At 67.6% G+C, this 55,834-nt stretch carries 52 protein-coding genes and 1 tRNA gene (1 of these 53 cut by a window edge); 29 read left to right on the forward strand and 24 right to left on the reverse strand.

Annotation, left to right across the window (positions count from 1 at the left end):
* Nucleotides 1–100: 100 nt before the first annotated feature.
* From purQ to purC, 4 genes are read right to left on the reverse strand one after another with little or no spacing between them, the layout of a single operon-like run.
* A complete protein-coding gene (purQ, locus tag P6F26_RS06035; RefSeq protein WP_278027758.1) occupies nt 101–769 on the reverse strand; it encodes a phosphoribosylformylglycinamidine synthase subunit PurQ in 669 nt (222 codons plus the stop codon).
* Nucleotides 770–783: 14 nt separating this feature from the next.
* Nucleotides 784–1,824 carry an alcohol dehydrogenase catalytic domain-containing protein gene (locus P6F26_RS06040; protein WP_278027759.1) on the reverse strand — a complete coding sequence of 347 codons (1,041 nt, stop codon included), beginning with the start codon at nt 1,822–1,824 and terminating at the stop codon, nt 784–786.
* A complete protein-coding gene (gene purS / locus P6F26_RS06045) occupies nt 1,824–2,054 on the reverse strand; it encodes a phosphoribosylformylglycinamidine synthase subunit PurS (RefSeq protein WP_278027760.1) in 231 nt (76 codons plus the stop codon). The genes P6F26_RS06040 and purS overlap by 1 nt, the downstream gene beginning before the upstream one ends.
* Before the next feature lie 49 nt (nt 2,055–2,103).
* Entirely contained in the window at nt 2,104–2,865 is a 762-nt protein-coding gene (purC, locus tag P6F26_RS06050) for a phosphoribosylaminoimidazolesuccinocarboxamide synthase (protein ID WP_278027761.1), read from the reverse strand.
* Nucleotides 2,866–3,035: 170 nt separating this feature from the next.
* Here purC and P6F26_RS06055 point away from each other — a divergent pair, with 170 nt between their 5' ends.
* Nucleotides 3,036–3,350 carry a DUF1476 domain-containing protein gene (locus tag P6F26_RS06055; RefSeq protein WP_278027762.1) on the forward strand — a complete coding sequence of 105 codons (315 nt, stop codon included), beginning with the start codon at nt 3,036–3,038 and terminating at the stop codon, nt 3,348–3,350.
* A 316-nt stretch (nt 3,351–3,666) separates the two neighbouring features.
* Entirely contained in the window at nt 3,667–4,686 is a 1,020-nt protein-coding gene (gene bmt, locus P6F26_RS06060; protein WP_278027763.1) for a betaine--homocysteine S-methyltransferase, read from the forward strand.
* A gap of 11 nt (nt 4,687–4,697) precedes the next feature.
* On the opposite strand, the gene P6F26_RS06065 is transcribed toward bmt, so the two are convergent.
* Together P6F26_RS06065 and P6F26_RS06070 are read right to left on the reverse strand one after the other, a co-directional pair.
* The gene (locus P6F26_RS06065) at nt 4,698–5,297 is read right to left on the reverse strand and encodes an SAM-dependent methyltransferase (RefSeq protein ID WP_278027764.1); all 600 of its coding nucleotides are present in this window, start codon (nt 5,295–5,297) and stop codon (nt 4,698–4,700) included.
* An 87-nt stretch (nt 5,298–5,384) separates the two neighbouring features.
* Nucleotides 5,385–6,473: a PA0069 family radical SAM protein gene (locus P6F26_RS06070; protein WP_278027928.1), complete on the reverse strand. Its 1,089-nt coding sequence runs from the start codon at nt 6,471–6,473 to the stop codon at nt 5,385–5,387.
* A 259-nt stretch (nt 6,474–6,732) separates the two neighbouring features.
* Between P6F26_RS06070 and P6F26_RS06075 the strand changes: the two genes are divergently transcribed.
* The 4 genes from P6F26_RS06075 to P6F26_RS06090 all read left to right on the forward strand — a co-directional run bounded on the left by P6F26_RS06075 (nt 6,733) and on the right by P6F26_RS06090 (nt 9,930).
* Complete coding sequence (locus P6F26_RS06075; protein ID WP_278027765.1) at nt 6,733–7,440, forward strand: corrinoid protein; 708 nt, start codon at nt 6,733–6,735, stop codon at nt 7,438–7,440.
* A gap of 203 nt (nt 7,441–7,643) precedes the next feature.
* On the forward strand, nt 7,644–8,366 hold the full coding sequence (locus P6F26_RS06080; RefSeq protein WP_278027766.1) for a metallophosphoesterase: 723 nt from the start codon (nt 7,644–7,646) through the stop codon (nt 8,364–8,366).
* A 23-nt stretch (nt 8,367–8,389) separates the two neighbouring features.
* Nucleotides 8,390–9,223 (forward strand): EamA family transporter, encoded by an 834-nt coding sequence (locus P6F26_RS06085; protein WP_278027767.1) that lies wholly within the window; start codon nt 8,390–8,392, stop codon nt 9,221–9,223.
* A 74-nt stretch (nt 9,224–9,297) separates the two neighbouring features.
* Nucleotides 9,298–9,930: a DUF1638 domain-containing protein gene (locus P6F26_RS06090; RefSeq protein WP_278027768.1), complete on the forward strand. Its 633-nt coding sequence runs from the start codon at nt 9,298–9,300 to the stop codon at nt 9,928–9,930.
* 242 nt (nt 9,931–10,172) lie between these two features.
* On the opposite strand, the gene P6F26_RS06095 is transcribed toward P6F26_RS06090, so the two are convergent.
* Nucleotides 10,173–11,942, reverse strand: a complete 1,770-nt coding sequence (locus tag P6F26_RS06095; protein ID WP_278027769.1) for an IlvD/Edd family dehydratase — start codon at nt 11,940–11,942, stop codon at nt 10,173–10,175.
* Between the two features lie 164 nt (nt 11,943–12,106).
* Here P6F26_RS06095 and P6F26_RS06100 point away from each other — a divergent pair, with 164 nt between their 5' ends.
* Genes P6F26_RS06100 through P6F26_RS06110 form a run of 3 tightly spaced genes read left to right on the forward strand, consistent with a single transcriptional unit; the run spans nt 12,107 to nt 16,407 of the window.
* Entirely contained in the window at nt 12,107–12,814 is a 708-nt protein-coding gene (locus P6F26_RS06100; protein ID WP_278027770.1) for an ABC transporter ATP-binding protein, read from the forward strand.
* A 4-nt stretch (nt 12,815–12,818) separates the two neighbouring features.
* Entirely contained in the window at nt 12,819–15,176 is a 2,358-nt protein-coding gene (locus tag P6F26_RS06105; protein WP_278027771.1) for an ABC transporter permease, read from the forward strand.
* 19 nt (nt 15,177–15,195) lie between these two features.
* Entirely contained in the window at nt 15,196–16,407 is a 1,212-nt protein-coding gene (locus P6F26_RS06110) for an efflux RND transporter periplasmic adaptor subunit (protein ID WP_278027772.1), read from the forward strand.
* A 19-nt stretch (nt 16,408–16,426) separates the two neighbouring features.
* Here the strand turns inward: P6F26_RS06110 and P6F26_RS06115 are convergent, their stop codons facing one another.
* The 6 genes from P6F26_RS06115 to P6F26_RS06140 all read right to left on the reverse strand — a co-directional run bounded on the left by P6F26_RS06115 (nt 16,427) and on the right by P6F26_RS06140 (nt 23,542).
* The gene (locus P6F26_RS06115) at nt 16,427–16,633 is read right to left on the reverse strand and encodes a formate dehydrogenase subunit delta (protein WP_278027773.1); all 207 of its coding nucleotides are present in this window, start codon (nt 16,631–16,633) and stop codon (nt 16,427–16,429) included.
* The gene (gene fdhD, locus P6F26_RS06120; RefSeq protein ID WP_278027774.1) at nt 16,623–17,453 is read right to left on the reverse strand and encodes a formate dehydrogenase accessory sulfurtransferase FdhD; all 831 of its coding nucleotides are present in this window, start codon (nt 17,451–17,453) and stop codon (nt 16,623–16,625) included. Before fdhD ends, P6F26_RS06115 begins: the two co-directional genes overlap by 11 nt.
* A 2-nt stretch (nt 17,454–17,455) precedes the next feature.
* Nucleotides 17,456–20,380 (reverse strand): formate dehydrogenase subunit alpha, encoded by a 2,925-nt coding sequence (gene fdhF / locus P6F26_RS06125; RefSeq protein ID WP_278027775.1) that lies wholly within the window; start codon nt 20,378–20,380, stop codon nt 17,456–17,458.
* Between the two features lie 142 nt (nt 20,381–20,522).
* Entirely contained in the window at nt 20,523–22,037 is a 1,515-nt protein-coding gene (locus P6F26_RS06130; RefSeq protein ID WP_278027776.1) for a formate dehydrogenase beta subunit, read from the reverse strand.
* Nucleotides 22,034–22,522, reverse strand: coding sequence for a formate dehydrogenase subunit gamma (locus P6F26_RS06135; RefSeq protein ID WP_278027777.1), 489 nt, complete (start codon nt 22,520–22,522; stop codon nt 22,034–22,036). The genes P6F26_RS06130 and P6F26_RS06135 overlap by 4 nt, the downstream gene beginning before the upstream one ends.
* Nucleotides 22,523–22,633: 111 nt before the next feature.
* Nucleotides 22,634–23,542 carry a LysR family transcriptional regulator gene (locus P6F26_RS06140; protein WP_278027778.1) on the reverse strand — a complete coding sequence of 303 codons (909 nt, stop codon included), beginning with the start codon at nt 23,540–23,542 and terminating at the stop codon, nt 22,634–22,636.
* Nucleotides 23,543–23,701: 159 nt separating this feature from the next.
* On the opposite strand from P6F26_RS06140, the gene ppsA reads away from it, so the two are divergent.
* Nucleotides 23,702–26,107, forward strand: coding sequence for a phosphoenolpyruvate synthase (ppsA, locus tag P6F26_RS06145; RefSeq protein WP_278027779.1), 2,406 nt, complete (start codon nt 23,702–23,704; stop codon nt 26,105–26,107).
* A gap of 19 nt (nt 26,108–26,126) precedes the next feature.
* Here the strand turns inward: ppsA and P6F26_RS06150 are convergent, their stop codons facing one another.
* Complete coding sequence (locus P6F26_RS06150; RefSeq protein WP_278027780.1) at nt 26,127–27,461, reverse strand: mechanosensitive ion channel family protein; 1,335 nt, start codon at nt 27,459–27,461, stop codon at nt 26,127–26,129.
* Between the two features lie 385 nt (nt 27,462–27,846).
* Here P6F26_RS06150 and P6F26_RS06155 point away from each other — a divergent pair, with 385 nt between their 5' ends.
* The 11 genes from P6F26_RS06155 to P6F26_RS06205 all read left to right on the forward strand — a co-directional run bounded on the left by P6F26_RS06155 (nt 27,847) and on the right by P6F26_RS06205 (nt 40,851).
* A complete protein-coding gene (locus P6F26_RS06155; RefSeq protein WP_278027781.1) occupies nt 27,847–29,352 on the forward strand; it encodes a hypothetical protein in 1,506 nt (501 codons plus the stop codon).
* 426 nt (nt 29,353–29,778) lie between these two features.
* Nucleotides 29,779–30,513, forward strand: coding sequence for a hypothetical protein (locus P6F26_RS06160; protein WP_278027782.1), 735 nt, complete (start codon nt 29,779–29,781; stop codon nt 30,511–30,513).
* Between the two features lie 209 nt (nt 30,514–30,722).
* The gene (locus tag P6F26_RS06165; RefSeq protein WP_278027783.1) at nt 30,723–33,395 is read left to right on the forward strand and encodes a type I restriction endonuclease subunit R; all 2,673 of its coding nucleotides are present in this window, start codon (nt 30,723–30,725) and stop codon (nt 33,393–33,395) included.
* A 2-nt stretch (nt 33,396–33,397) separates the two neighbouring features.
* A complete protein-coding gene (locus P6F26_RS06170) occupies nt 33,398–34,894 on the forward strand; it encodes a restriction endonuclease subunit S (RefSeq protein ID WP_278027784.1) in 1,497 nt (498 codons plus the stop codon).
* Between the two features lie 29 nt (nt 34,895–34,923).
* Entirely contained in the window at nt 34,924–35,742 is an 819-nt protein-coding gene (locus tag P6F26_RS06175) for an FHA domain-containing protein (RefSeq protein WP_278027785.1), read from the forward strand.
* A 10-nt stretch (nt 35,743–35,752) separates the two neighbouring features.
* Nucleotides 35,753–37,195 carry a class I SAM-dependent DNA methyltransferase gene (locus tag P6F26_RS06180; RefSeq protein ID WP_278027786.1) on the forward strand — a complete coding sequence of 481 codons (1,443 nt, stop codon included), beginning with the start codon at nt 35,753–35,755 and terminating at the stop codon, nt 37,193–37,195.
* Nucleotides 37,196–37,385: 190 nt separating this feature from the next.
* Nucleotides 37,386–37,571, forward strand: a complete 186-nt coding sequence (locus P6F26_RS06185) for a hypothetical protein (RefSeq protein WP_278027787.1) — start codon at nt 37,386–37,388, stop codon at nt 37,569–37,571.
* A gap of 64 nt (nt 37,572–37,635) precedes the next feature.
* Nucleotides 37,636–38,292: a recombinase family protein gene (locus tag P6F26_RS06190; RefSeq protein WP_278027788.1), complete on the forward strand. Its 657-nt coding sequence runs from the start codon at nt 37,636–37,638 to the stop codon at nt 38,290–38,292.
* A gap of 596 nt (nt 38,293–38,888) precedes the next feature.
* Nucleotides 38,889–39,260, forward strand: a complete 372-nt coding sequence (locus P6F26_RS06195) for a hypothetical protein (protein WP_278027789.1) — start codon at nt 38,889–38,891, stop codon at nt 39,258–39,260.
* Between the two features lie 204 nt (nt 39,261–39,464).
* Nucleotides 39,465–40,235: a hypothetical protein gene (locus tag P6F26_RS06200; protein ID WP_278027790.1), complete on the forward strand. Its 771-nt coding sequence runs from the start codon at nt 39,465–39,467 to the stop codon at nt 40,233–40,235.
* A 397-nt stretch (nt 40,236–40,632) separates the two neighbouring features.
* The gene (locus P6F26_RS06205) at nt 40,633–40,851 is read left to right on the forward strand and encodes a hypothetical protein (RefSeq protein WP_278027791.1); all 219 of its coding nucleotides are present in this window, start codon (nt 40,633–40,635) and stop codon (nt 40,849–40,851) included.
* Nucleotides 40,852–41,080: 229 nt separating this feature from the next.
* Here the strand turns inward: P6F26_RS06205 and P6F26_RS06210 are convergent, their stop codons facing one another.
* Nucleotides 41,081–42,535, reverse strand: coding sequence for a site-specific integrase (locus P6F26_RS06210; RefSeq protein ID WP_278027792.1), 1,455 nt, complete (start codon nt 42,533–42,535; stop codon nt 41,081–41,083).
* A 91-nt stretch (nt 42,536–42,626) separates the two neighbouring features.
* A tRNA-Thr gene (locus P6F26_RS06215) sits at nt 42,627–42,702 on the reverse strand.
* A gap of 148 nt (nt 42,703–42,850) precedes the next feature.
* On the opposite strand from P6F26_RS06215, the gene P6F26_RS06220 reads away from it, so the two are divergent.
* Complete coding sequence (locus tag P6F26_RS06220; RefSeq protein WP_278027793.1) at nt 42,851–43,729, forward strand: hypothetical protein; 879 nt, start codon at nt 42,851–42,853, stop codon at nt 43,727–43,729.
* A gap of 138 nt (nt 43,730–43,867) precedes the next feature.
* Here the strand turns inward: P6F26_RS06220 and P6F26_RS06225 are convergent, their stop codons facing one another.
* Nucleotides 43,868–44,140 carry a DUF2312 domain-containing protein gene (locus P6F26_RS06225; protein WP_278027794.1) on the reverse strand — a complete coding sequence of 91 codons (273 nt, stop codon included), beginning with the start codon at nt 44,138–44,140 and terminating at the stop codon, nt 43,868–43,870.
* Nucleotides 44,141–44,311: 171 nt separating this feature from the next.
* On the opposite strand from P6F26_RS06225, the gene P6F26_RS06230 reads away from it, so the two are divergent.
* Nucleotides 44,312–44,527, forward strand: coding sequence for a hypothetical protein (locus P6F26_RS06230; RefSeq protein WP_278027795.1), 216 nt, complete (start codon nt 44,312–44,314; stop codon nt 44,525–44,527).
* Nucleotides 44,528–44,560: 33 nt separating this feature from the next.
* Here P6F26_RS06230 and P6F26_RS06235 read toward each other — a convergent pair whose 3' ends face one another.
* Together P6F26_RS06235 and P6F26_RS06240 are read right to left on the reverse strand one after the other, a co-directional pair.
* On the reverse strand, nt 44,561–44,776 hold the full coding sequence (locus P6F26_RS06235) for a hypothetical protein (protein ID WP_278027796.1): 216 nt from the start codon (nt 44,774–44,776) through the stop codon (nt 44,561–44,563).
* Nucleotides 44,777–45,125: 349 nt separating this feature from the next.
* Nucleotides 45,126–45,443 carry a TraR/DksA family transcriptional regulator gene (locus P6F26_RS06240; RefSeq protein WP_278027797.1) on the reverse strand — a complete coding sequence of 106 codons (318 nt, stop codon included), beginning with the start codon at nt 45,441–45,443 and terminating at the stop codon, nt 45,126–45,128.
* Between the two features lie 250 nt (nt 45,444–45,693).
* On the opposite strand from P6F26_RS06240, the gene P6F26_RS06245 reads away from it, so the two are divergent.
* The 3 genes from P6F26_RS06245 to P6F26_RS06255 are packed head-to-tail and all read left to right on the forward strand — an operon-like array spanning nt 45,694 to nt 47,991.
* Nucleotides 45,694–46,125, forward strand: a complete 432-nt coding sequence (locus P6F26_RS06245; protein WP_278027798.1) for a protein tyrosine phosphatase family protein — start codon at nt 45,694–45,696, stop codon at nt 46,123–46,125.
* A gap of 11 nt (nt 46,126–46,136) precedes the next feature.
* On the forward strand, nt 46,137–47,027 hold the full coding sequence (locus P6F26_RS06250; protein WP_278027799.1) for a DMT family transporter: 891 nt from the start codon (nt 46,137–46,139) through the stop codon (nt 47,025–47,027).
* 31 nt (nt 47,028–47,058) lie between these two features.
* Nucleotides 47,059–47,991 (forward strand): lysophospholipid acyltransferase family protein, encoded by a 933-nt coding sequence (locus P6F26_RS06255; protein ID WP_278027800.1) that lies wholly within the window; start codon nt 47,059–47,061, stop codon nt 47,989–47,991.
* Between the two features lies 1 nt (nt 47,992).
* On the opposite strand, the gene P6F26_RS06260 is transcribed toward P6F26_RS06255, so the two are convergent.
* The 5 genes from P6F26_RS06260 to acnA form a co-directional block, all read right to left on the reverse strand.
* Nucleotides 47,993–48,721 (reverse strand): DUF1223 domain-containing protein, encoded by a 729-nt coding sequence (locus P6F26_RS06260; RefSeq protein WP_278027801.1) that lies wholly within the window; start codon nt 48,719–48,721, stop codon nt 47,993–47,995.
* Nucleotides 48,722–48,832: 111 nt separating this feature from the next.
* Entirely contained in the window at nt 48,833–49,309 is a 477-nt protein-coding gene (locus P6F26_RS06265) for a methyltransferase family protein (protein ID WP_278027802.1), read from the reverse strand.
* On the reverse strand, nt 49,306–50,118 hold the full coding sequence (locus P6F26_RS06270) for a dimethylarginine dimethylaminohydrolase family protein (RefSeq protein WP_278027803.1): 813 nt from the start codon (nt 50,116–50,118) through the stop codon (nt 49,306–49,308). The genes P6F26_RS06265 and P6F26_RS06270 overlap by 4 nt, the downstream gene beginning before the upstream one ends.
* On the reverse strand, nt 50,115–50,819 hold the full coding sequence (locus P6F26_RS06275) for an SDR family NAD(P)-dependent oxidoreductase (RefSeq protein WP_278027804.1): 705 nt from the start codon (nt 50,817–50,819) through the stop codon (nt 50,115–50,117). The genes P6F26_RS06270 and P6F26_RS06275 overlap by 4 nt, the downstream gene beginning before the upstream one ends.
* A 94-nt stretch (nt 50,820–50,913) precedes the next feature.
* Nucleotides 50,914–53,673 carry an aconitate hydratase AcnA gene (acnA, locus tag P6F26_RS06280; RefSeq protein WP_278027805.1) on the reverse strand — a complete coding sequence of 920 codons (2,760 nt, stop codon included), beginning with the start codon at nt 53,671–53,673 and terminating at the stop codon, nt 50,914–50,916.
* Nucleotides 53,674–53,885: 212 nt separating this feature from the next.
* On the opposite strand from acnA, the gene ccmA reads away from it, so the two are divergent.
* The 3 genes from ccmA to P6F26_RS06295 all read left to right on the forward strand — a co-directional run.
* Entirely contained in the window at nt 53,886–54,521 is a 636-nt protein-coding gene (gene ccmA / locus P6F26_RS06285) for a heme ABC exporter ATP-binding protein CcmA (protein WP_278027806.1), read from the forward strand.
* Nucleotides 54,521–55,177 (forward strand): heme exporter protein CcmB, encoded by a 657-nt coding sequence (gene ccmB / locus P6F26_RS06290; RefSeq protein ID WP_278027807.1) that lies wholly within the window; start codon nt 54,521–54,523, stop codon nt 55,175–55,177. Before ccmA ends, ccmB begins: the two co-directional genes overlap by 1 nt.
* A gap of 196 nt (nt 55,178–55,373) precedes the next feature.
* Nucleotides 55,374–55,834: the 5' portion of a heme ABC transporter permease gene (locus P6F26_RS06295; protein WP_278027808.1), read on the forward strand. It continues 271 nt past the right edge of the window; only the first 461 of its 732 coding nucleotides appear in the window; it begins with the start codon at nt 55,374–55,376; its stop codon lies beyond the right edge, outside the window.

Here is a 55,834-nt window from a genome sequence, read left to right on the forward strand (position 1 = left end):
GGCGCCTGCCGCGCGCCGCTTCCCCCGGCTGGCGGAGGTTGGTCTGCGAAACGCTCATGTCCCGACAGTAAGCCCCGGGCGGAATGCGCTCAAGTGGGCCTCACGCCGCGACCAGCGCGCCGGCGAGCGAGGCGAAAAGCGCCGCGCCGTCGGTGCCGCCATGGGCCTCGTCCACCACCCGCTCGGGATGGGGCATCAGGCCGAGGACGCGCCGGTTCCCCGACAGGACCCCCGCGATGTCGGCCACCGATCCGTTGGGATTGCCGCGATAGGTGAAGGCGATCCTGTCCTCCGCCCGCAGCCGCGCAAGCCCGTCCGCGTCGATCTGGTAGTTGCCGTCATGATGGGCGATCGGCACGTCGATCTCCTGACCGGGCTTGTAGGCGCTGGTGAAGGGGCTGTCGGTGGTGGCCACGCGCAGGCCCTGCTTCCGGCAGACGAACTTCAGCCCCGCGTTGCGCATCAGCACCCCGGGCAGGAGCCGCGTCTCGCACAGCACCTGGAAACCGTTGCACACGCCCAGCACATGGCCGCCGCGCGCCGCGAAATCGGCGACCGCGCGCATGATCGGCGAATTCGCCGCGATCGCGCCGCAGCGCAGGTAGTCGCCGTAGGAGAACCCGCCGGGCACCCCCACGACGTCGATGCCGGGCGGCAGCGCGGTCTCCTTGTGCCAGACCATGGGCGTCTCGAAACCTGCGGCCCGGAAGGCCACGGCGAGGTCGCGGTCGCAGTTGGAGCCGGGAAAGACGAGAACGGCGGCTTTCATGGACGAGGTTCCTCTCAGGCGGCGAAGTCGGTGATGACGGCGACGCCCGGAGGCGCCGGCCCGTCGAACATGGCAAGCTCGGCCGAGGCGTCCGAAAGCCTCACGCGCCGGGCGATCATCGGCGACAGGGCCAGTCCCGTCGCCGTCAGGAAATCCAGAAGCGCCGGGTAGCGATGCACCGGCATCCCGCGCGTGCCGTGGACGGAAAGCTGGCCGGAATAGACGGCGTCCCACGGCAGGCGCATGGCCGCGTGCTCTCCCGCCGGCATGCCGACCTGCACCATCCGGCCGAGCTTGCGCAGCGACAGCAGCGCGTTGGCCGTCGTCTCGGCGAAGCCCAGCGCCTCGATGGCAACATGCGCGCCGCCGCCCGTCACCGCCCTCATCGCCGCCGCCGGATCGTCCAGCCGCGCGTCGATGACGGCCTCCGCGCCGAGCGCGCGCGCCTGCGCGAGCTTTTCGGGCACGACATCGGCCAGCGCGACGCGCGCGCCCATGGCCCGCCCCAGCATCAGGGCCGCGATGCCCACGCCGCCCCCGCCCCAGACGCCCAGCCATTCCCCCGGACGCAGGCCCGCGCGGCCCGTCAGCGCGTGCCACGCCGTCGTCACCCGGCATCCCAGCGCCGCGGCCAGCGCGGGGTCCATCCCCTCTGGCAGGCGCGTGAGGTTCGCGTCCGCATGGGCCACGGCCACATGCGTCGCGAAGGCGCCGTCGCAGGTGAAGCCCGGCACGACCTGCGCGGCGCAGACCGTCTGGTTGCCCGCCCTGCAGTCGCCACAGGTCCCGCAGGCGAGGATGAAGGGCGCGATCACCCGGTCGCCGCAGGACCACGACCGGACCTCGGGGCCCGCCTCCACCACGACGCCGCAATATTCATGTCCCGGAACGTGCGGCAGCTCCACCGGATCGGCGCCGGTCCAGGCGTGCCAGTCGGAGCGGCAGACGCCACAGGCCAGAACCTCGACCACCACGCCGTCGGGCGGGCAGCGCGGATCGGGCACCTGCGCGATCTCCAGCGGCCTGCGCCAGCCCGTGAGCCGGGCCGCGCGCATCAGGCGATCTCCACCCGGTAGCTCTCGATGACCGTATTGGCCAGAAGCCGCTCGCACATCTCGGTGACCTCGGCCTCGGTGGTACCGGGCGCGAGATCGAGCTCGATCACCTTGCCCTGCCGCACGCCCTCGACGCCGGAGAACCCCATCGACCCCAGCGCCGACTTCACCGCCTCGCCCTGCGGGTCGAGCACGCCGTCCTTCAGCATCACCGTCACCAAAGCCTTCATGCGCCCTGCCCCTTCATCTTTCCCCAAATACGCAAACCGGCGCCCGCCCTCAGTTGATGAGCGTGGGCTTGGTCACGCCGGTCGGTCCCTGCGGCATGACGCCGAGGCGGCGCGCGACCTCCGTGTAGGCGTCCGCGAGGTCGCCGAGGTCGCGGCGGAAGACGTCCTTGTCGAGCTTCTTGCCCGTCTGGATGTCCCACAGGCGGCACGAATCGGGGCTGATCTCGTCGGCCACGATCAGCCGCATGTAGTCGCCGTCCCAGATCCGCCCGATCTCGATCTTGAAATCCACCAGCCGGATGCCGACGCCGAGGAACAGCCCCGAGAGGAAGTCGTTCACCCTCAGCGCGAGGCTGACCATGTCGTCGAGGTCCTGCTGGGTGGCCCAGCCAAAGGCGAGGATGTGCTCCTCGGCCACCAGCGGATCGCCCAGCTCGTCGTTCTTGAAGTAGAATTCGACGATCGGCCGCGGAAGGGGCGTGCCCTCGTCGATGCCGAGCCGCTTGGAGATGGAACCGGCCGCCACGTTGCGCACGACCACCTCGAGCGGAATGATCTCGACCGCGCGGATCAGCTGCTCGCGCATGTTGATGCGGCGGATGAAGTGCGTCGGCACCCCGACCCCGTTCAGGCCGGTCATGAAGAATTCCGACAGGCGGTTGTTCAGGACCCCCTTGCCCTCGATCGTGGCCCGCTTCTCGGCGTTGAAGGCGGTGGCGTCGTCCTTGAAATACTGGACCAGCGTGCCGGGCTCGGGGCCTTCATAGAGGATCTTGGCCTTGCCTTCGTAGACCTTCTTGCGGCGTGCCATGTGCTCTCCGGAAACATGAACGAGGGCGCGGGAGGCGCCCTTCGGTTGCCGCGAGGCTATAGGACATAGCGCGCTGTGTCGCAAGGCGGCCCGTCGATCGCGCCTTGCGGCGCCCGCGCGCCGGGTCGTAGGATCGCCACCGACCAGACGACCCCGAGACGGAGATCCCGATGACCACCTTCGACGATCGCGAGCACGCCTTCGAGAACAAGTTCGCCCACGACCAGGAAATGCAGTTCAAGGCCGAGGCGCGGCGCAACAAGCTCATGGGCCTGTGGGTGGCGGACATCCTCGGCAAGACCGGCGACGAGGCGGATGCCTACGCGAAGTCCGTCGTCCTCGCCGATTTCGAGGAAGCCGGCCACGAGGACGTCATGCGCAAGGTGCTCGGCGATCTCGGCGGGCGGGTGTCCGAGGCCGAGGTCCGCAAGAAATACGACGAGCTTCTCGCGGTGGCGAAGGGGCAACTGCTCGACGGCGACTGAGCTTCGGGCGGGCCCGGACCTCGCGCAGCCGTCCGGGGCCGCGCCCCTGACGCGAACCCGACGCAGACCCGACGCGGACGCGCCGATCCGGGCCTGCGCCGCGCCGTGCGACCGGCCCGTGGGAGGCCGGGAGGCGCGCGGCGACCTCGCCCCGAAGGCCCGGCGTGATGGCCCCGCCGCAAGGTCCCGCGCCGCGCCCTTGCGCCCCCGTCATGAGCCCGCCTCATGACGAAGATGCGAAATTCAAACTTGCCCTCATGACGCCGAGCGTTCAGATGGCCGCGCGCGCACCCATTCCTCCCCACGGAGACCGAAGATGACCGACCCGCTTTCAGCTCTTCTCGCCGACCGCGACTGGATCCTCGCCGATGGCGCCACGGGCACGACGCTCTTCAACATGGGGCTGCAGTCGGGCGATGCGCCGGAATTGTGGAACGTCGATCACCCCGACCGCATCGCGACGCTCTACAAGGGCGCGGTCGAGGCCGGATCCGACCTGTTCCTGACCAACTCCTTCGGCGGCACCTCCGCGCGGCTAAAGCTGCACGCTGCGCAGGATCGCGTGTTCGAGCTGAACAAGGCCGCCGCCGAGATCGCGCGCGACGTCGCCGACGCCGCCGGCCGGACGGTCATCGTGGCGGGCTCCATGGGTCCCACGGGCGAGATCATGGCGCCGATGGGCGCCCTGACGCACGAGCGCGCCGTGGAGATGTTCCACGAGCAGGCCGAAGGCCTGAAGGCCGGCGGCGCGGACGTCCTGTGGGTCGAGACGATCTCGGCCGCCGAGGAATACAGGGCCGCCGCCGAAGCGGCGCGCCTCGCCGGGATGCCCTGGTGCGGCACGATGAGCTTCGACACCGCGGGCCGAACCATGATGGGCTTCACCTCCGCCGACCTTGCGGGCCTCGTGGAACGGCTGGACCCCGCGCCGCTGGCCTACGGGGCGAATTGCGGCGTCGGCGCATCGGACCTTCTGCGGACCGTGCTGGGCTTCCGCGCGGCCGGATCGGAGCGCCCGATCATCGCCAAGGGCAACGCGGGCATCCCGAAATATGTCGACGGGCACATCCACTACAACGGAACGCCCGAGCTGATGGCGCGCTACGCCGTGATGGCGCGGGACGCCGGGGCCACGATCATCGGCGGCTGCTGCGGCACCCAGCCCGAGCACCTGCGCGCCATGCGCGCGGCGCTCGAGACCGAGCCGCGCGGCGAGGCGCCGACGCTGGACCAGATCGCCCAGGCGCTTGGCGGGTTCTCTTCGGGTTCGGACGGGACCGACGGCGCGGAGGGCCCGCCCCGCGAGCGCCGCGGCCGCCGCCGCGCGAGGGACTGAGCCGCGCCGCGTCAGCCACCGGGCCTGACCGCCACGAAATCCACCAGCGCCGAGCGCCCCGAATGCCCGGCGCCCTCATGGATCTCGGCGTCGTAGTCGGCGCTCAGCAGGACCTCCCAGCCCGCGAAGGCCTCGGCCAGAAGCGCCTCGGTATACATGTTCTCCACCGCTCCGGGGCCGCCGGTGCCGTAGCCCACCTGCCGCGGCGCGTAGCCGTGAAGCAGCAGAAGGCCACCCGGCCGCAGCGCGTCGGCGAAGCGGGCGAAGGCCTGGGCCCGCGCCTCGGGGTCGAGGAACTGGATGAAGACCGCCACCAGCGCGTCGAATTTCCGGGACCAGTCCCAGTCCTGCATCGTCGAGACGTTCATCTCCACCGTGACGCCCGCCTCCTCCGCGAGGCCGCGCGCCTTGGAGACCGCGTTGGCGCTGAAATCGAAGGTGGTGACGCGGTGGCCCAGCCGCGCGAGATGGACGCCGTTGCGCCCCTCGCCGTCCGCGACGCAGAGCACGCGCGCGTCCTTCGGGATGCGCGGCGCCTCGCGCACCAGGAAATCGGCGGGCGCGGTGCCGAACAGGAAGTCGCTTCCGGAATAGCGGGTGTCCCAGTCCATCGCTGCGCTCCTTCTGCCGGCCACCAATGCAATAGCCCTGCACAGGCCCGCCGGCGAGCCCTTTCGTCGGGCTTCGCCGCCCCCGTCTCAGAACAGCGACAGCTGGTCGCCAGGCCGCGGCGGCGGCGAAAAGAGGTCGGTGCGCAAGGGCTCAAGGTGCACCGCGAGCCCCAGCGCCTTCACCGCGCGGCGAAACCTCGTGGCGATCAGGTCGGCCCACAGGCCTTCTCCGGTCATGCGCCGGCCCCACTCGGCGTCGTAGTCCCGCCCGCCATGCATGTCGCGCACTTTCGACATCACCCGGCCCATCCGGTCGGGGTAATGCTCGGCCAGCCACTCGCGCCACAGTTCCGAGACCTCGCGGGGAAGACGCAAGGGGATCGTGCTCGCCGCCACCGCACCCGCGTCCCGCGCCGAGCGCAGGATGGCCTCCAGCTCGTGGTCGGTCAGTCCCGGCACGATCGGCGAGACCATGACCCGCACCGGGCAGCCGGCCTTCGCCAGCGTCTCGATCATCCCCAGCCGCCGCGCCGGCGCGGGGCAGCGCGGCTCCATCCGGCGCGACAGGGCGGGGTCGAGCGTCGTCACCGAGATGCCGACCCGCGCAAGCCCCGACTGCCCCATCTCGCCGAGAATGTCGGCGTCGCGCTCCACGCGCGCGCCCTTGGTCACGACAGCCACCGGATGGCGGAAGGCCGACAGCACTTCGAGCAGTCCGCGCATGATCCGCCGCTCGCCCTCGATCGGCTGGTAGGGGTCGGTGTTGGTGCCGATGGCGATGGTCGCGGGCCTGTAGGAGGCGGCGCGCAATTCCGCCTCGAGGACGCGCGGCGCGTCGGGGCGCGCGATCAGCCGCGTCTCGAAATCGAGGCCGGGCGACAGGCCGAGATAGGCATGGCTCGGCCGCGCGAAGCAGTAGATGCACCCATGCTCACAGCCGCGATAGGGGTTGATCGAGCGGTCGAAGGAAATGCCGGGCGAGGTGTTGCGCGTGATCGCCCGGCGCGGCCGTTCCTCGGACACCTCCGTCCTGAGAGGCGGGAGATCCTCGTCGCGGTCCCATCCGTCGGGCTCGGCCACGCGGCGGTGCCGCTCGAAGCGCCCGGCCTCGTTGCGAAGCGCCGCCCGCCCGCGCGCGCGGTCAAGGGGTCGGTGAAGGGGATCGCTGGCCGACATGGCACGAGAATGGAACATATGGTGAACATCGTCAAGCCGTCCGCCCGCGCCGGCGCGCAGGGGCCCGCATCGCCCGCACGACCCGAAACCCGCCCCCTCGCGCCCCGCAATCCCCGACATGCACCGCCCTCATGTGGAACCCTCGGATTATTCATTTGCGCAGCGGTCGTTCCCGATGCAGGTGATGTCGCAATTCACCCAGACGCCTGCCACGATTGGCTGCAAAGGCGCAGGTGACCGCTAAGGACGGAGCAGACCCATGGCCGCAGAAGACGACGACATCATCCTCTCCGAGCTCGACGACGAGGAACTCGTCGGCCAGATGTTCGACGACCTCTACGACGGCCTGCGCGACGAGATCGAGGAAGGCGTGACCATCCTCCTCGATCGCGGCTGGACGCCCTACGACATCCTGACCAAGGCGCTTGTCGGCGGCATGACCATCGTCGGCAACGATTTCCGCGACGGGATCCTGTTCGTGCCCGAGGTCCTGATGGCCGCCAACGCGATGAAGGGCGGCATGGCCATCCTCAAGCCGCTCTTGGTGGAAACCGGCGCGCCGCGCATCGGCAAGATGGTGATCGGCACCGTGAAGGGCGACATCCACGACATCGGCAAGAACCTCGTGTCGATGATGATGGAGGGCGCGGGCTTCGAGGTCGTGGACCTCGGCATCAACAACCCGGTGGAGAAATACCTCGCGGCGCTGGAGACCGAAGGCCCCGACATCCTCGGCATGTCGGCGCTTCTGACCACGACGATGCCCTACATGAAGGTCGTCATCGACACGCTGGTCGAGAAGGGCATCCGAGACGACTACATCGTGCTGGTGGGCGGCGCGCCCCTGAACGAGGAATTCGGCCGCGCGATCGGCGCGGACGCCTACTGCCGCGATGCCGCCGTCGCGGTGGAGACGGCCAAGGAGTTCGTCCTGCGCAAGCACAACCAGATGGCCGCCGGCGCCTGAAAGGTCCGAAGCGTCGGGCCCGCCGTCGCGCAGGCCCGGGCCCGGTCGCGATCACCCTCGGCGGCCCGCGCCGCCCGCGCCGGAAGCGCCCTCGCAGCGCCGATGGCTATCGCCTCGGCCGCAGGCTCCACCCCGGCGCGGGCCCCACGCGAGGGCCGCCCTCCCCCTTGCGTCCGGCACCCGGCCGGGCTTTGGTCCGCCCCATGACGATCTACGCCATCGGCGACATCCACGGCCATCTCGACGGCCTCCTTTCGGCGCACGGGCGCGTCGAGGCCGATCGCGCGCGCGCGGGCGCAAGCGACGCGCCGCTCGTCCATGTCGGCGACCTGGTGGACCGCGGCCCCGACAGCGCGGGGGTCGTCGAGCTTCTGGCGCGGCGCGTCCTAGACGATCCGCGCGTCGTCGTCCTGAAGGGCAATCACGACGCCATGTTCGCCGAGTTCCTCGCCGAGCGTCCAGGCCGCTGGTCCGTCAGCCGGTATCTCGGCGAGAACGTCGGCGGCAAGCAGACGCTGCGCTCCTACGGCGTCGATCCCGACGGACCGGCGCGCCGCGCCCATGACGCCGCCGTCGCGGCCGTGCCCGCGACGCACCGCGCCTTCCTCGCAGAGATGCCCCTGACCCACGCGGCGGGCGAGTGCCTGTTCGTTCATGCCGGCATCCGCCCGGGCATCCCGGTCGCGGAGCAGACGGAGGACGACCTGATCTGGATCCGCGACAGCTTCCTGCTCGATCCGCGGGATCACGGGGTCCTCGTGGTGCACGGGCACACGCCCGTGCCACGGGCCGAGCATCATGGAAACCGGCTTGCGATCGACACGGGCGCGGCCTGGGGCGGGCCGGTGACGGCCGTCGCGATCGAGGGGCGCGAGGCCTTCGTCCTGACCGACACGGGGCGCCTTCCCGTGGCGAGGCTCCGCTGATCCCCGCGCGCGACGTCGGTCTCGTGCTCCTGGTCGTGCTGGCCTGGGGCACGAACTTCACGGCGATGAAGATCGGGCTCGAGGAGCTTCCGCCGCTCCTGTTCGTGGGGCTGCGCTTCGCCATCCTCACGCCCCTGATCCTCCTGTTCCCGCGCCCGGCCGGCTGGTGGCCTATCCTCGGCATCGGGGCCTTCATCAACACCGGGCAGTTCGCGTTCCTGTTCAGCGCCATGCAGGCCGACGTCACGGCGGGCCTCGCCTCGCTCATCCTGCAGAGCCAGGCGCCGCTGACGATCATTCTGGCGGCGCTCGTCTACGGCGAGAGGGTGCGGCGCGTGCAGGCGGCCGGGATCGGGCTGGCCTGCGCGGGCCTCGCGCTTTTCGGGGTGGCGGGGGGCGGCAACGTGACGACGGCGGGCCTTGGGCTGGTGCTGTGCGGGGCCCTGTCCTGGGCCTGCGGCAACCTCGTCCTGCGCCGACTTCCGGGCATCGACATGACCGCGCTCTTCATCTGGGCGAGCCTCGTTCCGCCGCTGCCGATGCTGGCCCTGTCGCTGACCTTCGAGGGGCCGGCCCCGCTGCCAGCGATCGCCGCCCTGTCGGCGCAGGGATGGCTCGCCGTGGGCTACGTCGCGTTCATCTCCACGGTGCTCGGCTTCTCGATCTGGGGCGCGCTCCTGTCGCGGCACCCGGCCGCCGCGGTCACGCCATTCGCGCTCCTGATACCCGTCGTGGGCGTGAGCGTCGCGGCCGTCGCTCTGGGAGAGACGATCACCCCGGGAGAGGGCCTCGCCGCCCTCGTCGTTCTCGCCGGCCTCGCGCTCGCGGTCTTCGGACAACGCCGCCGGAGGCCATGACCCGGCCGCGGGGGCCATTGCGCGCGACGCGGGCACGCCACCATATTGGACGCGACGGCATCGGAGACGGCATCATGGACGGCATCGACGACGAAGGACTGCTGCGCGACGGCCTCGCGCCCGCCGGGCGCGGCCGGGTCCTGCTGATCGCATGCGGGGCACTCGCACACGAGGTCCTGGCGCTCAAGCGCGCCAACGGATGGGACCATCTCGACCTGCAATGCCTTCCCGCCATCCTGCACAACCACCCCGAAAGGATCCCCGACGCGGTGGAACGCGCCGTGACAGCCGCCCGGGCCGAAGGTGGCCTCGAGATCTTCGTACTCTACGCCGATTGCGGGACGGGCGGGCTTCTGCAGGCGCGCTGCGCGGCGCTCGGCGTCGAGATGCTGGAAGGGCCGCATTGCTACAGCTTCCTGGAGGGAAACGCGGATTTCGCCGCGCGCGGCGAGATGACCGCGTTCTATCTGACCGACTTCCTGGTGCGCCAGTTCGACGCCTTCGTCACACGGCCCCTCGGCCTCGACAGGCACCCCGAGCTGCGTGACATGTATTTCGGGAACTACGAGACGCTCGTCTACCAGGCGCAGACGGACGATCCCGCCCTGACCGAAAAGGCGCGCGCCTGCGCCGATGCGCTCGGCCTCGCGTTCGAGCGCCGCTTCACGGGCTACGGCGATCTCGCGGACGCCATGGCGAGGCTCTGAGCGCGGGGCTCGACGCGCGGTGCGCGCCGACCCGGCGGGGGCCAGCCCCCGCACCCCCGGTCAAGGGGGCCGTCTGCCCCCTTGACGATCCCCCGAGGGTTTATCCGCAAGGATGAAGGAGAGATCGAGCGCCCCTTCATCCTTGCCGGAAAACTCCCGCCGGAGGCATCAGCGCCGTCGAGGGGCCTTCAGGTCCCGAGACGGCGCTCGCCGCGGCGTCGGCGCAGCCGGCGCCACGCCCCTCAGTGGTTGTCGCGCGGCAGGTCGCGGGCGATGCGCTGGTAGGCCGTCGCGAGCTCGAGGCAGCCGCCATCGGCCAGCTGCCCCACGTGGCGGCGGTAGAGCTCCTGCCACGGCGTCTGGTGGTGCAGCTCGGGCGGCGTCCAGGCCTCGCGCCGCGCCTCCCATTCCGTCTCGTCGACGAGAGCGTCGAGCGTGGCGGCGGAGAGGTCGAGGCGCACCCGGTCCCCGGTCCGCAGCAGCGCGAGCCCGCCACCCACGGCAGCCTCGGGCGAGGCGTTCAGGATCGAGGGGCTTTCCGAGGTTCCCGACTGGCGTCCGTCGCCGACGGTGGGCAGGTGGCGGACACCCTCTCGGATCATGGCGTCGGGCGGCTGCATGTTCACCACCTCCGCCGAGCCGGGATAGCCCACGCAGCCGACGCCGCGGATGAACAGGATCGTCGTCTCGTCGATGGCGAGGCTCTCGTCGTTGATGCGGTCGTGGTAGTCCTCGGGGCCCTCGAACACGACCGCCCTGCCCTCGAAGACCCCGCCTTCGAGGAAGCGCCGGCGGAAATCCTCGCTGATCACGGAGGTCTTCATCAGCGCGCTGTCGAAGAGGTTGCCGGACAGCACGAGAAAGCCGGCCTCCTTGCGGATCGGCTGCCCGAAGGACCGGATCACGTCGGTGTCGACGCTCCGCGCGCCGCCGAGCGCCTCGACGAGTTGGAGGCCGGTCGCGGTGCGCACGCGCCCGTCGAGCTGCCCCGCCGCGAGCAGCTCGCCCATCACCGCCCGCACGCCGCCCGCACGGAAGAAGCTTTCGCCGAGATATTCGCCCGCGGGCTGCATGTTGACCAGAAGCGGCAGGTCGCGGCCATGCGTCTGCCAGTCCCTCACGTCGAGCTCCACGCCCGCGTGGCGCGCGATGGCCTGCAGGTGGGGCGGTGCGTTGGTCGAGCCGCCGATGGCGGTGTTGACCTTGATCGCGTTCAGGAAGGCTTCTCGTGTCAGGATGTCGGACGGTTTCAGGTCCTCCTCGACCATGCCAACGATCCGGCGCCCGGTGAGATAGGCCATCTCCATGCGCTCGCGGAAGGGCGCGGGGATCGCCGCCGCGCCCGGCAGCGTCATGCCGAGCGCCTCGGCGAGCGCGTTCATCGTCGAGGCCGTGCCCATCGTGTTGCAGTGCCCGAGCGAGGGCGCGGAGGAGCAGGCGCGCGCCATGAACTCGTCGTAATCGATCTTGCCCTCGGCGAGCAGCCGCCGGCTTTCCCAGATGATCGTGCCCGAGCCCGCGCGCTTGCCCTGCCACCAGCCGTCCGTCATCGGGCCGCCGTTGAGCGCGATGGCCGGCAGGTCCACCGTGGCTGCGCCCATCAGCATGGCGGGCGTGGTCTTGTCGCAGCCGGTGGTGAGAACCACGCCGTCGATCGGGTAGCCGTGAAGCACCTCCACGAGGCTGAGATACTGCAGGTTGCGGTCAAGGGCCGCCGTGGGGCGCTTGCCCGTCTCCTGGATCGGGTGGACGGGAAACTCCATCGGGATGCCGCCCGCGTCGCGGATGCCCGCCTTGATCCGGTCCATCAGGAAGACGTGGATCTTGTTGCAGGGCACCAGGTCGGAACCGGTCTGCGCGATGCCGATGATCGGACGCTCTGACTGCAGCTCGTCCTTGGTGAAGGTCTGGTTCTGGTAGCGCTCGAGGTAGAGCGCGGTCATGCCCGGATTGTTGGGATTGTCGAACCATTCCTGGCTGCGGTAGCGGCGGTTGGCGCGGGTCTTGGACATCGCTCGGTTCCACATGTTGAAACTTGAGGCCGAATATTGGGACGGCTAGCGCAAGTCTTACGCAGCGCGGGGGGCCATCACAAGCCCCGCGCCCGGACCCGCTTGAGGCAAATCAATTCCAGGCGTGGGCGAATCTGCGAAACCTCTCCGGAGAGGCACGCGACATGGTCCAATTCGTCTTCCGCACGGAAGCGTTGCGCAAATCCTACGATACGGGCGGGGTGCAGGTGCACGCGCTCGCCGGCGTGGACCTCGAGCTCTACGCGGGCGAGCTGGCCGTGCTTCTGGGCGCGTCAGGCTCGGGGAAGTCGACGCTTCTCAACATCCTCGGGGGCCTCGATCACGGCAGCTCCGGTCGGGTCTGGTTCCGCGATCTCGAGCTGACCGGCCTCGGCGACAGGGCGCTCACGCGCTACCGGCGCGACCATGTCGGCTTCGTCTTCCAGTTCTACAACCTCGTCCCCTCGCTGAGTGCGCGCGAGAACGTGCAGCTCGTCACCGACGTCGCGGCCGCGCCGATGCAGCCGGGCGAGGCGCTGGAGATGGTGGGGCTGAAGCACCGGCTCGACCATTTCCCGGCCGAACTGTCGGGCGGAGAGCAGCAGCGCGTCGCCATCGCGCGCGCCATCGCGAAGCGCCCCGAGGTGCTTCTGTGCGACGAACCCACGGGCGCGCTCGACAGCCGGACGGGGGTGCAGGTGCTGGAGGTTCTGAAGGAGATCAACGACACCCTCGGCACGTCCACCGTCGTCATCACCCACAACGCCGGCATCCAGGCGATGGCGCACCGGGTCGTGCGACTGGCCGACGGCAGGGTGGAGGGCGTGCAGGTGAACGAAACGCGCGTGGCCCCGCGCGAAATCACGTGGTGAGGCGATGCGCGCGCTGGACAAGAAACTGGTGCGGAATTTCGGGCGGCTCTGGCTGCAGGGGCTGGCCATCGCGATGGTTCTGGCCTGCGGCGTCGCGATCCTGTTGACGGCCTTCGGCATGAACACCGCGCTGACCGACACGCGCGACGCCTATTACGAGCGCAACCGCTTCGCCGACATCTTCGCCGAGGCCAAGCGCGCGCCCCTCACGCTGGTGTCCGAGATCGCCGCGATCCCCGGCGTCTACGCGGCCGAGGCGCGGGTCGAAGGCGCCGCGATCCTCGACCTGCCCGGCCGGGAGGAGGTCGCGATGGGGCGGATCCTGTCGTGGCCCGCCGACGACGCGCCGCTGCTGAACGCGCCGGTGCTTCAGACGGGCACCTATCCCGAGGCCTCCGGCGACGTGATGGTGACGACGACCTTCGCGGACGCAAATGGCTTCGCCGTGGGCGACGTCTTCCACGCCAACATCAACGGCCAACGGCGCGCGCTGACGATCACGGGCACGGCGCAGTCGCCGGAGTTCATCTACACGATCGGTCCCGGCGCGCTGATGCCCGACAACGAGGGATACGGCATCCTGTGGATGAGCCGGGCCACGGTCGCGGCCGCCTACGACATGGCGGGCGCATTCAACCACGTCGCGCTCAGGATCAGCCGCGTGGCGGACCCGCAGGACGTCATGGACCGCCTCGACGCCATTCTCGACGCCTATGGCGGCCTCGGCGCCTACGACCGGTCCTCGCAGGTGAGCGACAGCTTCGTGTCGGCCGAGATCGACCAGCTGCGCGGCATGGCGATGGTCGTGCCGCCGATCTTCTTCGCCATCTCCGCCTTCCTCGTCGGCATGGTGATCAGCCGGATCGTGACCCTCGACCGGTCGGAGATCGGGCTGTTCAAGGCGCTTGGCTACACCGACGTGGAGGTCTGTCTGCACTACCTCCTGCTCGCAGCGATGATCGCGCTTCTGGGCATCGTGATCGGCTGGGGCCTCGGGACCGTCCTCGCGCGGCTGATGGCCATGCAATACGCGCGCTTCTTCGAATTCCCCTATCTCATCTTCCGCGTGCCGCTCTGGGTCTACGCCATGTCGGGGCTGATCGCGCTTCTGACGACGATGCTGGGCTCGGCGCGGGCGGCGCTGATGGCCGCGCGCCTCGCGCCCGCCATCGCGATGCAGCCCCCGGCGCCCCCGATGTTCCGCCAAAGCGCGCTCGACCGGCTGATGGGCCGCGCCCGCCTGCGCCAGACGACGATCATGGTCCTGCGCAGCATCGTCAGGTGGCCGGTGCGCAGCGTCCTGACCGCCGCGGGCCTCGGCGCGGCGACCTCGGCCGTCATCGCCTCGGGCTTCATGTACGGCGCGCTCAACCATATCATCGACGTGGCCTTCAACCAGACCTACAGGCAGGACGCGATGATCATGTTCACGCAGGACCTGCCCCGGACCGCCCTGCCCGAGGTCGCCCGGCTGCCCGGCGTCCTGCAGGTGGAGCCGCAGCAATTCCATTCCGCGACGCTGCGCAACGGCCCCCGCGAGAAGCGTGTCGCGCTCGAGGCGCGGCCGGAGAATGCCACGCTCAGCCGCGTGATCGGCGCCGATGGCCGCCCGATCGTCGCGCCGCCGGGCGGGCTTCTTCTGTCGACGCGGCTGGCCGAGCAGCTGGAGCTGCGCGTCGGCGACGCGGTGGAGGTCGAATTCATGACCGGCCGCAGGGAAACGCACGAGATGACGGTGACGGGCCTCGTGGAGCAGTATCTCGGCCTCGGCGCCTATGCCGACATCGACTTTCTCGACGCACGGTTCCGCCGCTCGGACCGGATGTCGGTCGCCAACGTGCTGATCGATCCCGACGCGCTCGGCGATCTTCACCGGACGCTGCAGGAGACGCCGGCGCTGGCGGGCCTGATCCTGATGAACGAGAACCGCCGCGCCTTCGAGGACACCATCAGCCAGAACATCGTCGTGGTGAACGCGGTCTATGCGGGCATCGCCATCCTGATCACCGTGGGCGTGACCTACAACGGCGCGCGCATCCAGTTGTCCGAGCGTGCGCGCGAGCTGGCGAGCCTTCGCATCCTCGGCTTCAGCCGGGCCGAGGTCTCGTCGGTGCTGGTCGGCGAGATCATGCTGGTGGCCATCCTGGCCCAGCCGCTGGGATGGCTGATGGGGGCATGGATCGCGACCGCGATGTCCAACAGCTTCACGTCGGACCTCTACGCGATCCCGCTGGTGCTCGACCCGGCGGTCTTCGCGCGCGCCAGCCTGATCGTGCTGTTCGCGAGCTTCGCGTCCGTGATGCTGGTCCGGCGGCGCATCGACCGGATGGACCTGGTGGCCGTCATGAAGACCAGGGAATGAAGTCAGGGGAGTGATCGAAATGGCCTGGAGCGTCAGAACCGTGGGCCTCGGCCTTGCAGGCGTCGCCCTGATCGGGGGGCTCGGATATGTCGCCTTCCGGGAGGACGCGGTCGCCGTGGACCTCGTCGAGGTCGCGCGCGGGCCGATGCAGGTGACGATCGACGCCGACGGCCAGACCCGCATCGAGGACCTCTACGAGGTGGCCAGCCCGATCACCGGGACCGCGCGGCGCGCCCCCGTGGAGGTCGGCGATCCCGTCGTCGCGGGCGAAACCGTGGTCGCGAGGGTCGAGCCGGTCAGCCCCTCGCTTCTGGATGCCCGCGCCCGCGCGCAGGCCGAGGCGTCCGTGGCCGAGGCGCAGGCAGCGCTCGACGTCGCGCGCTCGGAATTGCGCCGGACCGAGGAGGAGGAGGAGTTCGCCCGCCTCCAGTTCGACCGCACGCAGACGCTGGTCGATCGCGGCGTGTCGACCCTGACGCAGATGGAGACGGCCGCCCAGCGCCTTGCCGTCGCCGATGCCGCCGTCGCAGCCGCGCGCTCGCGGCTGGCCATGTCCGAGGGCGCGCTGGAGCGGGCGGAGGCCGCGCTTGTCGGCCCCGAGGGCGGCGCGGCGGTGGCGAACGATTGCTGCGTCACGCTGACCTCGCCTGCTGACGGGGTGGTCCTGTCCATCGGCACGATCAGCGAGCACCCGGTGCAGGCGGGCGCGCCGCTGGTGACGGTCGGCGATCCGCGCGACCTCGAGATCGTGGCCGACCTTCTGTCGTCGGACGCCGTGCGCATCGGGCCGGGCACCCGCGCCATCGTGGAACGCTGGGGCGGCCCCGACGCGCTCGAGGCGGTGCTGCGCCGGATCGAGCCCGCCGCCGAGACGCGCGTCTCCTCGCTCGGCATCGAAGAGCAGCGCGTGGACGCCATCTTCACGATCGAAAGCCCGCCCGAGGCCCGCCCCGGCCTCGGCCACGGCTTCTCGGTCTTCCTCAGGATCGTGGAATGGGAAAGCCCCGACGCGCTTCAGGTCCCGCTCGGCGCGCTGTTCCGGCGGCAGGCGGACTGGGCGGTCTTCGTGGTGGAGGACGGCGTCGCCCGCGAACGGACCGTGACCGTGGGGCGGCGCGGGCAGCGCACGGCGCAGATCACCGGCGGCCTCGAGGCGGGCGACCTGATCGTGACGCATCCCGGCGACAGCGTGGCCGACGGGGTGAAGATCGTGGACCGCTCCACGCTCTGACGTCGGCGCGGGCCGCGCCTCAGATCATCGGAAGCGCCTTGCGCACGAGATCGTCGAGATCCGCGCAGCCATCCCTCCGCGCGTGGGCCTTGAGTTCCTCGCGCATCTCGGGGCCCCAGAAGTCCTTCAGGTGGGCTGCCACCCGCTCGGCCTTGTCGGGGCAGGGCTGCGTCGCGAAGAAGGTCGCGATCTGGTTGGCCATGCGGACGAGTTTGTCATGCGACATCGCTTCTGCACTCCGTGATCCGCTCGGGATGGGAAAAGACCTCGACCGCGTCGCCCCGCGCGAAGGCCGCGATCGTGATGCCGGCCGCATCGGCCAGCCGCAGCGCATGGGCCGTGGGGGCCGAGACCGAAAGGACGGTGCCCGCGCCGGCCATCGCCGCCTTCTGCACCATGTCGACCGACACCCGGCTGGTCAGCACGAACGCGCCCGACGCCGCCGCGACGCCCTCGCGCGCGAGCGCGCCGATCAGCTTGTCGAGGGCGTTGTGCCTGCCCACGTCCTCGCGTGCGTGCGTGATGCCCCGCCCCGGCTGCACGAAGCCCGCGCCGTGGACCGCGCGCGTCAGGTCATGAAGCGGCTGGTGCGCCCTGAGCGCCTCGGCCGCGCGCACCAGCTCCTCGCGCCCGAACCGCGCGCCGCCCAGAACCTCCGGCAGGGGCCGCACCGCCTCGGCGAGGCTGTCGATCCCGCAGAGGCCGCAGCCCACCGGGCCCAGCATCGCCCGCCGCCGCGCGCCCAGCGCCTCGGCCAGCGCCTCGGCGACCCAAAGCCGCGCCTCGATACCGCCGGGCAGTTCGACCGCCTCGACGCTCTCGATCTGGTCCACGCGCGCCACGATCCCCTCGCTCAGCGCGAAGCCCGTGGCGAAGTCCCCTATGTCTGCGGGCGTGGCCATCATCACCGCCTGCGTCGAGCCGTTCACCGTGATCGCGACGGGCGTCTCCTCGGGCAGCGCGCGCGTGACGTCGCGCCGGCCGCCGCCGGCCAGCGCGGTGCCGAGGACGCCCGACGACGCCCGCGCGCGGGGGCCTCCGGCCATGCTCACTCCGCCGCCGGCAGGACGCGACGCGCCCGCGCCGACTGCTCGGCATAGGATTTCTGCCATTCCGTCGGCCCGTTCGACAGCGACACCTGCACCGCCGTCACCTTGTATTCCGGGCAGTTCGTGGCCCAGTCGGAGAAATCCGTGGTGATCACGTTGGCCTGCGTGCCGGGATGGTGGAACGTGGTGTAGACCACGCCGGGGCTGACCCGGTCGGTGAGCACCGCGCGAAGCGACGTCTCGCCGGACCGCGAGGCGAGCTTCACCCAGTCGCCGTCCTTGATCCCTCGCACCTCGGCGTCGTGGGGATGCACCTCCAGCACGTCCTCGTCGTGCCAGACGGTGTTCAGGGTCCGCCGGGTCTGCGCGCCGACGTTGTACTGGCTGAGGATGCGGCCCGTCGTCAGCAGGAGCGGGAAACGCGGCCCGGTGCGCTCGTCGGTGGGCACGTATTCCGTGACGATGAACCGTCCCTTGCCGCGCACGAAGCCGTCGACATGCATGATCGGCGAGCCCTCGGGCCGCGCCTCGTTGCAGGGCCACTGGACGGACCCCTTCTCCTCCAGCAGGTCGTAGGTCACGCCCGCGAAGGAAGGCGTGGTCGCCGCGATCTCCTCCATGATCTGAGCGGGATGGGTGTAGTGCCAGCCCGCGCGCCCGGCCTCCTTCAGCACGGCGTTGGCCAGAAGCTGCGTCACTTCCCAGTCGGCATATCCGTTCCGGGGCGCCATCACGCGGCGCACACGGTTGATGCGCCGCTCGGCGTTGGTGAAAGTGCCGTCCTTCTCCAGGAACGTGGACCCCGGCAGGAACACATGCGCATAGTTCGCCGTCTCGTTCAGGAACAGGTCGTGGACGATCACGCAGTCCATCGCCGCAAGCCCCGCCGCGACGTGCTTGGTGTCGGGATCGGACTGCAGGATATCCTCGCCCTGGCAGTAGAGCCCCTTGAACTGGCCATCGACGGCGGCATCGAGCATGTTGGGGATGCGCAGGCCCGGTTCGGGGTCGATCGCAACGCCCCAGGCGGCCTCGAAGATCGCGCGCACGTCGGCGTTCTTCACGTGCCGGTAGCCCGGCAGCTCGTGCGGGAAGCTTCCCATGTCGCACGAGCCCTGCACGTTGTTCTGGCCGCGCAGCGGGTTCACGCCGACGCCCTCGCGCCCGATGTTGCCCGTCAGCATCGCGAGGTTCGCGATCCCCATGACCGTGGTCGAGCCCTGCGAGTGCTCCGTCACGCCGAGGCCATAATAGATCGCCCCGTTGCCGCCGGTGGCAAAGAGCCGCGCGGCGGCGCGAAGCTCCTCCGCCGGCACGCCCGTCAGCATCTCGGTCATCTCGGGCGAGTGGCGCACGTCCCGCACGAACTCGGCGTATTCCTGGAACTCGTCCCAGTCGCAGCGCTCGCGGATGAAGGCCTCGTCATGGAGCTTCTCGTCGACGATCACATGTGCCAGGGCCGTCACGACTGCCACGTTGGTTCCCGGCCGGAGCGCGAGGTGATGGGCGGCCCTGACATGCGCCGACTTCACCAGGTCGATGCGCCTGGGGTCGATCACGATCAGCTTCGCCCCCTGGCGCAGCCGCTTCTTCAGCCGCGAGGCGAAGACCGGGTGCCCGTCCGTCGGGTTCGCCCCGATCACCACGACCACGTCGGCCTGCATCACGCTGTCGAAGTCCTGCGTGCCGGCCGATGTCCCGAAAGTCTGGCCCAGACCGTAGCCCGTGGGCGAATGGCAGACCCGCGCGCAGGTGTCGGTGTTGTTGTTGCCGAAGACGGCGCGCGTCAGCTTCTGTACGAGGAAGGTCTCCTCGTTGGTGCAGCGCGACGAGGTGATCACGCCCACCGACTTGCGCCCGTGGCGCTTCTGGATGCCGGCAAGCCGGCGCGCGGCGAAGGCGATCGCCTCCTCCCAGCCAACCTCGCGCCAGGGCTCCTCGATGCTCTCGCGGATCATCGGGTGCAGGATCCGGTCGGCGTGGTTGGCGTAGCCCCAGGCGAAGCGGCCCTTCACGCAGGAATGGCCCCGGTTCGCGCCGCCGTGCTTGTAGGGAACCATCCGCACCAGTTCGTCGCCGTTCAGCTCCGCCTTGAAGGAACAGCCGACCCCGCAATAGGCGCAGGTCGTGACGACCGAGCGCTCGGGCGTGCCGAGCTCGATCACCGACTTCTCCTGCAGGGTCGCCGTCGGGCAGGCCTGCACGCAGGCGCCGCAGCTCACGCAATCCGACGCGAGAAAGTCGTCCCCCGCCCCGCCTGCCGACACGCGGCTCCCGAAGCCGCGCCCCTCGATCGTCAGCGCGAAGGTGCCCTGCACCTCCTCGCAGGCCCGAACGCAGCGGTTGCAGACGATGCACTTGGCGGGATCGTAGGTGAAATAGGGGTTGCTGTCGTCCTTGGGCACCCACTCGGGGTTCATTTCCCCGGAGGTGTTCCGCGCCTCGAAATGGGTCGCGAGGCTCCCGCCCTCGGGCGCCTCGTAGCGCACGTCCCGCAGGCCCACCGCGCCCGCCATGTCCTGCAGCTCGCAATCGCCGTTGGCCGAACAGGTCAGGCAGTCGAGCGGATGGTCGGAAATGTAAAGCTCCATCACCCCGCGGCGGATCTTCTTCACCTTCGAGGATTGCGTGCGCACCACCATCCCCGGCGCCACGGGCGTGGTGCACGAGGCGGGCGTGCCGCGCCGCCCCTCGATCTCCACCACGCAAAGCCGGCAGGACCCGAACGCCTCCAGGCTGTCCGTCGCGCAGAGCTTCGGCACCCGGATCCCGGCCTCGGCCGCCGCGCGCATCACCGACGTGCCCTCCGGCACCGTCACCTCGAACCCGTCGATGGTCAGCCGCACGGGCGCGCCGGCCCTCACGGGGGTGCCCATGTCGCGATCGTCTCCGGGCGGATATGCGGGAATGATGAAGTCCTTCATGATTTCGGCTCCCTTGCCTGCTGGCCCACGGCTTCATCTTTCAAGAAATACGCGGGGGAGCGCGAGGGGGTGAAACCCCCTCGCTCCGGTCGCTGCCGCAGGCAGCGAACCCCCGATGCCCGAGGGCCGCGCGGACGCCCCCTCATTCCGCCGCCTCCCGCGCGCCCGCGAACTCGTCGGGGAACTGCTCCAATGCGCTCATCACCGGATAGGGCGTGAAGCCCCCCAGCGCGCAGAGCGATCCGTCCTTCATCGTCTCGCAGAGGTCGACGAGCAGAGGCAGCGCCGCCGCGTCGCCCGCCGCGATCCGGTCGATCGTCTCCACGCCGCGCACCGCGCCGATGCGGCAGGGCGTGCACTTGCCGCAGCTCTCCACCGCGCAGAATTCCATCGCGAACCGCGCGAGCCCCCTCATGTCGGCGGTGTCGTCGAAGACCACGATGCCCGCATGCCCGATCAGCCCGCCCGCGCCGTCGAATTCCTCGTAGCCGAAGGGCGTGTCGAACTTCGCCGGCGCGAAATACGCGCCGAGCGGGCCGCCGACCTGCACCGCCTTCACCGGGCGGCCCGAGGCCGTTCCCCCCGCCACCTCCTCGACGAGCCGCCCCAGCGGCATCCCGAAGGCCGTCTCGAAGAGCCCGCCGTGGCGGACGTTGCCCGCGATCTGGATCGGCATCGTGCCCTTCGAGCGGCCGAGGCCGAAGCCCGCGTAGTGCGCGGCGCCCTTCTCGAGGATCACGGGCACGCTCGCCAGCGAGATCACGTTGTTGACGACCGTGGGCCGGCCCATGAACCCCTCGAGCGCGGGCAGCGGCGGCTTGGCGCGCACGACGCCCCGCCTGCCCTCCAGCGAATTGAGAAGCGAGGTCTCCTCGCCGCAGACATAGGCGCCCGCGCCGACGCGGATCTCGATGTCGAAGCGCCGCCCCGAGCCCATGACGTCGCCGAGGAGTCCGGCCTCCCGTGCAAGGGTGACGGCGCGGCCCATCGCCTCGATCGCATCGGGATATTCAGAGCGGATATAGACGAAGCCCGTCTCGGCCCCCGTCCCGAGGCCCGCGATCGTCATGCCCTCGATCAGGCAGAAGGGATCGCCCTCCATCAGCATCCGGTCGGCGAAGGTGCCGGAGTCGCCCTCGTCGGCGTTGCAGACGACGTATTTCCGGTCGCCAGGCGCCGTGCGCACGGTCTCCCACTTGATGCCCGTCGGAAAGCCCGCGCCGCCGCGGCCGCGCAGGCCGCTTTCGCGCACCTCCGCCACGATCGCCTCGGGCTCCATCGCAAGCGCGCGGCGCAGGCCCGAAAGCCCGCCATGCGCCTCGTAATCCGCCAGGTCGAGCGGGTCGATCCGCCCCACGCGCGCGAAGGTCAGCCGGTCCTGCCGCGCGAAGAAGGGGATCTCCTCGACCGGGCCCAGCCCCTCCAGCGCGCCGTCGAGAAGCGCGGGCACGTCCTCGGGCCGCATCGGGCCGTAGCCGTGGCGCACGCCGTCGCGCTCCACCTCCACCAGCGGCTCGAGCCAGATCATCCCGCGCGAGCCGTTGCGCCGGATCTCGATCTCGAGGCCCCGCGCCGCCGCCTCCGCCTCGAGGGCGGCCACGATCCTCTCCGCGCCCAGCGCCTTCGCCGCGGCGTCGCGGGGAACCCAGATCCTCATCGCGTCACCTCCGAAAGCAGCGCCTCGGCGTCCACGCGCCCGCGCACCTCGTCGTCGATCATCGCCGCCGGGCCGCAGGCGCAAAGCCCGAGGCAGTAGACCGGCTCCACCGTGATGCGGCCATCGGGCGTGGTGCCGCCCCAGCCCAGCCCCAGCCGGTCGAGCACGCGGGCCGCAAGCGCGTCCGCGCCCACCGACTGGCACGCCTCGGAGCGGCAGATCCTGACGACGTGGCGGCCTGCGGGTCGCTCGCGGAAATCGTGGTAGAAGCTGATAACGCCGTGCAACTCGGCGCGCGTGATGTTGAGCGCGTCGCAGATCGGGCCGTGCGCCTCGCCCGGCACATGGCCAAAGCGCGCCTGCACCGCGTGAAGGATCGGCAGAAGCGGGCCCTCCAACCCCATGTGCTCGGCGATCAGGCTGCCGATCTCCTCGGGATCAGGCCTTGCGGCAACGGGGAACGTCGTGGCGTGGCTGGCAGGCATCTGCGGGCTCCGGGCTTCGTGCGCCCGCGGAGACTGCGCGGATCTTCATTCCCTTTCAATATCGCCGTTCCGTCATACGATAGAAAAATCGAATGAATGAAAGGCGACGCTTCAGCGCTTCGATGCGACCGTTTTCGTCGCCTGGCCAAGGGTTTCGGCCTCCGACAGCAGCGCCGCGAGGACCGGCGTGTGCGGCTCGCGGTAGGGCGCGACCAGGCCCACCGTATGAGTCGCGGTCTGCTCGTGCAGGGGACGCACGCTGAGACCGGGCGCCGCGGCCAGCATCTCGGCGATGTCGGAGGGCAGCACCGTCAGCCAGTCGCCCTGCTGGACGTGGGCGGCGAGAACGAGGGTGGAGTTCGATTCCACCTGCGCCTCGGTCGTGACGCCTGCATCCATGAAGTTCTGGTTGATGATCCGCCGGTTCTGCATGTCCGGCGTCAGCAGGCACAGCCTGCGACCGGCGAGGTCCGACCACTTCACCCGCTCCTTCGCGGCAAGGTCGCTGTCGTCGCGGCAGACCAGCGTGTAGCGCTCGCGGTAGATGGGCACCGTCACCACGCGGCCGAGCGGCTCGTTGTCGAGGTAGGACAGGCCCGCATCGATATCGAGATTCTCCAGCATGGCGAGGATCTCGGCCGAGGTCCGCGACAGGATCGTGAACCGCACGTTGGGGTGCCGCTCGGCAAAGCCCGCCGACAGGGCCGCGGCCCATGTCAGCGCGGTGGGGATGACCGCGAGGCGGACGTGGCCCGACAGACCGTGCCGCGCGGTACGCATCTCGTCGCGGAAGGTGCGCGCGTCCGACACCAGCCGGCGGGCCCAGACCAGCGCGCGCTGGCCCTCGGGCGTGAGGCCGCCGTAGCGGTGGCCGCGAAAGATCAGCTGCACCCCCAGCATGTCCTCGAGCTGCCGGATGCCCGTGGACAGCGTGGGCTGCGTGATGCCCAGGCTCTCGGCGGCACGTCCGAAGTGCTCTTCCTTGGCGACGGCCAGAAACATCTCGAGCTTCGCGATCATGATCGCGATCTTGCAATCATCCAGGCGGATTTCAATCGAAATTCCCGATCGAACGGGCGCGCGACCCCGGTTTGACCCCGGTCAAGGCGCCGCGGCGTGCGGACGGGCACCCTGTCGCGGAGCGAGACGTTCATTTCTGCGTCCAGGGAGGACGAATTCATGACCAGGCACGGAAACATCGCGATGACCGGAAACCTCATGTGGCTGGAGGACCTCCGCCGCGAGGACGTGCCGCGGGTGGGCGGCAAGAACGCCTCGCTGGGCGAGATGATCGCGACCCTCGGCGAGAAGGGCATCCGGGTGCCGGGCGGCTTCGCGACGACGGCCGACGCCTACCGCGCCTTCGTCGAGGCCAACGGCCTGGCCGAGGTGATCCGCGAGAAGATGGCGGCCCTCGACGAGCACCGGATCACCCTTCACGAGGCCGGCGAGGCCATCCGCAGCGCCTTCAAGGCGGGCCACTGGCCCGAGGATCTCGCCACCGACATCCGCGAGGCCTATGCGCAGATGTGCCGCGAGGCGGACCAGGAGGCCCTTTCGGTCGCCGTTCGTTCCAGCGCCACGGCCGAGGACCTGCCCGACGCCAGCTTCGCGGGCCAGCAGGAGACGTTCCTGAACGTGACCGGAGAGAAGGCGCTCCTGTCGGCGTGCCGCCGCTGCTATGCCTCGCTTTTCACCGACCGGGCCATCACCTACCGCAACCTCAACGGCTTCGACCACCTCGACGTCGCGCTGTCGATCGGCGTGCAGCGCATGGTGCGTTCCGACAAGGCGTCCTCGGGGGTGATGTTCTCCATCGACACCGAGACGGGCTGCGACCGCTTCGTGCTGATCACCGGGGCCTGGGGCCTTGGCGAGAACGTCGTGCAGGGCGCGGTCGACCCCGACGAATTCCAGATCTTCAAGCCATTCCTCGACGACCCCGCGCTTTCGCCCATCGTGGCCAAGGACCTCGGCGCCAAGGAGATCAAGATGATCTACGGCGCGAGCGGCGAGGCGCAGACGCGCAACGTGCCCACCTCCAAGGCGGAACGCGGCCGCTTCACCCTGACCGACGCCGAGGTGCTGTCGCTGGCGCGCATGGCCAGGACCATCGAGGCGCATTACGGCCTGCCGATGGACATGGAATGGGCCAAGGACGGCATCACCAACGAGCTGTTCATCGTGCAGGCCCGGCCCGAGACGGTTGAATCGCGCCGCGATTCCCATGTGCTGCAATCCTATGACGTGAAGCCCGCCGGCCCCGCGCTGCTGGACGGACTGGCGGTGGGATCGGCCGCCGCGGCGGGCCGCGCCTGCCTGATCCAGACCGCCGCCGACATCGACAGGTTCGTCGAGGGCTCCGTCCTCGTGACCTCGATCACGGACCCCGACTGGGTGCCGATCATGAAGAAGGCCGCCGCCATCGTCACCGACCACGGCGGCCGCACGAGCCACGCCGCCATCGTCAGCCGCGAACTGGGCCTGCCCGCGATCGTCGGCACCGGCACCGCGACCCACGACCTGCACGACGGTCAGGACCTGACCGTGTCTTGCTGCGAGGGCAACCGCGGGGTGATCTACGAGGGCATCGCCGAGATCTCGACGGACGACATCAGCCTCGACGACATCCCGCAAACGCAGACCAAGGTGATGGTGAACGTGGCCGACCCCTCCTCGACCACGCGCTGGTGGCGTCTGCCCGCCGACGGCGTCGGCCTCGCGCGGATGGAATTCCTCGTCTCCAACGTCATCCGCGCGCATCCCCTCGCGCTACTGGGATACGACGACCTGCGCGACGAGGCCGTGAAGGAGGCCATCGCCGAGCTGACCCGGGGCTACGACGACAAGACCGCCTACTTCGTCGAGACGCTGGCCCGGGGCCTGGGGCGCATCGCCGCGGTCTGGTATCCCAACCCGGTGATCATCCGCCTCTCGGACTTCAAGTCGAACGAATACGCCGAGCTGCTCGGGGGCCGCCTCTTCGAGCCCGACGAGGAGAACCCGATGATCGGCCTGCGCGGCGCATCGCGCTACTATTCGGACTTCTACCGCGAGGCCTTCGCGCTGGAATGCAGGGCGCTGAGGCTTCTGCGCGGCGAGATGGGCTTCGACAACGTCGTGGTCATGGTGCCCTTCTGCCGCTCGCCGGAGGAAGCCGACCGCGTCTGCGAGGTCATGGCCGAACACGGGCTGGAGCGGGGCAAGGACGGCCTGCAGCTCTATGTCATGACCGAGATCCCCTCGAACGTGATCCGGGCCGACGACTTCGCGGAACGCTTCGACGGCTTCTCGATCGGGTCGAACGACCTTACCCAGCTGACGCTGGGCATCGACCGCGACAGCGAGGCGCTGTCCGGCCTGTTCAGCGAGCGCGATCCGGCGGTGATGTGGATGATCGAGGAGGCGATCCGGCGGGCGCGTGCGAACGACCGCAAGATCGGGCTCTGCGGCCAGGCGCCGTCGAACGACCCCGAATTCGCGCAGTTCCTCGTGAAGGCCGGGATCCACTCGATCTCGGTCACGCCAGACAGCTTCCTCGACGTGAAGCGCAATGTGGCGGAGGCCGAGAAGGCGCGCGGCTGAGGGCAAGGCCGGGCCGCCGTCACTCGGCGCGCGGCCCCTGCCCCGCCAGGCCCGGCGGAGGATCCAGCAGCCGGACCTCGCGCTGCGGGAACGGGATCGAGACGCCGTGCTCCCGGAATGCGTCCCAGAGCGCGAGATAGACGTTGCCGCGGATGTTGGTCAGGCCCGCGGTCGGATCGCTGATCCAGAAGCGCAGGATGTAGTCCACCGAACTGTCGCCAAAGCCCGTGATGTGGCAGACGGGCGCGCGCGTCGTCAGCACGCGCTCCACCCCCTTGGCGGCCTCGATGGCGAGGCGGCGCACCATGTGCGGGTCGTCGCCGTACGACACCCCGAAATGGATGTCGAGGCGCACGAACTCGTTGGAATGGGACCAGTTGACCACCTGCCCGGTGATCAGGTCCTCGTTCGGGATGAGGTATTCCTTGCCATCCCGCGTCACCACGCTGACGTAGCGGGCGCCGAGCGAGTTGATCCAGCCGAACGTCTCGCCGAGCGAGATCACGTCGCCCGGCTTGATCGACTTGTCGAGCAGGATGATGATCCCGGACACGAGGTTCGAGACGACCTTCTGCAGGCCGAAGCCCAGGCCCACGCCGATCGCGCCAGACAGGACGGCGAGTCCGGTCAGGTCGAAGCCCACCGCGCGCAGGCCGATGAAGAACGCGGCCCCGTAAAGGACGACCTGCAGGACCTTCACCACGAGGACCTGCATCGAGGGCGAGATGTCCTCGTTGGCACGCACCCGCGAGGCCGTCGCATGGGCGAGTATCCGCGCCGCGCCCAGCAGGAGCGCGGTCACCACGACCGCCTTCAGGAGCGTCAGCATCGACAGCCGGAAGTCCCCGAATTCGATCGCCACGGCATCGAGCGCGGCCGAGACGGGATCGACGAGCCCCAGGAAATAGGCTGTTGCGTAGATCGACACGCCCCAGGTGACGATCTTGCGCAGCGCCACGTTGCGGATCGTCCGCGCCGCGAGCGAGATCACGAGCCACGCCGTCGCGATCGTCGCCACGAGTTCGAGGATGAAGCGCCGCGAGGTAAACGCCGTCGTCTCGGCCACCACGAGGACCGACAGCCATGCCAGCAGGACGAAGAAGATCAGCCCCAGGCGCCTGTGGACTGCCAGAAGCACGCGCAACTGCCACTTGGGAAGTCCTTCGAGCGTGTGCATCCACGCCGCCATCCGCGCACCGGCCCATCGCCTCAGAAGCCATGCCGCCAGCACGCAGCCGACAAGGATCGCGACCTGCGTCAGCCGCGAGGGCAGAAGCAGGTTCGAGAACTGGAGCGCCAGCGCGTCCCGGACGTTTCCGGCCTCGGCCAGCAGGGTGTCGAACTGGTTTTCCATGCACGCCGCCTTCGCTTGCCAGCATCGCAGCCACACGGCGCGGCGGCAAGCCAGCCCTGCGAGACGCCGCGCGTGGCCACGCGGTCGGCAGAACGACCCGGCAGGCAAAGGCCACGAAAACGGGCATGGGCACCGCAAGGCAACTCGGTGTGAGGGTACGCTTGAGCCAGGTTCGCTGAATGTGCTCGTGGTCGCGACAGCAATCGCGGAGCACATGCTCAACGTCTTGAAGCCTTCCGAAAAGGGATACTTAGTAGAACGCTACGGCTCGCCTTCCCGACATCGCCACCGAGGCCCAAAGACCGCACATGTGTTGTAGTGGAGCAATTGATTCGATAGTGCAAACAGCATATCGACCCCACAAAATCATAAGAAGCTGAATGCCATGAAAACACTCCTCCTGACCGCAGCAGCAAGTACGGTTTTGCTTGCTGGGACGCTCTTTCTTATCACTTCCGAAGACCGCGTCAGCAGCCAAGAAATTTCCCCACCCGCAGCGGCCTTGGCGTGCCGTGTCGTGACCGGGGGCGACGAGTGTGTCACTCCTGCGATATTCCAGCCACATGACAGCGAAATGGATTTCGTTGGCCAGATTTATGAGGTCGGCATGCCCGGCTTTGAGTTTTCAATGTATGGAAACAATCAAAGCACGACCTTAATAAATGGAATACCCTTTGCGCAGTACTGGCAATTGGACAATCCAAACCAATACGTTTTCCACCCCATGGTCTATGGGAGATTTGTGTTTAATAACGCAACAAACCGCGATTTCCAGAACAATATAGAAACGATAGCGTCAATCGTATCCGTCGACCTCCCCAACGGCGGAGCGGCACCCTATTATCCAAACCTTTATCCACTAAACAGGATGCGCGGTCCCGATCTAATGTATAGCTCAATAAGTCAAAGCGAGATTCTGGCTGGCTATATGCGTCTAGACCAGGAGATGCAGACCGAGACCAGCAACCAACTCCTCAATCAAGCTAAGTTGGCACTTCTCTTTCCATATGAGGAAGGCGGGGTTGACTTGGGGGTGGCGCAACTTGAACTCCCTATGTTCCGCTCCAATCCTGAGATCATTTTAAACGGATGGCTTCATGCACTTCTGCACCTGAATGATTACGCCATACAATATGATGACGATGAAGTTGCAGAATATGTGCGGCAGAATTTAGAGTTCTTCGTGGATAACCATGAAATATGGTACGACACTCAGCGCAATATAAGTCGATACTCCGATACATCGCCACACAGAATTATTGTGCAACTTTCCGAAGATGCATCAGACCCCCTGATCGTGTACCGAGCGAGAGACCCCAGACTGAGAAACTACATTCACATGGCCGTCGACGAAGCCGAAGGCGAATATTCTACCTTTGATTTTAGGGTCATTTCCCGACAGGGGCGAAGAATTACAATGGGAGTTACCTGTAGTGGTCTATTCGAGACATATCTCGTATCTACAGGCCCTTTCACCCTTCAAATAAGAGATGGAGGATATTCTCCTCTCCGCGCTTCTCCAGACGGCTCGGGCGATTGGCAGACACTTGATTCAGATTTGCAAGACGGCTTGAGTGTTGTTGAAATCTCACTGCCGGACAACCAAGAGCTTATCTGCGGTTATCCTACGAATTTCTCGAAAGCAAATGGAAGAAATTTCTACCATATGCAACACATCGTGGCGCTCCAGTATCTTTCTAGGGCGTCAGCCTACAGTGACCCATCTCTCAACCAGACCTTGCGCGCGATCAGCGCAGAGTGGCTGGCGGCGAATGAAAGATTCTTGCAAGGCACGGACCTTCAATTTGAGGACGCGCAAGCTGTGCTTGACAGTATCAACAGAGGGAAACTCCTGAACCAGTTTACAGACGTCGAGCTTCTTTTCGAGTAAGCAGAAGGCTTGGATGCCTCCTCAACGTTTGACTCACGGTCAAGGGTCGCAAGTCACTGTTTCCGAGCGTGAGACTTGGTGCCCCCAGAGAGCTTGTGTTCGAAAATCGAACCGCCTCGGAGAGATTATTTCTCAAGGGGTTACGCGCCAGCGCCTTCCCGAGTGTGGACCTGCACGGGACCGATTTGTGGACCCGTCCACGTGCCAGCTTGGGTCAGGGCTGCAGCCACGTCAACCACACTTCTGGGGGTCAAGGTGACTGGACCGGGCCGTAGCGGAAATTATTGCAGGCCAGTTGGGATAGGGTCGCGAGTACGTTGCTCGCTTCCACAGATGCGCCCGTAGAACGAAGCTGATATCGCTTTACGACGTCGTCGGGTTCCCTGCCCGATGTGTCCCACCCGTATTAGATCGGAGGAGCGCGAGTTGGATATCGTTGTGGGCGGGTTAAGCGTCAGTGAAGGTGTATGGGTGCCTTTCGCAGCAGCACTGATGGGCGGCGTACTATCGCTGTTCGGCTCATTTGTTGCGACGTGGCTTAACAACAGGACAGCCCGGCTGACACGCGAGGAGGAACTTGAGCGCATCCAAGCTGAGCGCGCATATGGAACTTTTCACAAGCTGTTTGATGCGTACAACTCGGCGGCAAACTTACGCGAGCAAATCAACGGGATGTTCGACGATGCTGCCGCCAATGGTGCGGAGGAGATGGAGCCATGGGCCAAGGTAACTGAGCTTGTCGGAGCACCAGACAATATTGAGCCCATCTCTCCGAGCGAGACGGCTTTCTTAATTTCGATGAAGAAGGCCGATCTTCTCAACGACGTACACCTGATCCAAAGGCGAATAGCCAACATCATGGCAGCAGTGGACAAATATGCCAGCCTCCGCGCAGAAATGCACGATTTCCAGATAGCCAATATGAGCGCGGGAAAATTAGGCGAAGGTACAGAGTTTATGGCGGAATTTCATGGCAACACAGCCCTTCATGCTGAGATGCTTACCTCCCGCCTCAACAATCTAGTCGGGCAAATCATGGAAATGATCGACTCGGATATTCCACGAGTTTGGGATGTCCTAGTTAGCTTCGAAGAGGCTGCGAGACAGCGATTCCGGCACCGCTTCCCAGAATTCAAGCTCGATAAGAATGAACCGTCATGATGGTGCGAGCGAATAGCGCCCCATCTGCTCTCGCCCAGCTAGTGAAGTCGTAGCGTTCACTTCACGAGTTGCGCAATCAACGGGCCCTGATACGTTGCGTTTGGCTCAACCTTTCGGCTGCTTTCATGTATGGACCTGAACAGATTGCACGGACGAAGATTGACGGCCTGCTCTCTGAAGCCGGATGGGTCCTGCAGGGCAAAGACAAGATGAACCGCAACGCGGCCCTCGGGGTCGCGGTTCGAGAGTTCTCGCTCCCAGCGGGGCCGTGCGACTACCTCCTGTTCGTGGAGGGGAAGGCCGCCGGTGTGATTGAGGCCAAGAAGGCCGGGGTCACCCTGAGCGGCGTCGCGGAGCAGTCCGAGAGGTATATGGCGAAGCTGCCCAACCACCTTGCGCGGTGGCAGGAGACGCTGCGTTTCGACTACGAAAGCACCGGGGATGAGACCTTCTTCCGCGACATGCGGGACCCGAAGCCGCGCTCGCGTCGCCTCTTCGCCTTTCACAAGCCCGAGACCCTGCTCGCATGGCTCAAGGAACACGACACGCTCAGGGGACGCCTGCAGGGCTTCCCGTCGCTGGACCCGAAGGGCCTTCGGGACTGTCAGATCGAGGCCATCACCGGCTTGGAGCGTTCTTTCGTTGAGGACCGCCCGCGCGCGTTGATCCAGCTTGCCACCGGGGCCGGAAAGACCTTCACCGCCTGCTCCTTCTCCTACCGCCTCATCCGCCACGGTGGCGCGAAGCGCATCCTCTTTCTCGTGGACCGGAACAACCTGGGCGATCAGACGCTCAAGGAGTTCCAGAACTTCCTGCCGCACGGGGCCGCCAACCGCTTCACGGACACCTACATCGTCCAGCACCTCCACTCTCACCGGATCGACCCGGATGCGAAGGTAGTCATCACGACGATCCAGCGGCTCTATTCCATGCTGAGGGGCAACGAGATCGCGCCCGAGGACGAGGAGCCCTCAGCCTTCGAGACATGGGCCGGGCAAGAGGGTGAGGTCCCGCCCCTCGCCTACAACCCCGAAATCCCCATCGAGACCTTCGACTTCATCATCACCGACGAATGCCACCGCTCGATCTACGGGCTGTGGCGGCAGGTGCTGGAATACTTCGACGCCTCGATCATCGGGCTGACCGCGACCCCCTCGAAGCACACGCTGGGGTTCTTCAATCAGAACCTCGTGGCGGAATATCCCTACGAGCGCTCCGTGGCTGACGGGGTGAACGTGGGCTATGAGGTCTACCGCATACGCACCCGCGTGACCGAACAAGGCGGCAGGGTGGAAGGCGCTGGGTTTCAGGTGCCCGTGCGGGACAAGCGAACGCGGGCCGTGCGCTACCGGGAGCTCGACGACGATATCGACTATACGGGGCAGGACCTCGACCGCTCCGTCGTCAACCCGAACCAGATCAGGACCATCCTGCAGACCTACAAGGACCGCGTCTTCACCGAGCTGTTCCCCGAGCGGTCAGGCGACTGGCTGCCGAAGACCCTGATCTTCGCCAAGGACGACAGCCATGCAGAGGAGATTGTCCTCGCCGCCCGCGAGGTCTTCGGCGAGGGCAACGAATTCGCCAAGAAGATCACCTACCGCAACACCGGCGAGGACCCGAAGGCGCTCATCAAGGCCTTCCGCATCGACCCCAACCCGCGCATCGCCGTGACCGTGGACATGATCGCCACTGGCACGGACATCAAACCCGTCGAGGTCCTGATCTTCATGCGCGACGTGAAGTCCGAGGGCTACTACGAGCAGATGAAGGGGCGCGGAGTTCGCACCATTCCAGGCGCCGACCTCAAGGCGGTGACGCCTGACGCGCAGACCAAGACGCGCTTTATCCTGATCGACGCGGTGGGGGTCTCCGAGACCAAGAAGTCGGCCTCCCAGCCCCTCGAACGCAACCGCTCCGTCAGCTTCGACGCGCTGATCGACCAGATCGCGCAGGGCCGCCGTGATGAGGATGCCCTCTCCTCCCTCGCCGCCCGACTCGCTGCTCTCGACCGCAAGCTCGACGACGAGGACCGCGCGAAAATCGCGGAACGCACTGGCGGCAAGACCCCGCGCGACCTCGCCAACGCGCTTCTCGACGCAATTGACCCGGACGAGCAACAGGCCGCCCTTGCGCGGACCCATGGGCCCATCACCACGCCTGACCAAGAGCGCGCGGTGATCGAGGCTCTGGTCGAGGAGGCCTGCCGCCCCTTCGACGACCCCGACACGCGGGAGCTTCTGAAACGCCTCAAACAACAGTCCGAGCAGGTGATCGACGAGGGCACCCCCGATGAGGTCACCGGAGCGGAGTTCCCGAGAGAGCTAGCCGAGGCGAAGATCGCCTCGTTCCGCGAGTTCATCGAGGCGAACAAGGACGAACTGACGGCGCTGCAAATCCTCTACAACCAGCCGCGGGGGCAGCAGCGGCTGACCTATGCGGCCATCCGGGAGCTTGTGGACGCCTTGACCGCGCCGCCCCTCTACCTCGCCACGCACAACGTCTGGCAGGCCTACAAGCGACTCGATGCGGCCAAGGTCCGGGGTGCGCCGGTGGACGATCAGCTTACCGAGGTGGTGTCCCTCGTCCGCTTCGCGCTAGGGCAGGAGGAGACGCTGGAACCCTTCGCCGACAAGGTGGAACAGCGGTTCAACCTGTGGCTCGGGCGCGAGAAGAAGGCGGGGCGGGAGTATTCCGAGGACCAGACCGGGTGGCTCCGCGCCATCGCGTCGTTTATAGCAGCCAATGCCGAGATAGGCCCGCGCGACTTCATGGAGGCCCCGAGCCTCACCGGGCGCGGCGGCATCGTGGCCGCGCGGCGGGCCTTCGGGGAGGGGTTGAACGACATGCTTGAGGACCTGCAGGGGGCGTTGGTGGCCTAAGCATGAGTTTCGGGGAGAACCTTGACGACCTCGTCGAGAACAGCACTAACAGACTGGTTGCGGCGCATCCCTCATGGGAGCGAGTTCGCCTAGGTGAAGTGGCGCAACTGGTGAATGGGTATCCTTTTAGCTCGACGGGCTTCAATTCCACCAACGGGACGCCGGTGGTCCGTATCAGGGACATTAGCCGAGGGCAGCCTGAGACACGCTTCGATGGTGATTTGACAGACACGAGAATCCCCTACATCGACAACGGCCAGATCGTCATCGGCATGGACGGCGACTTCAACTGCCGTATCTGGCAGGGAGGGACCGCACTTCTCAACCAGCGGGTCTGCACCGTTGATGCTGATGAGGACCTGTATTCCCAGAAGCTCCTTGCATTCGCGCTGCCGGGCTATCTGAAGCTGATCAACGACAACACTTCCTCGATCACGGTCAAACATCTCTCCTCGAAGACAGTTCAGGACATTCCACTTCCACTTCCTCCCCTCCCCGAACAGCGTCGCATCGTCGAGAAGATCGAGACGCTCTTCGCCCGGCTCGACAAGGGGGAAGAGGCTGTGCGGCTGGTGCAGGCGCTCCTGAAGCGCTACCGCCAGTCGGTCCTGAAGGCCGCCGTGATGGGGGAGTTGACCGCCGATTGGCGAGAGGCGAACCGCGACCGGCTGGAACATTGCAACGACCTCCTTGCCCGCATCCTGAAGACCCGCCGCGAGACCTGGGAAGGCCGGGGCCGTTACAAGGAGCCCGTCACGTTGGATACCTCGGGGCTGCCGGAGTTGCCGGAAGGGTGGGTGTGGGCGACGGTAGACACATTGCTGCGGGCTGGCCTTTCCAACGGTCGGTCGGTCCCCAATGGCCCGCCGAGCGGTTTCCCGGTGCTGCGACTGACCGCCTTGAAAGACGGTCAGATTGATCTGCGTGAACGTAAGGCTGGAGCGTGGTCCTCAACCGAGGGTGCGCCTTTTGCAGTCCAATTCGGTGACGTCTTGGTCAGCCGCGGTAACGGCTCGAAGACCCTTGTTGGTCGGGGAGGACTTGTCGGCGCTGTGCCGGATGCGGTCGCCTTCCCCGATACCATGATACGCATCCCGCTAAATCTTGAGTGCGTTGAGCCCAAATGGTTCCTTCAGATATGGAACTCTCCTTTCATGCGCGCGCAGATCGAAAGTGCGGCGAAGACGACCGCGGGAATTCACAAGATCAACCAAGGGGACATTTCAGGGTTCAAGGTTCCGGTTCCGCCAATTTCGGAACAGCGGAAGGCCTCAGAGGAGGTTGAGCGGTTGACCTCTCAGGAAGTAGCACTCTCGACTTGGAGCGAGACCGAACTCACCCGCTCCTCCGCCCTCCGCCAGTCCATCCTGAAACAGGCCTTCTCGGGCCGCCTCGTCCCGCAGGACCCCTCGGACGAACCCGCAAGCGCGCTGCTCGCCCGCATTCGCGCGGCCAGCACGGGCACACCCAAGCGCCGACCCACGAAGGCTACAGGATGACGTCTCCTCAAAACGCAGTTACCGGGCCCATGAACGACAGCCTTTCCACCGCGCAGATCGGGCGTGGCGGCGAATTACTCGTGCAATATCGGCTGCTCACCCTCGGCATCGAGTCGGCGGCCATGACCACGGATGCGGGCGTCGATCTGGTGGCCTATGCCCCCGGCATGTCGCATGCCCTGACCGTGCAGGTGAAGACGAACCTTCGCCCGAAGCCCGCCGGTGGCCGCGGGAAGCCCGCCCTTGACTGGTGGCTGCGCGAGGATAGCCCTGCGGAACTGGTGGCCCTCACCGACCTGTCTAGGGACAGGGTATGGCTGTTCCGTCACCACGAACTCGACTACCACGCCCAGCAACGATCTTCCGGGCGGCTGCACTTCTACTTCTACGTTGGAGACGCAAACCCGCGGAAAGGGCAGCGGGTCGAAGAAGACTTCGAGGCGTTCCGGCTCGAAAACCGGGTCGCTGAGGTTTTCGGCGTGTCCAGTCACATAGGCATTCGGAGTTCACGCTCCATGAAGAGCACGAGCGAGCTCATGAAAGAGTCACTCGCACTTGAAGCGAAAAAGAGTGAACAGATCGCCAAGCGGCTGATCTTTGAGCGAGAATACGACGAGAATATCGCGTCGCACTCTCATGTCATTTCACTCGCACTTTATGGTGCCATCATGCACGGCAGGCACCAACGCCGGGACTCAATAGCAGCACTCGAACTCCGAATTGGCCCAACGAAGGCCCGCGAAATCCTGTTCGGAACCGAAGACGACATACTCTCTTGGATTGACGGTGAGGACCTTGGCACAGCGGCTGCAAACCTCTTGGCGGTCACCGAAGAAGCTTTCAATTAGTGGGATCGACGTGACCAACGAACAGCTTGTCTCGAAAGTGTGGAACTACGCCCATGTGCTCCGCGATCAGGGTATCTCCTACGGCGACTACGTCGAACAGATCACCTTCCTCCTGTTCCTCAAGATGGATGCGGAGCGAGTGGAGTTTCTCGGCGAGCCATCGTCCGTCCCGCCCGAGTGGAACTGGACCGCTCTCGTCACGAAAAACGGCGAGGCGCTGGAGGCCCACTACCGCCACACGCTCGAAGCCCTCGCGCGCGAAGACGGGCTGATCGGCACGATCTTCCGCAAGGCCCAGAACAAGCTTTCAGACCCGGCCAAGCTCAAGCGTATCGTCAGCCTGATTGACAAGGAGGGCCCTTGGATTGGCCTGACGGTGGACGTGAAGGGCGAGATTTACGAGGGCCTCCTTGAGAAGAACGCCTCGGAGGTGAGGTCGGGAGCGGGGCAATACTTCACGCCTCGCCCGGTGATCGAGACCATCGTCCAGTGCGTCAACCCCCGCATCGGAGAGAGCGTCTGTGACCCGGCATGCGGAACCGGCGGATTCCTCCTCGCCGCCTACGACCACATGAAGGGCCAGACGCAGGACCGCACGAAGCTGCGAGAGCTACGGCACTCGTCCTTCCATGGCGTCGATATCGTGGACGAGGTGGTGCGCCTCTGTGCCATGAACCTCTACCTGCATGGCATCGGCAACGGGGGGAGCCCCGTGGTGCAGGGCGACGCGCTGGCCTTCGACGGCGGGCAGCGTTTCGACGTGGTTCTGACCAACCCGCCCTTTGGCAAGAAGTCGAGTTACAAGGTGATCGGTGAAGACGGACAGGTCTCGACCGAGCGGGAGAACTACGAGCGCGAGGATTTCAAGTTCACGACCTCGAACAAGCAGTTCAACTTCCTGCAGCACATCATGACCGTGATGGAGGCGAACGGACGGGCCGGGGTGGTCCTTCCCGACAACGTCCTGTTCGAGGCCGGGAGGGCCGGTGAGGGCATCCGCAAGCGGCTCCTTGAGCAGTTTAACTTCCACACGCTCCTGAGGCTGCCCACGGGCATCTGGTATAGCCCCGGCGTGAAGGCGAACGTTCTGTTCTTCGACAAGCGCCCCGCTTCCCGCGAGGTGCAGACGCGGGAGCTTTGGGTCTTCGACTACCGCACGAACGTCCACAAGACGCTGAAGACCAAGCGCCTCACGCGCGAGGACTTCGACGACTTCGTGGCCTGCTATCATGACCGGAAGGAGACTGAGCGTTTCCGCCGGTTCAGCTACGAGGAGCTAGTCGCAAGGGACAAGCTCAACCTCGATATCTTCTGGCTCAAGGACGACAGCCTCGAAGATCTGGACAGCCTCCCTGCCCCGGATGTTTTGGCGGCGGAAATCGTCGATAACCTTGAGGCGGCGCTTGAGCAGTTCCGCAGCGTTGCCGGTGAACTCGCCGAGACCTCCGAATAATTCATCGCACAGGTGTGAGAGCCGGAGATAAGGGAGACGGAACGCGCAGGCCCCCCCGGTGGGGCCCGCCGGTGACCTGCGATAGCTCCATCCGCGGGAACTTCCCATTAGTGCATGTTTTCAATGGCTTGACGGGTAGCCGCGGGTGACTCATGGTCCGCGTCATTCACCCAACCGTGGAGCATCGCCCATGATCATCTTCGCCTTCCGCCTTGGCCGCTTCGAGATCGTCGCCCAGAGCGAGACCCTGCCCGCCCGCACCACCGTCAGCCGCCCGGCAACGGGGGAGGTCATCCTCGATCTGCCCGGGGTCAGCCTCATGGTGACAGACCTCAAGGCCCGCGGAGCAGGCTGTAACATTCACAACGAACGTTGACATTAGCAACGCCTGTGGTAGGGGGGGCGCGTTACAGACACAACCTCCTGCCACGGGCCGACCCATGCAACAGTTCGTCACTTACACCCGCGTATCGACCAAAGACCAAGGCCGCACCGGCCATGGATTGGATGCCCAAGAGCGTGACCTGACCATCTTCCTTGAGAACTACGCCCAGGAACCCTTCGAGGTCATCGCCGCTTTCACCGACGTCCAGTCAGGTAAGGACAACGACCGTCCTGAGTTGTCCAAGGCCCTCGACCTCTGCCGGAAGACCGGGGCAACGCTTCTGGTCTCTAAGCTCGACCGCCTCTCCCGCCGGGTTTCGTTCATCGCAGGCCTTATGGAAGACAAGCGGGTCACCTTCCGCGTGGCTTCCATGCCGAATGCAGAAGCGTTCCAACTGCACATCTACGCGTCTCTTGCTCAGCAGGAGCGGGAGTTCATATCAAAGCGAACCAAAGCCGCGCTCGCGGCGGCGAAGGCCAAGGGCCAGAAGCTTGGGGGTCTGCGCGACACGACCGCAAAGCGGAATGCGGCGCTTCAATTAGAGGCGGAGAAGAGAGCCCGGAAGGTGGCCGATGTGGTGCAGCCGCTACGGGCCGCGGGCAAGAGCCTTCGGGAGATTGCGGAGGCCCTTAACGCGTCTGGGGTTCCGACCGCGCGCGGCGGGAAGTGGCAGGCATCGCAGGTCATGAGAACGCTTGAGCGGCTGAGTTGAGCCCCCGCGCAGATACGCAGATACGTTGCCAATTAACCCCCACATCAGCCCCAAACAAGGCGTGGGGCGGTCCGTCCGCTGGGCCTCTCGAAGGGGAACCCATGTAAGGGCACTAGAGGGCAATTAACCCACCCAACAGCCCCTAACAAACCGTCAGCTGCTCCGGCGGCGGCGAAAGCCCCTCCGGCAATTAGCCCACAACTCAGCCCTCAACAGACCGTCAGCCGCCCCGAGCGGCCCCTGAGCGCGCCCCTACCGGGGGGCACCTGCGCTCAGGTCTCACCAATCCTCCCCAGCCCCGCGAAGTAGGTCTACCCGATAGGCCGTGAGCAGCAGCCACAAGGCTCCGACAGAAAAGCTGGGTTGGGTGAGGTGTCCTTGCGAAGAAGTCATGACCTTGGTCGCCGCCCGCCCCTTCACACGGGTGGCGGTCCTTTTTCGTGCATGACCCCAGGACACCCTCGCCCGGCAGGATGCTCGCATCCGAGGATGCTCCGCCATCGCCGCCCTGCCCCTGCTCCCGCACAGTTCCAAGTGTCCGCGTGAGTGGGGGCGACAATCAATGAGTTTCGCTCTTTGGAGCAAAGGAACCGACCATGCGCAGACCGACCGAGACCACGTCCTTCATTCCAGCCCCACCGCGCCCCGGAAGAACGGGGGCCACGATGGAGGACAAGACCCGATACCAGCGCCGCCTCAACAAGATGATGCGCGCGCGCCTCCCGAACTACTGGTGCGCCGAACATCTCGACGGCCCCTATGGACCGGGGAGCAAGACCAAGGAATGGGGCACCATCCCCCTTCGAACCGAGACCATCGCGCTCGTGAAGCTTCTTCAGCAGCACCATACGGCCACCAAGATCGGCCCGAAGGTGTCCCTGACGGAGGTAGTGAACGCGCTTATTGAGGCGGGCCTCCCGGTCCTCCTTCGACAGGATGGCTGGCGGGTGTCGGGGGCGAGGGTCTGACCATGGCCATGTCCATCGACCCCGAAGCACCAAGTCGTGGACCAAGTGGGCCTGACCAAAGCTCCGCACCGGAGCGTGTCTCTAGACTGGCGCAGGGTCCCGCTCAAGGCCATCTAGCGGTTCCAAGCCCGTCGCCAGCCGGGAACCAAGTTGAGCCTCTGAGAGGCCTCCCAGCGACTCCGTGGGGCAGACAACACCAGCACCATGGCCACCGTTACCACCAAGCAGAAAGGGCCGACCATGAACGCTGTGGCCGACCATGACGGTCGCCCCCTCTTCGGGGAGGCCTTCACACATGAGACCCACGACTTCGAGGGCATCTGCATCGACGTCATCAAGACCGAAGGTCGCCTTTGGCTCTCGGCCCCGTCAGTCTTCAAGGCCCTTGGGTTCGAAGTGGACGGGGGCGGAGGAGGCTTCAACCGACGCCTTCGACGCGTCTCCCACCCAGACGCCATCAAGGTCGAGAAGACCCCCTTCCGGTTCACCGATGGTCGCCGCAATCGGAGCAGCCTCATCAGCCCAAGGGCGGTGACAATGTTCGCCGAGGCGAAGACCAAGGGTCGGAATCCGATCAAGGCGAATACCTTCGTCGCATGGATGGAGGCGACCCTCCTCGACGGGAAAACCGTGGAGCAACTCTCCCCTGAGTGGGCACCTCAAGTCACCCTGGAGCCCACCTTCCGGGCAGTCATCAAGGTCACTGATCAGGATGAAGCCGGATGCCCTCTCGACCCTCTGCGACCCGAGGGACCGTATTGGGGTTGTGGTCACTTCGGCCCGCTCATGGACGGAGAGATTAACTTCGAGGGACCGACGCTCTGGCGGAATGACACCACTGCGCAGATACCTCCCATCGACCTAGACGATAACGATGACTTCTGCCTCATCGACGAGACCGACATCTTTTGGGCGGCCAAGGAAACAAGGGCTCTCGGGAGAAACCCCGCACAAAATACCCCGCATTCCCTATAGAGGTATATACTCACCGGAGTGCGGGGTTTCCTCGACCTCGGCATCCGCCGAGATCACGACCAACCTCTAGCTGCCTGTGGTCGCACCCTCATGTGGGTCTCCTTCGTAACGACGGCCCACCTCATCATGCCCGACCAGTGCAGCACAAGCATCCCACCTCGATCATGGTCTTCACACCGGAGGTGCAGCATCCGGCTGCCCTTCAGGTGCCCACCATCACCACCACTGACAACTTCAAGGACACCCACCATGCCTGAATATCAGAGCGTGAGCGGGATGGAGCGGGCCTTAGAGACGCGCCTCGCACCCTCGGGTGCATGACGCGGACATCTTCTCCGAATGGCTGTGGAGCAACTCCGACCGTCTTGGGCGCGCTCGGGGGGCCACCCTCACGCTCATGACCGCCAATTCGACCGCGGGCATCGACCAGCTTGCGAGGGAGTTCGTGGAGAGCCTCGATCAACTCGACCAAGCGGCGGTGACCGAGGCGCTGGAAGATGCGGGCATTGCGTTCCGCAAGGACGGCGGGCGGGTCATCCTCATCCTGCCGAACGGGACTCAGGTGTCCTACGGGGTTGCCGTGATGCAGGGCCTCATCAAGGTCTCGCGCGCATGAGGACCGCGGCAGAAGAGGCGCGCCAGCAGATGGAAGCACACTCGCGCTATCGCTGCGAACAGGCGGAGGCACGGGGGGAACCCCTCCCGCCCAGACCCGTGGACACCCCGGCGCAATTTGCGGAGTCGCAGAAGACTGAGACCTTTCCCCTGTGGCGCGGTCTCACGGTGACCCGCAAGGGTTGACCAAAGGGGCCCCTTCCCAATCACCTCGGGGAGGGGTCTCACCTCTAGGATGCTCCGCCCACCTCGGAGGCCTCGACCGCACGAAGGGCCCGGAGCGCCACGGCGAGAAGCCCCGCCTCGCCCCCGTAGGTCTCCCCGATGTTGGGGGCCGCATGGCCGAGGACCACGTCTTGAGCCGCCTTGTCCACCCCGGCCTTCCGCATGCGGTCCTTCATGCCGTGGCGGAGGGAGTGGACCTTGTGGCGCTTGTCCGTGGTGAACCCGCGAAGGTGCTTCATGAGGGCCGCAGAGGCGGCATCCGCGCCCCTCTCGCGGGCATAGCGGGGGAACAGGAAGTCTCCCCCAGCGGCAGCCGCAAGGGCTTCCTTGGCGGCCTCCAAGGCGTCCCCGACCAAGGGCACCGAGCGGATGCTCGACAGGGTCTTGAGACGGCGGCCTTCGTGCCACTCGATCCGAAGGTGAGGCGACTCCGCGTCCAAGCGGACGTCCGACACCCGCAGCCCGGTCACCTCCCCTAGGCGGCATCCGGTCCCTTCGAGCAAGCGCCAGATCAAAAGGAGATCGCCCGCTAGCTTGATCCGCATGGCCGCGGCAACCTTCGGCGGGAGGGGGTCCACCTTCTCGCGGGCGGAGACCCGCGCCCCAGTTGCCGCCGTTGCGCCCTCAATGGGCAGCTTCTCGAACGGGTTGACCAGATCAAGGAGGCCAAGCTCCCGCGCGCCGTAGGAGATCATAGTCCGCAGGAGACCAAGCTCGCGCTTGACCGACGCCGGAGACACCCGCTCGCCCTCACTCCCTTGGCGGGACCGAGAGGCCATGTGATCGCGGACCTTGCGGGCATGCTCGCGGGTCAGGCCGACCAAGGGCGTGGACGCCGGGAGACCAGCCTCCGCGGCAAGCCGCATCACGCGCTCAAGGCGCACCATCGCGGGCCGGTGTTCCGCACTCTCACCGCCCCCAAGCCGCTCTGTGACGTAGACCTCAAGGGCATCTTCCAGTGTCAGAGCGGGTGCTGGACGCTTGCGATTGAGCAACGCCTGAGCCAACAGGAACTCTCTGCCCCTAGTAAAGTCAGGAGGCGCGGACAGCGCTTCCCACACATCCTCTTTGCTGAATGGCTCAGTATCCGGTCCTCCGTCCTCGTCCTCCCCTACGGACAAACCTTTCAGCAACTCTTCCACAATCAATTCTCTGGCCTCGTCTTCTTCAAGACCCACCGCACCCCGCGTGACCTTGCTCGCTTCTCCAAGAGTTTCTTCCCAAGCGGCCCGCGGGGTCAGCTTGCGTTTCGGCTTAGTGGCCGTGGCGACATCGCGCTCAAACTCCGCCTCGACCAAGGCGTATTGGCGGAAGAGGTCAGCATCCGACCGGGCCTTGATAACCCGCTTCCATTCGCTCTTGCCCATCGCGGCCTTGGCTGACTCGGGAACCCGACGCCGGTATTCCCAGCGACCGCCCCCCAGTTCCTTCAACCCCTTCATCGTGATCGTCACGCCCATGTTGTGGACCTCCTGTGGACCCGAATGTGGACCCGAGGAGGCAGCTAGAGGCCTGTTTTCATTGAGAATACGGAGCCCGTCAAGGTTCCTGTGGTGCCCCCAGAGAGACTCGAACTCCCGACCCTCTGATTACAAATCAGATGCTCTACCAGCTGAGCTATAGGGGCGCCGGGATCCAGATACGCGGCATGGGGGCTTCGCGCAAGACGGCAGCGGGGCGCAGGGCCGGGACGGCGGCCGGGGCGCGAGATTGCGTCGCGTCGGCGGGGCGTATAGGCTGTGCCGCGGACAGGGTTCGGGCGGGTTTCCCACTTCATGCAGGTTGTGTTCCACCTCGGCGCGCCGTGCACAGACCACGATCTGCTCCTGAAGACGCTGATCCGGAACCGCGACGTCCTGCTCGATGCGGGCGTCGCCGTGCCCGCACCGGGACGCTACCGCGCGGTCATCCGTGAGACGTCGCGCGCGCTGAAGGGGCAGCCCGCCGCGCGCGAGGTCGAGGATGCGCTTCTCGACGCCATCCTCGGGGACGCGCCGCGCCCCGACCGGCTGATCCTGTCCGACCCGCGCTTCGTGTGCATCAACCGGCTGGTGATCCAGGGGCCGCAGATCTGGCCGATGATCGACCGGCAGGCGCAACAGCTTCGCGCGCTGTTCCCCGATGCCGACGTCGAGTTCTTCATCGGGATGCGCGATCTTGCGACGCTGGTGCCGCAACTTTTCCGGGCCTCGCGCTTCTCGGACTTCGTCGAGTTCACCGAGAACATGCAGCCCCATGCCGTCGCGTGGTCGGAAATGCTGCGCCGGCTCACGCGGTCCCACCCGGACTGCCCCGTGACGGTCTGGTGCAACGAGGACACGCCGCTCGTCTGGGGCGAGGTCCTGCACGCGATCACGGCCACGGGGCCCGGGCTGGCGCTGGCGGGCAAGGACGTGCTGGTCGAGGAGATCATGGATCCCGCGGGCTTCCGGCGAATGCAGGACTACCTGCGCCAGCGTCCGCCCGCCACCGAGCTTCAGCGCCGCCGCATCGTCGCGGCCTTCCTGAGCCGCTACGCGCTGGAGGACCGCTTCGAGGAGGAGATCGTCCTGCCCGGCTGGACGGAGGAGGTCATGGAGGACCTCACCCGCGCCTATGACGAGGACATGGAGCTGGTGGCGCGCATTCCGGGCGTGCGGCTGATCACCCCCTGAGCAGACCGGGCCGCCCGCTGGCGGTTTCCGTCCCTCGCCCCCCGGCGCCCCTTCCGGTGCACCGCCCTTATGCCCGCGCGCGCCAGGAACGCGGCCGCACCCGCTGGGGCTGGCCCGGGCCGTCGCGCGGCCCCGGCCCTAGCGCATTCCAAGCGCTTCCTTGTACATCTCGAGGACCGCTTCCTCCTCGGCGATGTCGTCGGGCTCGCGCTTGCGCAGCGCGATCACCTTGCGCATGACCTTGGTGTCGTAGCCGCGCCCCTTGGCCTCGGCCATGACTTCCTTCTGCTGGTCGGCGAGGTCCTTCTTCTCGGCCTCGAGCCGCTCGTAGCGTTCGATGAACTGGCGCAGCTCGTCCGCCGTGACGCGGTAGCTGTCGGGGCGGGCGTCGGTGTCTTGCAGATCGTCCATGAAGGCGGCTCCACTGGCTTGGGATGAGGGGATCTCGAAGCCCCCCGGATAGCCCCACGGGACCCCGCCCGCAAGAGACGCGGGCGCGTTCGGCGCTTGCCTGCGCGCCAGCGATCCGCTAGCCGGAACCGGGCCGCGAGGCAGGGCCCGGACACCGTGGAGGCGCGCGCGATGGCATGGTTGGTCTTGGTCGGAACCGTGCTTGCGGTGGCGGGTCTTCTGATGCTGGGCTGGTGCATCCTGGCGGCCGTGTCGGCCAAGCGCGCGGGACTGGAAGACGACGCGCTGCGCGCGCGGCTTCAGCGCATCGTCTCGATCAACATGGGCGCGCTCCTGGTGTCGGTGATCGGCCTGATGTGCGTCGTGATCGGCGTCTTCCTGACCTGACCCGACCGCCCTCGCCCGTTCGGCCGGCGCCACTCAGACCGGGACGTCGTTGAACGGATCGTCCTCGGTGGGATCGTCGCGCAGCTCGTCGGGCAGCCGCTTCGAACGCGGTTGCGGGCCCTTCCGGTCCTCGCCCTTCGGAGACGGGCGCACCTCGGTATGCGCGCCTTCGGGGCGCTGCTCCGGCCGGTCCTCCCGGCGCTGTTCCTCGTGGTCGTCGTGCTCGTGTCTGTGCTTGCTGTCGGTCATCTTGCTGCAACTCCCTGGGTTTCGTGTCCGGACGCGTCCGAAGGCGTCGGGATCAATGGCTCCACGCGGCCTCGGCCGGGACCCTTGAGGCATCGGCCTCGGCATCGGCGCGGTCCTTCGGCGGGCCTTCCCCTCGCGCAGCGCGTGCGGCACACGGGCCGTCAGAGGGCGCGCCGCATGTCGGGTCCGCCGCCGCGGCGCCGAGCCGTCGCGCCACCTCACGGCCCGCGAATCGCGTCATCAGCAGTGCCGAGATACGCTGTTCCATCCCGGTGTCGAACCGTCGGCCGCGCATGGTGAATTCCCCCCAAGGCCGTGTCTTGCCGGACCCCGTGCGCCCGGCGGTGTCTCAGCCCGCGCAGGCGCGGCAGAATGGCGTCCACGGGATCACGTCGAGCCGTGCCTCGGTGATCTCGTTGCCGCATTTCACGCAATAGCCGTATTCGCCCTCGTCCAAGCGCTTGAGCGCGGCGCGGATGCGCACAATCTCCGTCTGGCCAGATTCGCCCAGCCGTTCGAGGACCTCGTCGGCCTCGCGCTCGACGGCGAGTTCCTCCCAGTCCTTCGACTGGTGGCTGTCGAGTTCGCTGTCGATCTCCTGCAGGCGGCGGCTGAGCGCGGCAAGGCGATCCTCGAGCTGCTCGCGGCGCTTGGCGATATCGGGCATTGGCGTTCTCCCTTGCATCCGGCACCTGCCGACAACCGTGATGGTGCGCCACGCCCGGTGCCCCGGCGCACGAGCCGGGTCATGCGCCAAGACTGCAGCCGCCGCGCGCGGGCCGCATTGACCTCGATCAACACCGCGCTGCAGCATCGCGGGGACGGCCGCGCCCGTCGCCGCCGGGCCTTTTCCTCGGCCTTCGCTTCCGGCAAGGTGCGCCTCGACTGGACATTCCCTCAGAAGGACGCGCCGCCCCATGGACCTCCGACCGATCGCCGACGGCTACAGCGTCGCCCCGCAGCTCGAGCCCGCCGACATGAAGGCGCTTGCGGACGCGGGCGTGGCCACCGTGATCTGCAACCGTCCCGACACCGAGAACCCCCCGGCCCTGCAGGCCGCCGCCATGCAGGAAGCCGCCGAAGCCGCAGGCCTCGCCTTCGTCTTCAACCCGGTCACGGGGGGAATGCTGACCGAAGCCAATGTCGAGGAGCAGTCCGAGGCGATCGAGGGCTCCGAGGGCCCGGTCGTCGCCTATTGCGCGTCCGGAAACCGCTCGACCATCGTCTGGGCGCTTGGGATGGCGGGCGAGATGCCCGTGGACGAGATCCTCGCCCGCGCGTCCTCGGGAGGCTACGACCTCGCATGGCTCCGTCCGCAGCTCGAGGCGCTCGCCGCGAAGCACGCCTGACCGGGCCCGCCATGAGCCGCCTGTCGCCCACGGCGCAGGGCATCGTAATGATGCTGACCGCGATCTTCCTGTTCTCCACGATGGACGCCCAGGCCAAGGCGCTCAGCGCGCGCTACGACGTTCTGCAGGTGCTCTGGGCGCGCTACGCGGGGATGATGGCCGTGGTCCTCGTGGTGCTGGCGCCGCGGGTCGGGCCGCTGCTGCGGACGCGGCACCTCGGCCTGCAGCTGCTGCGCTCGGGCTTCCTGTTCGCCGCGACGCTCTGCTTCTTCACCGCGCTCGGCTACATTCCGATCGGGGCGGCGACGGCGGTGATGAACGTTCACCCAGTGATCGTCACGCTCGGCGCGGCGCTGTTCCTGCGCGAGGCGCTGGGGCCGCGGCGCATCTTCGGCATCGCCGCCGCGCTGACCGGCGCGCTCATCGTGATCCGGCCGGGCGCCGAGGTGTTCACCGCCGCGGCGCTGCTGCCTCTGGGCGCGGGCATCTGTTATGCCTGCTACGCTCTGACGACGCGCTTTCTGGGGCGGGACGAGCCGATCCTGACTTCGTTTCTCTATACCGCCGTCGTGGGCAGCGTGGCGGCGACGCTCGTGGTTCCCGCGGTCTGGACCATGCCCGGTCCCGCCGACGCGGCGCTGTTCCTGACGCTGGGCGCCACGGGGGCGGCGGGCCAGTTCCTGCTGATCCGCGCGCTGACGGTCGCCGAGGCCGGCGCCGTCGCGCCCTTCGGATATGCCGGCGTGCTCTTCGCCACGCTGAACGGATATCTCTTCTTCGACGAGGCGCCCGACCGCTGGACGATCCTCGGCGCGCTTGTGATCGTGGGGGCGGGCGTCTATGTCTGGCACCGCGAAACACAGGCCCGCGCGGTGGCCGGCACGCCCCGCCCCGCGCCCTGAGCCTCCGCCCCCGCCACGGAGCCCCTGCCCCATGTCACGAAACAACCGGACAGATTGGCTGGACCGTCTGGCCGACCGGGGCTTCCGCGGCACGGTCTGGCTCATGCGGCAGCTGCCGTGGCGGGCGCGCATCCGCACGATGGGCTGGCTTTGCGTTCATGTTCTGGGGCCGCTCGCGGGTTATTCGGCGCGCGCGGACGAGAACCTCGCGCTGATCTTCCCGCAGATGGACCGCGCGACGCGCCGCCGCATCACCCGCGAGGCGCTCGACAATCTCGGCCGCACCATCATCGAGAACTACTCGCCCGAGGAGCAGTTGCGCGAGACCGCCACGCTGCAACCCTCGGGGCCCGGCTGGCCCGCCATCGAGGCCGCGCGCCGCCGGCGGCAGCCGATCATCTTCGTCTCGGCCCATTTCGGCAACTGGCAGGCCGCGCGCGCGGCGCTGAACCAGCGCGGCTACGACATCGGCGGGCTCTACCGTCCGTTCAACAACCCTTATGCCAACGAGCACTACGTCGAATCGATCGAGCGCGTCGGCGGGCGCGCCTATGCCCGCTCGCGGCGCGGCCTCGCGGCGTTTCTCCGGACGCTGAAGGACGGCGGACAGGCGGCAATGATGCTGGACCAGTTCGTGGCCGATGGCGCGATCCTCGACTTCATGGGGCAGCCCGCGCCGACCTCGCTTTCGGCCGCCGAGATGGCGCTGAAGCGCGACGCGCTTCTGGTGCCGATCTACGGCATCCGGCGCGCGGACGGGTTTTCCTTCGACATGGCGATCGAGGCGCCGATCCCGCATGGCGATCCCGCCGAGATGACGCAGGCCCTGAACGACAGCCTCGCCGCGCGCATCCACGCGACGCCGGGACAATGGTTCTGGATGCATCGCCGCTGGAAGCCCGAGCGGCTGGAACGACGCCGCGCGCGCGAGGCCCGCGCGACGGCGCGCAAGGGCGGCGCCTAGCTCATTCGAGGCGCGCGGCGCCAAGGATGGCGCCGTGCCCCGCCTGCTGCACGATGACGACATGGGGCATGTCGCTGCCCGCCGTGACCTCTGCCGCGAAGGGGCGCCGGCCGTCCCACTCGGCCACCACGCGCCAGTCGCGCACCACGTTGTAGTAGTCGGCGCTGCGGCCCGCGTTCTCGCCGCGTGCGATCTCGACCGCCTCGTGCGGGGAATAGGCGACCAGTTGCACGATCATCTGCGGCGCGGCCCCGTCGGCGATCCAGCGCGCCTCGATGGCGTAGGCGGGAGGCTCGCCGTCGACGCTCACGGCGATGCGCACCGGATCGGGCGCGGCGCGATGCGCCGCGATCAGGTCGGCAAGCTGCATCGCGCGCGCGCCCATCACGCGGTCCGCGCCGCCGACGATGATCTGCGGCGTGTAGACGACGGTCGAGCCAGCCGCGCGACCATAGCCGTACTGCCGGTCTGTGAAGGCCGCCTGCGAGAAGGTGTCGGCCCAGCCGAGGTAGTTCCAGTAATCGACGTGCAGAGACAGGCCGATCACGTCGTCGCGCTGCACCAGTTCGGCCATCATCTCGTCGGCCGGGGGACAGGCGGAACAGCCCTGGCTGGTGAACAGCTCGACCACGACCGGGGCATCGGCGCCGCCCGCCGTCTCCTGCGCGCCCGACTGGGCCGCAGCGCCGCATGCCATGCCGAAAGCCGCCAACGCGAGAAGTCGGTTCATCGCCTGTAACCCCTGCTTGTCATCCCGTCTTCACTTAGAGCCCAGCCGGCCTCCACGCCAATCAAGCCTTTGCGATAGGCCGTGACAATGTCGCGCCGGGCGGCGTCCAGATCACAGCCAGCGCCGCGTCCGCGCAAGGTATTCCTGCGCCTCGACGCCGAAAAGCCGTCTCAGCGCCGCCTCCTCGGGCCCGATGAAGCGTGTCTGGAGAACCTTGAAGAAGGCGAAGGGCAGGATGACGGGCGCGAGCGAGCCGAGGCGCAGGACGTAGCCCACGAGAAACAGCAGCAGACCGAGGTAGATCGGGTTCCGGCTGATCCTGTATGGCCCCTCCACGATCAGGGCCGAGGGCGTGTGGTGCGGTTCGATCGTGGTCTTCTTGCGCCAGAACCAGACCGCCGACCAACCCACCAGCGCCAGCGCGCACAGCATCAGGAGCCCGCCGAGCGCGGCGTATGCAGGACCGAACATGGCCACCAGCGGCATCCCCCGGTCGATGACGAAGGCCAGCGCCATGAAGCCCGCCAGCCAGACCGGCGGCAGGTCGGGAAACCCCTTCAGCGGGCCGTCGAGAAGCCGGCGGATCATGCCCCCACCCGCCCGGACGCCCGCGAATAGCGCAGCGACATGCACGACAGCCCGCCGTCCAGAAGCGCGGCCTGCGTGGTCGCAAGCTCGACCACCTCGTAGCCCGCCGCGTCGAGCGTCGCGGCGGTGCGCGGGTGCCCGGCGCTCAGGAAGACCGGTGCGTTGAAGCGGATCGCGTTCGCGGACGCCTCCTCGCCCTCGGCGGTCTCGATCACGCGGTAGCCCGCGAAGCAGCCCGTCGCGGCGAGCCGGGGCGTGGCCAGCACCGTGGCCGGATCGAGCAGGCTCGATTCCGTCTTGAAGTGCAGGATCTCGGGCGGCGTCTCGACCAGCCGCAACCGATAGCCGAGATCCTCCACCAGGGGCGCCAGCGCGGCGATGCCCTCGCGGTCCGTGCGCGCCGAAAGACCGATCATCACCTCGGTGTCCGAACACAGGATGTCGCCGCCGTCGACATGGCCGCGCGGAAGCTCCACGACCCCGTCGCAATGGCGTTCCAGCGCCGGGCGCAGCGCCGCCGCCTCGCCCGCGCGGCTCGGCGCGCCGGGCCGCAGGACGATCGCGGTTCCGTTCAGGATCAGGGCCGGGTCCTCGACGAAGACACTGTCGGGGAAGTCCTCGAGCGCATCCAGCACGACGACGCGCGCGCCCGTGGCGCGGAGTGCGGCGACGTAGGCCTCGTGCTCGGCGCGGAACGCCGCCACGTCGGGCGCGCCCCTGTCCTCGGCGCGCAGCCCGTCCACCACGCTGGCGGCCGGCGCGCGGCAGAGCGCGTGGGTGAAGGTGGTCGAGCGGCCCGTGGTCGTCACAGCCTGTATCCTCCGCTGACGGTCAGGACCTGACCGGTGATGAAACCGGCATCCCCGGACAGAAGGAACGCCACGGCCCCCGCGACGTCCGACGGGCGTCCCATGCGGCCCAGCGGCGTCTCCTCCACCACCGTCTCGACGATCTCCGCCGGACGCGGCGCCTCCGCCGTCTCGATCAGGCCCGGCGCGACGGCGTTCACCCGGATCCCGAGCGGCCCGAGTTCCCGCGCGAAGGCCGCGGTGGCGGCATCGATCCCGCCCTTCGTCGCGGCATAGAGCGCGGCCCCCACCGGCGGGCGGATGGCGTTGAGCGACGAGATGTTCACGATGGCTCCGCCCGCGCCCATCGCGCCGCGCATCCGGTCCATCAGCGCGACGGGCGCGGTCAGGTTCACCTCGACCATGTCGCGATGCGCCTGCGTCAGCCCGCCCTCCGGCCCCTGCCGCATCCCCGCGGCGTTGTTCACGAGCGCGTCGATGCGGCCCTCGCGGGCCAGCACGTCATCGACGAGCGCGTCCGCCGCACCCGGTCGCGACAGGTCGCTGGCGACCGCGCGCCCGCCGATCTCGCGGGCCAGCGCCTCGGCCGCGTCCATCCGGCTCAGCGCCGTCACGACGACGCGCCAGCCGTCGCCGGCCAGACGCCGCGCGACCGCCGCCCCGATCCCGCCCCCTGCGCCGGTCACGACGGCCACCTTCATGCCGCCCTCCCCCTCGCTTCACCCAGGCGCAAAGGCAAGAAGGGCCGGCGTGAAACCGGCCCCTCCCTGTCGGTCCCGATGTCCGCGCCGGGCGTCACTCCGCCGCGACGGGCGATTGCGCAAGGTTGCGCAGCACGTAGTGCAGGACGCCGCCATGCTCGATGTACTCGATCTCGACGGCCGTATCGATCCGGCACTTCAGCGTGATCGTCTTCTCGGTGCCGTCGCCATAGGTGATCGTCGCCGGGACCTCGGCCAGCGGGGTCACGCTGTCGAGCCCGTGGATCGACACCGTCTCGTCGCCCTTCAGGCCCAGCGTCTTGCGCGTGTCGCCGCCGGTGAACTCGAACGGGATCACGCCCATCCCCACCAGGTTCGAGCGGTGGATGCGCTCGAAGCTCTCGGCGATGACCGCCTTCACGCCCAGAAGGTTCGTGCCCTTCGCCGCCCAGTCGCGCGAGGAGCCCGCACCATACTGCTCGCCGCCGAACACGACGAGCGGCACGCCCGCCTCCTGGTAGGCCATGGCAGCGTCGTAGATCGCCGCCTGCTGCCCGTCGGGGCCCAGCGTGTAGCCGCCCTCGACCCCGTCCAGCATCTCGTTGCGGATACGGATGTTGGCGAAGGTGCCGCGCATCATGATCTCGTGGTTGCCGCGCCGCGAGCCGTAGGAGTTGAACTCGCGCGGGGCGACCTGCCGCTCGGTCAGGTACTTGCCCGCCGGCGTCGTCTCCTTGAAGGACCCTGCCGGGCTGATGTGGTCGGTCGTGATCATGTCGCCGAGGATCGCCAGCACCCGCGCGCCCTCAATGTTCGAGATCGTGCCGGGCTCGGCATCCATGCCCCGGAAGTAGGGCGGGTTCTGGATGTAGGTCGATGTCGCGGGCCAGTCGTAGGTCTCGGCCTGCGGCACCTCCACGCCCTGCCACTTCTCGTCGCCCTTGAAGACGTCGGCGTATTTCGCCTGGAACGCCTCGCGGGTCACGGTCGCCTCGACCAGTTCGGCGACCTCCTGCGCGGTCGGCCAGATGTCCTTCAGGTACACGTCCCGGCCATCCGGCGTCTGCGCCAGCGGCTCGTTGGCGATGTCGATGTTCATGTCGCCGGCCAGCGCGTAGGCCACGACCAGCGGCGGCGAGGCGAGGTAGTTCGCCCGCACGTCGGGGCTGATCCGGCCCTCGAAGTTGCGGTTGCCCGACAGCACGCTGGTGGCGATCAGGTCGTTGTCTGCGATCGCCTTGGAGATCTCGGGCTGCAGCGGGCCGGAGTTGCCGATGCAGGTGGTGCAGCCGTAGCCCACCAGGTTGAAGCCGATCGCGTCGAGATCGTCCTGCAGTTCGGCCGCCTCGAGATAGGCCGACACGACCTGGGAGCCGGGCGCGAGCGAGGTCTTGACCCAGGGCTTGCGCGTCAGGCCGAGCGCGCGCGCCTTGCGCGCCACAAGGCCCGCGCCGATCATGACGTAAGGGTTGGAGGTGTTGGTGCAGGACGTGATCGAGGCGATCACGACCGATCCGTCGCGGAGTTCATAATCCTCTCCCTCGACGCTGGCGGTCCTGCGCGGGTCGATCAGCGCGTCGGGCGCCGGGCCCTCGGCGGCCATGTCCGTGGCGCGCAGGCTTTCGTCCGCGCCGCGGAACTCAGAGACCACGTCGAAGAAGGCCGATGCGGCCTTGTCGAGCGGCGTGTAGTCCTGCGGGCGCTTGGGGCCCGAGATGGCGGGCACGATCGTGCCCATGTCGAGGCTCAGCGTGTCGGTGTAGACCGGCGCGTAATCCGCCCCCCGCCAGAAGCCGTTCTCCTTGGCGTAGGCCTCGACCAGCGCGAGCGTCTCCTCCGACCGGCCGGTGTTGCGCAGGTAGCGCAGCGTTTCGCCGTCGATGGGGAAGAAGCCGCAGGTCGCGCCGTATTCGGGCGCCATGTTTGCGATGGTGGCGCGGTCCGCCAGCGGCAGGTTGTCGAGGCCCGATCCGTAAAATTCCACGAACTTGCCGACGACGCCCTTGGCGCGCAGCATCTCGACCACCTTCAGGACGAGGTCGGTGCCCGTCGTCCCCTCCATCATCGCGCCGGTCAGCTCGAAGCCCACGACCTCCGGGATCAGCATCGAGATCGGCTGGCCCAGCATCGCGGCCTCTGCCTCGATGCCGCCCACGCCCCAGCCCAGGACGGCCGCGCCGTTGACCATGGTCGTGTGGCTGTCGGTGCCCACCAGCGTGTCGGGATAGGCCACCATCTCGCCGGCCTGGTCCACGTCGGACCAAACGGTCTTGGCGAGATACTCGAGGTTCACCTGGTGGCAGATGCCGGTTCCGGGCGGCACGACACGGAAGTTGTCGAAGGCAGACTGGCCCCACTTGAGGAACGTGTAGCGCTCCATGTTGCGCTCGTATTCGCGGTCCACGTTCATCTGGAAGGCGCGCGGGTTGCCGAACTCGTCGATCATCACCGAGTGGTCGATGACGAGGTCGACGGGGTTGAGCGGGTTGATCTTCTGCGGATCGCCGCCCAGCGCCTTGATCCCGTCGCGCATCGCGGCGAGGTCGACGACCGCCGGCACGCCGGTGAAGTCCTGCATCAGGACGCGCGCGGGCCGGTAGGCGATCTCGCGCGGGTTCCTTCCGCCCGTCTCGGCCCAGTCGGAGAACGCCCTGATGTCTTCGACCGACACCGTCTTGCCGTCCTCGAAACGCAGCATGTTCTCCAGCACCACCTTCAGCGCGGCGGGCAGCTTCGAGAAGTCGCCGAGGCCCGCGGCCTCCGCGGCGGCGATCGAGTAGTAGGCGTAGGTCTTGTCACCGACCTTCAGCGTCTTGCGGGTCTTCGCGGTATCGTGGCCGACGGTAATGGGCATGGATGCCTCCCTTCATGCAGGCGCGGGCTGCGTCTTGTCGCGGGGTAACTCTCGCGTCTCAACTGCCACCGGCCCGGATTTCGATCAAGAGCGGACAGGCGGGGTGCGACACTTTTTGTATGCAACGGCATACTAAACTGCAAGGGCCGGCCCGCCGGCCGCTGCGCAATCGCTTTCCCTCGGACGCGCGATGGGCTACCGCATGGGCCGTGATGCTGCTCGACGTGACCGATCTTTCCTGCGTCCGGGGCTCGGCGCAAGTCCTCGCCGGGGTGGGCTTTCGCGTGACCGCGGGCGAGGCCCTGATCATCCGTGGGCCCAACGGCGCGGGCAAGACCACGCTTCTCAGGACGCTGGCGGGCCTGACGCCGCCGCTTGCGGGCCGCATCGACTGCGCACCCGAGGCGATCGCCTATGCCGGCCACGCCGACGGCCTGAAGGCGCAGCTCACCGTCGAGGAGAACCTGCGCTTCTGGGCCGGCGCCTTCGCCACCCACGGCATCGACCGCGCGGTGGAGGCCTTCGAACTCGCCCCCCTGATCGAGCGCCGCGCGGGCGAGATGTCGGCGGGGCAGAAACGGCGCCTGTCGCTCGCCCGCCTTCTCGTGACGGGGCGGCCCGTCTGGTGCCTGGACGAGCCGACCGTGTCGCTCGACGCGCAGAACGTCGCCCGCTTCGCGCGCGCCGTCGAGGCGCACCTCGCCGAGGGCGGCGGCGCCGTGATCGCGACCCATATCGACCTCGGGCTGCCCAACGCGCGGGCGCTCGACGTGACGCCCTTCGTGTCCAAGCGCCTGCGCGCCGACGACCCCTTCGGCGGCGCCCCCTTCGCCGGGGGGCGTGCCTGATGTCGGGGCTCCTGCGGCGCGACCTCGCGCTCGCGATCCGCGCGGGCGGCGGCTTCGGCCTCAGCCTCGCCTTCTTCCTCATCTTCGCCACCCTCGTCCCTTTCGGCGTCGGCCCCCGGACGATGGTGCTCGAGACGATCGCCCCCGGCATCCTGTGGCTCGGCGCGCTGCTGGCCTGCCTGCTGTCGCTCGACCGGATCTTCCAGCTCGACTGGGAGGACGGGACGCTCGACCTTCTCGCCACCGCGCCGGTCCCGCTCGAGGGCGTCGCCGCGATCAAGGCGCTCGGCCACTGGATCACCACGGGCCTGCCCCTCGTCCTCGTCTCCCCGGTCCTCGGCCTTCTTCTGAACCTGCCCCCGTCGGGCTACGCCTGGCTCGTGGCCTCGCTCGCGCTCGGCACGCCCGCGCTGAGCGCCATCGGCACCTTCGGCGCGGCGCTCACGGTGGGCATCAAGCGCGGCGGCCTGCTCCTGTCGCTCCTCGTCCTGCCGCTCTACGTCCCGACGCTGATCTTCGGCGCGCTCGCCGTCGTGCGGGGAGCGGAGGGACAGGACGCCACGACGCCGCTCCTGCTGCTCGCGGGCATCACGCTCGGCAGCCTCGCCATCCTGCCCTTCGCCGCCGCCGCCGCGCTGCGCGTCAACCTGCGATAGACCCGCGCGCATCCCGCCTTCGGCGCGCGCACCACGCGCGCCCCCGATCCCCGCCCCCGCCTTCATCTTTCTCCAAATACGCAACGCCACGCCCTCCGCCCCGCACAGGCGCCGCCGATCCCTCCCGCCCCTCCGCGTCAATCTGCGCGATCCCGCCCGCTTGAGGGCGCCCCCGTCCCGCCGTAGAACGTCCGCCATGGCATCGCTCTGGGAATACGCGAACCCGCGCAAGTTCATGTCCGTCTCCGGGGCATTGCTCCCGTGGATCTGGGGCATCGCCGTGGTCTGCCTCGCGGGCGGGCTCGTCTGGGGCTTCTTCTTCACGCCTGACGACTTCCGGCAGGGCTCGACGGTCAAGATCATCTACGTCCACGTCCCCTCCGCCATCATGGCGGTGAACGCGTGGTTCATGATGCTCGTGACCTCGCTCATCTGGCTGATCCGCCGCCACCACGTCTCAGCGCTCGCCGCCAAGGCCGCCGCGCCCGTGGGCATGGTGTTCACGCTGATCGCGCTTCTGACCGGCGCCATATGGGGCCAGCCGATGTGGGGGACGTGGTGGGAATGGGACCCGAGGCTGACCTCGTTCCTGATCCTGTTCCTGTTCTACCTCGGCTACATCGCGCTCTGGGAGGCGGTCGAGAACCCGGACGCGGC

The sequence above is a fragment of the Roseicyclus salinarum genome, from assembly GCF_029624655.1.
Classification (GTDB): Bacteria; Pseudomonadota; Alphaproteobacteria; order Rhodobacterales; family Rhodobacteraceae; genus Roseibacterium; species Roseibacterium salinarum.

Excerpts from the sequence above, each read along its gene's own strand:
- P6F26_RS06065 (WP_278027764.1), bottom strand. The coding sequence starts at position 5,297 with ATGGACTGGGACACCCGCTATTCCGGAAGCGACTTCCTGTTCGGCACC.
- ccmA (WP_278027806.1), top strand. The coding sequence starts at position 53,886 with ATGCTGCTCGACGTGACCGATCTTTCCTGCGTCCGGGGCTCGGCGCAA.
- P6F26_RS06220 (WP_278027793.1), top strand. The coding sequence starts at position 42,851 with ATGCAGGTTGTGTTCCACCTCGGCGCGCCGTGCACAGACCACGATCTG.
- P6F26_RS06200 (WP_278027790.1), top strand. The coding sequence starts at position 39,465 with ATGGCCACCGTTACCACCAAGCAGAAAGGGCCGACCATGAACGCTGTG.
- P6F26_RS06175 (WP_278027785.1), top strand. The coding sequence starts at position 34,924 with ATGAACGACAGCCTTTCCACCGCGCAGATCGGGCGTGGCGGCGAATTA.
- P6F26_RS06245 (WP_278027798.1), top strand. The coding sequence starts at position 45,694 with ATGGACCTCCGACCGATCGCCGACGGCTACAGCGTCGCCCCGCAGCTC.
- P6F26_RS06265 (WP_278027802.1), bottom strand. The coding sequence starts at position 49,309 with ATGATCCGCCGGCTTCTCGACGGCCCGCTGAAGGGGTTTCCCGACCTG.
- P6F26_RS06150 (WP_278027780.1), bottom strand. The coding sequence starts at position 27,461 with ATGGAAAACCAGTTCGACACCCTGCTGGCCGAGGCCGGAAACGTCCGG.
- P6F26_RS06140 (WP_278027778.1), bottom strand. The coding sequence starts at position 23,542 with ATGATCGCGAAGCTCGAGATGTTTCTGGCCGTCGCCAAGGAAGAGCAC.
- P6F26_RS06080 (WP_278027766.1), top strand. The coding sequence starts at position 7,644 with ATGACGATCTACGCCATCGGCGACATCCACGGCCATCTCGACGGCCTC.
- fdhD (WP_278027774.1), bottom strand. The coding sequence starts at position 17,453 with ATGGCCGGAGGCCCCCGCGCGCGGGCGTCGTCGGGCGTCCTCGGCACC.
- P6F26_RS06195 (WP_278027789.1), top strand. The coding sequence starts at position 38,889 with ATGCGCAGACCGACCGAGACCACGTCCTTCATTCCAGCCCCACCGCGC.
- acnA (WP_278027805.1), bottom strand. The coding sequence starts at position 53,673 with ATGCCCATTACCGTCGGCCACGATACCGCGAAGACCCGCAAGACGCTG.
- P6F26_RS06210 (WP_278027792.1), bottom strand. The coding sequence starts at position 42,535 with ATGGGCGTGACGATCACGATGAAGGGGTTGAAGGAACTGGGGGGCGGT.
- P6F26_RS06250 (WP_278027799.1), top strand. The coding sequence starts at position 46,137 with ATGAGCCGCCTGTCGCCCACGGCGCAGGGCATCGTAATGATGCTGACC.
- P6F26_RS06205 (WP_278027791.1), top strand. The coding sequence starts at position 40,633 with ATGACCGCCAATTCGACCGCGGGCATCGACCAGCTTGCGAGGGAGTTC.
- P6F26_RS06190 (WP_278027788.1), top strand. The coding sequence starts at position 37,636 with ATGCAACAGTTCGTCACTTACACCCGCGTATCGACCAAAGACCAAGGC.
- fdhF (WP_278027775.1), bottom strand. The coding sequence starts at position 20,380 with ATGAAGGACTTCATCATTCCCGCATATCCGCCCGGAGACGATCGCGAC.
- P6F26_RS06095 (WP_278027769.1), bottom strand. The coding sequence starts at position 11,942 with ATGTCCAAGACCCGCGCCAACCGCCGCTACCGCAGCCAGGAATGGTTC.
- bmt (WP_278027763.1), top strand. The coding sequence starts at position 3,667 with ATGACCGACCCGCTTTCAGCTCTTCTCGCCGACCGCGACTGGATCCTC.
- purS (WP_278027760.1), bottom strand. The coding sequence starts at position 2,054 with ATGAAGGCTTTGGTGACGGTGATGCTGAAGGACGGCGTGCTCGACCCG.
- P6F26_RS06135 (WP_278027777.1), bottom strand. The coding sequence starts at position 22,522 with ATGCCTGCCAGCCACGCCACGACGTTCCCCGTTGCCGCAAGGCCTGAT.
- P6F26_RS06075 (WP_278027765.1), top strand. The coding sequence starts at position 6,733 with ATGGCCGCAGAAGACGACGACATCATCCTCTCCGAGCTCGACGACGAG.
- P6F26_RS06115 (WP_278027773.1), bottom strand. The coding sequence starts at position 16,633 with ATGTCGCATGACAAACTCGTCCGCATGGCCAACCAGATCGCGACCTTC.
- P6F26_RS06070 (WP_278027928.1), bottom strand. The coding sequence starts at position 6,473 with ATGTCGGCCAGCGATCCCCTTCACCGACCCCTTGACCGCGCGCGCGGG.
- P6F26_RS06105 (WP_278027771.1), top strand. The coding sequence starts at position 12,819 with ATGCGCGCGCTGGACAAGAAACTGGTGCGGAATTTCGGGCGGCTCTGG.
- P6F26_RS06230 (WP_278027795.1), top strand. The coding sequence starts at position 44,312 with ATGGCATGGTTGGTCTTGGTCGGAACCGTGCTTGCGGTGGCGGGTCTT.
- P6F26_RS06240 (WP_278027797.1), bottom strand. The coding sequence starts at position 45,443 with ATGCCCGATATCGCCAAGCGCCGCGAGCAGCTCGAGGATCGCCTTGCC.
- P6F26_RS06260 (WP_278027801.1), bottom strand. The coding sequence starts at position 48,721 with ATGAACCGACTTCTCGCGTTGGCGGCTTTCGGCATGGCATGCGGCGCT.
- purC (WP_278027761.1), bottom strand. The coding sequence starts at position 2,865 with ATGGCACGCCGCAAGAAGGTCTACGAAGGCAAGGCCAAGATCCTCTAT.
- ppsA (WP_278027779.1), top strand. The coding sequence starts at position 23,702 with ATGACCAGGCACGGAAACATCGCGATGACCGGAAACCTCATGTGGCTG.
- P6F26_RS06090 (WP_278027768.1), top strand. The coding sequence starts at position 9,298 with ATGGACGGCATCGACGACGAAGGACTGCTGCGCGACGGCCTCGCGCCC.
- P6F26_RS06155 (WP_278027781.1), top strand. The coding sequence starts at position 27,847 with ATGAAAACACTCCTCCTGACCGCAGCAGCAAGTACGGTTTTGCTTGCT.
- P6F26_RS06275 (WP_278027804.1), bottom strand. The coding sequence starts at position 50,819 with ATGAAGGTGGCCGTCGTGACCGGCGCAGGGGGCGGGATCGGGGCGGCG.
- P6F26_RS06185 (WP_278027787.1), top strand. The coding sequence starts at position 37,386 with ATGATCATCTTCGCCTTCCGCCTTGGCCGCTTCGAGATCGTCGCCCAG.
- P6F26_RS06040 (WP_278027759.1), bottom strand. The coding sequence starts at position 1,824 with ATGCGCGCGGCCCGGCTCACGGGCTGGCGCAGGCCGCTGGAGATCGCG.
- P6F26_RS06110 (WP_278027772.1), top strand. The coding sequence starts at position 15,196 with ATGGCCTGGAGCGTCAGAACCGTGGGCCTCGGCCTTGCAGGCGTCGCC.
- P6F26_RS06100 (WP_278027770.1), top strand. The coding sequence starts at position 12,107 with ATGGTCCAATTCGTCTTCCGCACGGAAGCGTTGCGCAAATCCTACGAT.
- P6F26_RS06055 (WP_278027762.1), top strand. The coding sequence starts at position 3,036 with ATGACCACCTTCGACGATCGCGAGCACGCCTTCGAGAACAAGTTCGCC.
- P6F26_RS06170 (WP_278027784.1), top strand. The coding sequence starts at position 33,398 with ATGAGTTTCGGGGAGAACCTTGACGACCTCGTCGAGAACAGCACTAAC.
- P6F26_RS06165 (WP_278027783.1), top strand. The coding sequence starts at position 30,723 with ATGAACCGCAACGCGGCCCTCGGGGTCGCGGTTCGAGAGTTCTCGCTC.
- P6F26_RS06235 (WP_278027796.1), bottom strand. The coding sequence starts at position 44,776 with ATGACCGACAGCAAGCACAGACACGAGCACGACGACCACGAGGAACAG.
- purQ (WP_278027758.1), bottom strand. The coding sequence starts at position 769 with ATGAAAGCCGCCGTTCTCGTCTTTCCCGGCTCCAACTGCGACCGCGAC.
- P6F26_RS06255 (WP_278027800.1), top strand. The coding sequence starts at position 47,059 with ATGTCACGAAACAACCGGACAGATTGGCTGGACCGTCTGGCCGACCGG.
- P6F26_RS06225 (WP_278027794.1), bottom strand. The coding sequence starts at position 44,140 with ATGGACGATCTGCAAGACACCGACGCCCGCCCCGACAGCTACCGCGTC.
- P6F26_RS06130 (WP_278027776.1), bottom strand. The coding sequence starts at position 22,037 with ATGAGGATCTGGGTTCCCCGCGACGCCGCGGCGAAGGCGCTGGGCGCG.
- ccmB (WP_278027807.1), top strand. The coding sequence starts at position 54,521 with ATGTCGGGGCTCCTGCGGCGCGACCTCGCGCTCGCGATCCGCGCGGGC.